A 57,671-nucleotide genomic window follows, 5' to 3' on the forward strand; every position below is an offset into this window, starting at 1 on the left:
TCACGATCGTCGGCGACATCGCCCAGACGAGTTCCTCCGCCGGTGCGAATTCCTGGCAAAGTGCCCTCGCGCCGTCGTTCGGGGACCGCTGGCAGCTCGAAGAACTCACCGTCAACTACCGCACCCCCTCGCAGATCGCAGAAGCGGCAGTCCGCATGGCGAACCGAGCCGGGCTGGTGGTCTCGGCTCCCAAGGCCGTGCGTGAAGGTAAATGGTCGCCCATCGTGGACCGCGTGGAAGAAGCGGGGATGGTGGACTGTCTCGTTGAAATCCTTCCGGAAGAACTGGAAGCGATCGACGGCGGCCTCCTCGCGGTGATCGCCGACGGCGCCCTCCTGCCGCGCGCCGCGGCCGCACTCCGCGGGGTGTATGGCCACCGCGTCGGCACCGGAGCGGGCAGCTACTCCCAGGACATCGTGGTCATTAGCCCCAAGGAAGCCAAGGGCCTCGAGTTCGATGGCGTAGTGGTTCTTGAGCCTGCTGCCATGCTGAACCACGAACACGGGAAGGTGGGCGATCTCTACGTCGCCATGACCCGTCCGACGCAGCGGCTGCGCCTCATCACCGCCGCGCCGCTGCCCGCGGGTATCGAGCGCTGAGCCATGCAAGCAAGCCGAACGGCAATCCTGCTAACTTAGAACTCGTGTCACACGTAAACAACCTCGAGTCCCAACACAACGACCCGGGCTTTGCCAATATCTGGCAAGAGCTCAAATGGCGCGGCCTTATCCACGTTTCCACCGATGAAACGGAATTGGAAAAGCTCCTCGCCGGGGACCCGATCACGTATTACTGTGGCTTCGACCCCACGGCTCCGTCCCTGCACCTTGGCAACCTGGTCCAGCTCCTGCTCATGCGCCGCCTGCAGTTGGCCGGCCACAAGCCGCTCGGCTTGGTGGGCGGCTCTACCGGCCTCATCGGCGATCCGCGCCCGACGGCGGAACGCACCTTGAATACCAAGGACACCGTTTCCGAGTGGGTTGGCTACCTTCAGGCCCAGGTCCGGCGCTTCCTCAGCTTCGAGGGGGACAATGCTGCACGCATGGTGAACAACCTTGACTGGACCGCGCCGCTGAGTGCCATCGATTTCCTGCGCGAAATCGGCAAGCACTTCCGCGTGGGCACCATGCTGCGCAAGGATGCCGTTGCCTCCCGCCTCAGCTCGGACGAGGGCATCAGCTACACCGAGTTCAGCTACCAGATCCTGCAGGGCATGGATTACCTCCAGCTCAACCGCGACTACGGTTGCGTGCTGCAGACCGGCGGCTCGGACCAGTGGGGCAACCTCACGAGCGGGACGGAGCTGATCCGTAAGGTCGATGGGAAGGTTGTTCACGCCCTCGGCACGCCCCTCATCACCAACTCGGACGGCACCAAGTTCGGTAAGAGCGAAGGCAACGCCATTTGGCTCGATGCCCACATGTGCAGCCCCTACGCCTTCTACCAGTTCTGGCTCAACACCGCTGATGCCGACGTCGTTGACCGCCTCAAGGTCTTCACTTTCCTGAGCCGCGCCGAGATTGAGGAGCTTGGAGCCGCTGTCGCCGAGCGTCCGTTCGCACGCGAAGGCCAGCGCCGGCTTGCCTACGAAGCCACTTCGCTGGTTCACGGAGTCGACGCGACGGAGAAAGTGATCGCTGCTTCGGCTGCACTGTTCGGCAACGGCGATCTCTCGGTGCTGGACGAAGTGACCCTGGCGTCCGCAACGGCTGAGCTGCCGTCTGCCTCGATCGGCGCGGATGGCCTGGGCATCGTCGACCTCCTGGTTGCTTCCGGACTGTCCGAGAGCAAGTCCGCTGCCCGACGCACGGTGGGGGAGGGTGGCGCTTACGTTAATAACAGCAAGGTGACTGACCCCGACGCCGTGATCGACCAGGCGGAACTGCTTCACGGCCGATACCTTTTGTTACGCCGCGGGAAGAAGAACCTGGCCACTGTCGAAGTGACGGTCTGACGCCTTCTATTGCACGCTCCTCTGGGCCGACTTGCGCGGCTCCGGGGGAGCGTGTATCGTTTTCTGAGTCGCTGCCGCTGAAGCGGATAAATTGCGACAAAATCCCATGGAATGTGAATAATCCGATGTAGACCAAGAGTCTGGGAATCGGATGATTTATCGACTCTGTGGGGAAATTCGATCCATTTGGGTGAATTTCCGGAGAAATCCTGGATTTGCAAAGTGGAAATGAATGAAATAAAGTAGAAACATCGCAGCGAGGAAATGCGGAACATCGAATTCAATTGAATTTTGTTCCGGGAAGTAATCGAATTGCGTCTGTTGTTTGAGAACTCAATAGTGTGCCAAGTTTGTTGATACCGATTTTTTATTAAATTGGTTGTTTTGGCTGGTCCTGTGTCACCTCCGTGGTGCGGGGCTGGTTTTTTACAGCTGGTTTCAAATTTTGTGCAGCCGTTCTGCCGTTATTTCCGGTGGTTGTGGTTGTGTCTGTTTTTGTTTTACTTCAACGGAGAGTTTGATCCTGGCTCAGGATGAACGCTGGCGGCGTGCTTAACACATGCAAGTCGAACGATGATCTCCAGCTTGCTGGGGGGATTAGTGGCGAACGGGTGAGTAACACGTGAGTAACCTGCCCTTGACTCTGGGATAAGCCTGGGAAACTGGGTCTAATACCGGATACGACCGCTCACCGCATGGTGTGGTGGTGGAAAGCTTTTGCGGTTTTGGATGGACTCGCGGCCTATCAGCTTGTTGGTGGGGTAATGGCCTACCAAGGCGACGACGGGTAGCCGGCCTGAGAGGGTGACCGGCCACACTGGGACTGAGACACGGCCCAGACTCCTACGGGAGGCAGCAGTGGGGAATATTGCACAATGGGCGGAAGCCTGATGCAGCGACGCCGCGTGAGGGATGACGGCCTTCGGGTTGTAAACCTCTTTCAGTAGGGAAGAAGCGAAAGTGACGGTACCTGCAGAAGAAGCGCCGGCTAACTACGTGCCAGCAGCCGCGGTAATACGTAGGGCGCAAGCGTTATCCGGAATTATTGGGCGTAAAGAGCTCGTAGGCGGTTTGTCGCGTCTGCTGTGAAAGACCGGGGCTCAACTCCGGTTCTGCAGTGGGTACGGGCAGACTAGAGTGATGTAGGGGAGACTGGAATTCCTGGTGTAGCGGTGAAATGCGCAGATATCAGGAGGAACACCGATGGCGAAGGCAGGTCTCTGGGCATTAACTGACGCTGAGGAGCGAAAGCATGGGGAGCGAACAGGATTAGATACCCTGGTAGTCCATGCCGTAAACGTTGGGCACTAGGTGTGGGGGACATTCCACGTTTTCCGCGCCGTAGCTAACGCATTAAGTGCCCCGCCTGGGGAGTACGGCCGCAAGGCTAAAACTCAAAGGAATTGACGGGGGCCCGCACAAGCGGCGGAGCATGCGGATTAATTCGATGCAACGCGAAGAACCTTACCAAGGCTTGACATGAACCGGTAACGCCTGGAAACAGGTGCCCCGCTTGCGGTCGGTTTACAGGTGGTGCATGGTTGTCGTCAGCTCGTGTCGTGAGATGTTGGGTTAAGTCCCGCAACGAGCGCAACCCTCGTTCTATGTTGCCAGCGCGTGATGGCGGGGACTCATAGGAGACTGCCGGGGTCAACTCGGAGGAAGGTGGGGACGACGTCAAATCATCATGCCCCTTATGTCTTGGGCTTCACGCATGCTACAATGGCCGGTACAAAGGGTTGCGATACTGTGAGGTGGAGCTAATCCCAAAAAGCCGGTCTCAGTTCGGATTGGGGTCTGCAACTCGACCCCATGAAGTCGGAGTCGCTAGTAATCGCAGATCAGCAACGCTGCGGTGAATACGTTCCCGGGCCTTGTACACACCGCCCGTCAAGTCACGAAAGTTGGTAACACCCGAAGCCGGTGGCCTAACCCTTGTGGGGGGAGCCGTCGAAGGTGGGACCGGCGATTGGGACTAAGTCGTAACAAGGTAGCCGTACCGGAAGGTGCGGCTGGATCACCTCCTTTCTAAGGAGCACCATTATCGCTTCCTGTCCTGCCGCATGGCGGGGTGGGGGGTGTGTGGAAGCAAAGCCCATTGCGCAGGCGTCTGTTCTGCGGTGGGTGCTCATGGGTGGAATATCAGCAGATAGCGGCCGGTTGGTTCTTTCCTGCCCCTAGTACGGATGCTTTCGAGTGTTTTGGAACGGTGCGGGTGGGGGTTGTCCGGTTTTCGTGTTTGGCACACTGTTGGGTCCTGAGGCAACAGGGCCGTGGCGTGGGAGTGTGTGGCCTGTTTGGGTTGCGTGGTTCCGTGGTGCGGGTTTGTGTGTTTCTGGTTTCCTGGCTGCATTGTTTCCGTGCGTTTGGTGGTTGTCCCTTTTTGGGTGGCCGGTGCGGGGGGTGTGGTACGGGGTTGTTGTTTGAGAACTACATAGTGGACGCGAGCATCTAGGCACGCGCATGGTCATTGTCTCCTTTTTTGGGGGGTGGTGGGGTGTGTGTGTCTTACAGCAATTTCTTTTTATGAACCCGGCCCTTCCTTGTGGGGGGTCTGGTTCTCTCGAGAAGTTTTTTGATCTTGTGTGGTCAAGTTTTTAAGGGCACACGGTGGATGCCTTGGCATTAGGAGCCGAAGAAGGACGTAGGAATCTGCGATAAGCCTGGGGGAGTTGATAACCGAACGGTGATCCCAGGATGTCCGAATGGGGAAACCCCGCCAGACGCGTTTTGCGTGATCTGGTGACCCGCATCTGAACACATAGGGTGCGTGGGGGGAACGCGGGGAAGTGAAACATCTCAGTACCCGCAGGAAGAGAAAACAAGAGTGATTCCGTTAGTAGTGGCGAGCGAACGCGGATGAGGCTAAACCGTTCCATGTGTGATAGCCGGCGGGCGTTGCATGGGCGGGGTTGTGGGACTTTCCGTACTGGTTCTGCCGGACCGGTGGGGTGAGAGCATGGACATAGGTGAACGGTCTTGAAAGGCCGGCCGGAGAGGGTGTTAGCCCCGTAACCGTAATGTTGTGTGCCGCCTGGAGAGGATCCCAAGTAGCACGGGGCCCGAGAAATCCCGTGTGAATCTGTCAGGACCACCTGATAAGCCTAAATACTTCCTAATGACCGATAGCGGACCAGTACCGTGAGGGAAAGGTGAAAAGTACCCCGGGAGGGGAGTGAAACAGTACCTGAAACCGTGTGCTTACAATCCGTCGGAGCCAGTCTGATTCTGGTGACGGCGTGCCTTTTGAAGAATGAGCCTGCGAGTTAGTGTTACGTCGCGAGGTTAACCCGTGTGGGGTAGCCGTAGCGAAAGCGAGTCTGAACAGGGCGAGTGTAGTGGCGTGATCTAGACCCGAAGCGGAGTGATCTACCCATGGCCAGGTTGAAGCGACGGTAAGACGTCGTGGAGGACCGAACCCACTTCAGTTGAAAATGGAGGGGATGAGCTGTGGGTAGGGGTGAAAGGCCAATCAAACTCCGTGATAGCTGGTTCTCCCCGAAATGCATTTAGGTGCAGCGTTGCGTGTTTCTTGCCGGAGGTAGAGCTACTGGATGGCCGATGGGCCCTACAAGGTTACTGACGTCAGCCAAACTCCGAATGCCGGTAAGTGAGAGCGCAGCAGTGAGACTGTGGGGGATAAGCTTCATAGTCGAGAGGGAAACAGCCCAGACCACCAACTAAGGCCCCTAAGCGTGTGCTAAGTGGGAAAGGATGTGGAGTTGCGAAGACAACCAGGAGGTTGGCTTAGAAGCAGCCATCCTTGAAAGAGTGCGTAATAGCTCACTGGTCAAGTGATTCCGCGCCGACAATGTAGCGGGGCTCAAGTACACCGCCGAAGTTGTGGATTTCAGATAGTAGACAAGCCTTCGTGGTTCAGTCGTCTGGAGTGGTAGGGGAGCGTCGTGTGGGCGGTGAAGTCGCGGTGTAAACCAGCGGTGGAGCCTACACGAGTGAGAATGCAGGCATGAGTAGCGAAAGACGGGTGAGAAACCCGTCCGCCGAATGATCAAGGGTTCCAGGGTCAAGCTAATCTGCCCTGGGTAAGTCGGGACCTAAGGCGAGGCCGACAGGCGTAGTCGATGGACAACGGGTTGATATTCCCGTACCGGCGAAGGACCGCCCATGCCAAGCGGGGGATACTAACCGCCCGGAGCCTGCCCAATCACCCTTGTGGTGTGCGGGTTTTGGCCGAGCGCGGGACCTGATCCCGGGAGGTAAGCGTATTAACAGGTGTGACGCAGGAAGGTAGCCGGGCCGGGCGATGGTTGCCCCGGTCTAAGGATGTAGGGTCAGCGATAGGCAAATCCGTCGCTGTGTCTTTGATGACGTTCCTGAGATCTGATGGGACCCCCGTCATGGGGGGATCCGGTGATCCTATGCTGCCTAGAAAAGCATCGGCGCGAGGTTCCAGCCGCCCGTACCCCAAACCGACACAGGTGATCAGGTAGAGAATACCAAGGCGATCGAGAGAATTATGGTTAAGGAACTCGGCAAAATGCCCCCGTAACTTCGGGAGAAGGGGGGCCCCAACCTTGAACACCACTTGCTGGTGGGAGGGGATCGGGGCCGCAGAGACCAGGGGGAAGCGACTGTTTACTAAAAACACAGGTCCGTGCGAAGTCGCAAGACGATGTATACGGACTGACTCCTGCCCGGTGCTGGAAGGTTAAGAGGACCGGTTAGCCGCAAGGCGAAGCTGAGAATTTAAGCCCCAGTAAACGGCGGTGGTAACTATAACCATCCTAAGGTAGCGAAATTCCTTGTCGGGTAAGTTCCGACCTGCACGAATGGAGTAACGACTTCCCCGCTGTCTCAACCATAAACTCGGCGAAATTGCAGTACGAGTAAAGATGCTCGTTACGCGCAGCAGGACGGAAAGACCCCGAGACCTTTACTATAGTTTGGTATTGGTGTTCGGAGTGGCTTGTGTAGGATAGGTGGGAGACGTTGAAGCCCGGACGCCAGTTCGGGTGGAGTCATCGTTGAAATACCACTCTGGTCACTTTGGACATCTAACTTCGGCCCGTGATCCGGGTCAGGGACAGTGCCTGATGGGTAGTTTAACTGGGGCGGTTGCCTCCTAAAAAGTAACGGAGGCGCCCAAAGGTTCCCTCAGCCTGGTTGGCAATCAGGTGTCGAGTGTAAGTGCACAAGGGAGCTTGACTGTGAGAGAGACATCTCAAGCAGGGACGAAAGTCGGGACTAGTGATCCGGCGGTACATTGTGGAATGGCCGTCGCTCAACGGATAAAAGGTACCTCGGGGATAACAGGCTGATCTTGCCCAAGAGTCCATATCGACGGCATGGTTTGGCACCTCGATGTCGGCTCGTCGCATCCTGGGGCTGGAGTAGGTCCCAAGGGTTGGGCTGTTCGCCCATTAAAGCGGTACGCGAGCTGGGTTTAGAACGTCGTGAGACAGTTCGGTCCCTATCCGCTGCGCGCGCAGGAAATTTGAGAAGGGCTGTCCTTAGTACGAGAGGACCGGGACGGACGAACCTCTGGTGTGTCAGTTGTACTGCCAAGTGCACCGCTGATTAGCTACGTTCGGATGGGATAACCGCTGAAAGCATCTAAGCGGGAAGCTCGCTTCAAGATGAGATTTCCATACACCTCGTGTGTGAGAGGCCCCCAGCCAGACCACTGGGTTGATAGGCCGGATGTGGAAGACAGGACTAAAGACTGTTGAAGCTGACCGGTACTAATAGGCCGACAACTTACACCACACAAACACGATCACTGCTTGCGTCCACTATGTGGTTCCCGAACAACAACCCGTTCCGGAACAAACCACAACTGAATAACAACACCACAGTTGTAACCACCAGTCTTCCCACCCCGCACCCGTGCGGGGACGGGTAACAAGGTTACGGCGGTCATAGCGTGGGGGAAACGCCCGGTCCCATTCCGAACCCGGAAGCTAAGACCCACAGCGCCGATGGTACTGCACCCGGGAGGGTGTGGGAGAGTAGGACACCGCCGGACAACCATTAACGGCCGGGCCCCGACACACACGTGCCGGGGCCCGACCCATTTAAACACCCACAACACACCCCCACCCCTAAAACCCCCGCCCAGATATCCGGCCCCTTCGGCAGACCCCGGCTCACATATGGGCCGGAAAACCCGGACCCCCGCTCACATATGTGCCGGTTTCCACGGACGCCGGCTCACATATGTGCCGGAAATCCCACACCCCGGCTCAAGTATCAAGGGTTGCGGGCCGACCCCCGCTCACGTATGAGCGGTTGCGGGCGGACCCCGGCTCACGTATGAGCGGTTGCGGGCCGACGCCGGCTCACGTATGAGCGGTTGCGGGCCGACCCCCGCTCACCTATCAACGGTTGCGGGCCGACGCCGGCTCACGTATGTGCCGGTTTCCACGGATGCCGGCTCACGTATGAACGGTTGCGGGCCGACCCCCGCTCACCCACGAGCCGGACCGGACCCTAGGCCTCCCCCGCCCCGCCGTCAGCAGATGTGAGTGGCCCTCTCGCCGGAGCCGGTATATGTGAGCGGGCGTCCGGCGAAACCCCGGTATATGTGAGCGGGCGTCCGGCGAAACCCCGGTATAGGTGAGCCGGCGTCCGGCCAGGGCCCGGCATATGTGAGCGGGCGTTGTTGAGCCTTCAGACGATTTGGCAGCCCAAAGGGCCGACACTGCGCCCGAGGCCTTGGATCTGAAAGCCAGCCTAAGGGGGCTCAGTCATGCCTGGGGCTGTGATGATTCCCACGGGAAGCCTGAATAGGCGCCCCTCGAATGCGTTCGTGGATGGCTGTTCACCTAGAATTACATAAGAGATACGAGCCGGATCCCGGCGGCGTGAGAACAAAATACGGATAAGAGCGGCTGCGCATGCGCCAGTGGTCAGCTCACTACAGGAGGAATCCATCATGGCTGAGCACAACGGCGGCAACCGCGGCAACTTCGGCGGTGGCCGCGGCGATCGCGGCCCGTTCCGCGCGAACAACAATTCCGGGGGCGACCCGAGAGGATTCCGTTCCAGGGACAACCGTGACGGCGCTCCTGGCGGCGACCGAGCCGGTAAGCAGGCGGGCGATGGTGAGCGCCGCAGCTTTGGTGATCGTCCTCGTCGTGATGGGGATGCGCGCCCGAGCTTTGGTGATCGTGATCGTAAGCCGTTTGGTGATCGTCCTCGTCGTGATGGGGATGCGCGCCCGAGCTTTGGTGATCGTGATCGTAAGCCGTTTGGTGATCGTCCTCGTCGTGATGGGGATGCGCGCCCGAGCTTTGGCGATCGTGATCGTAAGCCGTTTGGTGATCGTCCTCGTCGTGATGGGGATGCGCGCCCGAGTTTTGGTGACCGCGACCGCAAGCCGTTTGGTGACCGTCCGAGCCGTGATGGGGATGCGCGCCCGAGTTTTGGTGACCGTCCGAGCCGTGATGGGGATGCGCGCCCGAGTTTTGGTGACCGGGACCGTAAGCCGTTTGGTGATCGTCCTCGTCGTGATGGGGATGCGCGCCCGAGTTTTGGTGACCGCGACCGTAAGCCGTTCGGTGACCGTCCGCGCCGCGAAGGCGACGGAGAGCGCCGTAGCTTCGGCGACCGCCCCGAGCGCGGACCCCGCAAGTTCGACGGCCCACGTAGCGAAGGACGCAGCTTCGGCGGCGGCTCCTGGGAAGAACGTCCCGCGCGGGTTCCGAACGCGGCGGATCTGCGCAGCGCCAACCGCCCGGACCGCGAGCGTTCCCCCGAGATCGACGACGACGTCACGGGTCAGGAACTCGACCGGGTCACGAAGCACCAGATCAAGACCCTTGAAGGCATGAACGCCGATTGGGTCGCCAAGCACCTGGTGATGGCCGGCCGCCTTATCGATATCGACCCTGAGCTGTCCTTCCAGCACGCCTTGGCCGCTAGCCGCCGTGGTGGCAGGTTGGCCGCCGTCCGTGAGGCCGTGGGCCTGACTGCCTACGCCGCAGGTCACTATGGCGAGGCGCTCCGCGAGTTCCGCACCTACCGCCGGATCAGCGGGTCCAATGTCCATTTGCCGCTCATGGCCGACTGCGAACGCGGTCTGGGTCGGCCGGACCGTGCGCTGGACGTGGTCCGTTCACCCGAAGCACAGGACCTCGACGCCCCCGGCAAGGTTGAGCTAGCCATTGTGGCTTCCGGTGCCCGGAGCGACCTTGGCCAGTTGGACGCCGCGGTGGCCGAGCTGGAGATCATCCAGCTCGACATCAACCGTGCCTTCTCCTACAGCCCGCGCCTTTTCCGTGCCTACGCAGACGCCCTGACGGCAGTGGGCCGCACGGAAGAAGCCGGCAAGTGGCAGCGCCAGGCAGTCGTGGCTGAAAATGCCCTCGGCGTTGGAGACTTCGAGGACCCGGACATCATCGACCTCGGCGAGGACGATGAAAATGAAGCTCGCAAGCCTCGTTTCCGGAACATCGAGGAGAACGCGGAGCGGACCGAAGCGGACAGGTCACAATCTGCGCCCGCACGCGCGGAGACGGGCATCGCCCCTGAATCCAGCGAACAGGACGAGGTGGAACTCGACGACGTCGAGTCTGACTACTTTGAGTCCGACGACGCCGAGTCGGATCGCGATTCCGTCGAGGACACCGAAGAAGACGAGGAAAACGGAGAAGAGGCTTCCGAGGGCGGCGAAGAGACCAAGAATGACTGAGGCCTCACTGGTTTCGCGTTTCGACGCTGTCCTGTCCGATCTGGACGGAGTCGTCTACGCGGGCCCGCACGCCATTCCCGGCGCTGTGGAGTCCTTGCAGCGGCTTGAATCAGTCGGGGTGCGCCTAGGCTATGTAACCAACAACGCTTCGCGTACCCCGGCACAGGTGGCCGCGCATCTTCGTGAGCTTGGCGCGCCCGCTGAGGATAACCAAGTGGTCAGTTCCTCGCAGGCCGCCGGGGATCTTTTGGCCGGACTCCTGGCCCCGGGTTCGCGGGTAATGATTACCGGCAGTCCGGCGCTGGCCCACGAAATCGAACTCGTGGGCCTCACGCCAGTCCACAGCGCCAAAGAGAACCCTGTGGCTGTGGTCCAGGGCTTCAACCCGGAAATCGCGTGGAAGGATCTTGCGGAGGCGTCTTATGTTGTCGCCGCAGGCGCCCTCTGGGTGGCTACCAATACGGACATGTCCATTCCCCAGGCCCGCGGGATTGCTCCCGGAAACGGCACCCTCGTGGCCGCCGTCGCGTCGGCCACCGGCAAACAACCGCGGGTAGCCGGCAAACCGGAGGCCCCGCTCTTCCACTCGGCGGCACGGAGGCTCAAGTCGGAGCGCCCGATCGTCGTCGGAGACCGGCTGGACACCGACATCCTTGGCGGCAACCGTGCGGGCTTCGCGACGGCGGCAGTCCTCACCGGCGTCGATACGCCCGAGTCCATCCTGGCTGCACGCAGCTCGGAACGCCCCGGCTACTTGCTTGCTGATCTCACGGAACTGTACGAGCCGTACCCCGAGATCGTCGAGGAGGACAGCACGTTCCGCTGCGGAAAGGCAACTGCCGAAGTCCAGGATGGCCTGATCAAGGTCTCCGGGTCCGAGAAGGATCTGGACGCGTGGCGCGCTGCATGCGCAGCCTGGTGGGCGGCCACCCCCGACGCTGCGGAGGCTACATCGCCGCGCCTCGAATGGCTGGAAAACTAGACTGGTCCAATGAGCGAGTTGAACGATCACCCGGAGAGCGCCGCGGAAATGAGTGCCAGCGATCTGGACGGCCTCGAACCGCGCGATGCCCCATGGCCGGACGACACGGCCGCGACAGGTGACGACGCCGTCGATGCTGCCTTGGGGCGGCTGGCAGGCATCTCCGTTGTGCCGGTGGCCGAGCACAGCAGGGTCTACGACGAGATCCACGACGCTCTGCTGGCGGCCCTCGACGACGAAGAACGCTGAGCATGGCCAGACTCGACCAGGAACTCGTCAGCCGTGGATTGGCGAGATCGCGGACCCATGCCGCGAAACTCATTGCGGACGGAAAAGTCAGTTCCGAAGGCAGCGTCCTCGCCAAGGCGGCGCAACAGGTCTCCGAAGAGACGGAAATCGATGTTCAAGCCCACGCCGAGGACGTCTACGTCAGCCGCGCGGGACACAAACTCGCCGGGGCGCTGGCGGCCTTCCCTTCCGTTCTTGTGGAAGGCAGGCGGTGCCTCGATGCCGGAGCCTCCACCGGTGGCTTCACTGACGTTCTGCTCCGGCAAGGTGCCGCGCACGTGGTGGCGGTCGACGTCGGGCATGACCAGTTGGTGCCGTCCCTGCGGAACGATCCCCGCGTCGCAGTCCATGAGGGCGTCAACGTCCGCTACATGACGCCCGGGCAGATCGGCGGCCCGGCCGCGCTCACCGTGGCGGACCTGTCCTTCATTTCCCTCACCCTGGTTCTACATCCGCTCGCGGCATGCACCGAACCCGGGGGAGACCTCGTGCTCATGGTGAAACCGCAATTCGAGGTCGGCAAGGAACGGCTGAGCCGGACCGGCGTGGTCACCTCCGATCATGAACGGCGTCGCGCGGTGGCCCAAGTCGCCAAAGCGGCCCTGGATGCAGGGCTTGAACTTTGCGGCCTGGCACCGAGTCCCTTGCCGGGCCAGGACGGAAATGTGGAGTACTTCCTGTGGATAAAACGCAGGATTCAACCGGACTTGCCTAAGATCGAAGAGCGGGACGAGGAAGTTGCTGCACTGATGGAACGACTCTGGACCACCCACTAGAAAGCAGAACACCATGAGCAGGCGCGTTTTGGTCCTTGCCCACACCGGGCGTGAGGACTCCCTTCGCGCGGCCTGGGATGCCTGCGGGCAACTCCACTACTCCGGCCTGATCCCGGTGATGCAGAAGTCTGAATTAGACGACATCGAACGGTTCTACGGCGTGGTGGATAAGCCGATCGAGATACTCCACGAGGATGTCCGGTTGGAGGACGTCGAACTCGTCATGGTTCTTGGCGGTGACGGCACCATCCTGCGCGCTGCCGAGCTGGTCCGCAACGTCGATGTTCCCCTGTTGGGCGTCAACCTCGGGCATGTCGGGTTCCTCGCCGAAAGCGAGCGGGCCGATCTTGCCCAGACCGTAGAGTGGATCGCGAGCCGCGAATACACCGTGGAAGAGCGCATGACCATCGATGTCCAGGTGTGGGTCCGGGGCCAGAAGATCTGGCATACCTGGGCCCTCAACGAGGCCGCCATTGAAAAGGCCGACCGGGAGCGCATGATCGAAGTGGTGACCGAAGTGGATGAACGTCCGCTGACGTCGTTCGGCTGCGACGGCGTGGTCCTCGCGACCCCTACGGGTTCCACGGCTTACGCCTTCTCATCCGGCGGGCCTGTGGTGTGGCCCGAGGTTGAAGCCCTGGTGATTGTCCCCATCAGCGCCCATGCCCTCTTCGCCAAACCCCTCGTGGTTTCGCCGCGGTCCAGGCTGGCCGTGGAGATCCTCACCCGGACTGACGCCCAAGGCGTGCTGTGGTGCGATGGCCGCCGTTCCGTGGATCTCCCGCCCGGCGCGCGGATCGAAGTAACAAGGTCAACCCGGCCCGTGCGGCTTGCCCGCACCCACCAGACCCCGTTTTCAGCGCGGCTCGTGCGGAAGTTTGAGCTCCCCATCCACGGCTGGCGGGGTCCGGCACCCCGTTCGGCAGACATCCACACCGGTCCCACCCCCGTGATCAGGACCTTCAAGCCCAGCCCTTTGCCGGCGCCCCAGGACGTGCGGACAGGCAGAACGGCCGACCCCACAAAGGAGATGTAAACCATGATCGAGGAACTCCGGATCCGTGATCTCGGCGTCATCACCGACGCCACGTTGCCGTTGGGGCGCGGCCTGAGCGTCGTTACGGGCGAAACCGGTGCCGGCAAGACCATGGTGGTCACCGCCGTGGGCCTCCTCCTGGGAGCCCGGTCGGACGCCGGCGCGGTACGTTCCGGTGCCAAGTCGGCCTCTGCAGAGGCCCGGCTCTTGCTTGATCCGGCGCACGCCGCCGTGGAACGGGCCGTGGAGGCCGGCGGCGACGCGGAAGAGTACGACGGCGGCACCCAGCTCTTGCTGGCCCGCACCGTGGGCGCAGACGGCCGCAGCCGTGCTTTCGTGGGTGGGCGGTCCGCGCCTGTGGGCGTGCTGGCGGAACTTGGCGAGAGCCTGGTGGTGGTGCACGGCCAGTCGGACCAGATACGTCTCAAGGGTGCCGTGGCGCAGCGGCACGCACTGGACCGCTTCGCCGGGGCCGAGCTCGCCGCGATGCTCACGGAATACCAGGAGCTTTACGGGCATTGGAAGTCCAGCCAGGCGGAGCTCGATACCCTCCGCGGCGAGGCCCGGGAAAGGCTACGCGAGGCGGAATCGCTCGCGGTCGCGCTCCAGGAAATCGACGACGTCGATCCCCAGCCCGGCGAGGACGAATCCCTCAAGGCCGAGGCAGTGAAGCTGGCGAACGTGGAAGAGCTCCGCATCGCCGCCGCGGCAGCGCATGAAGCCCTGATCTCGGAGGAATTCGGCGAAACAGCTGATGCCACGACGCTGATTGACTCGGCCAAACGGGCGTTGGACCAGGTTTCCGAACATGACGAAGCGTTGGCGGGAGCCGCCGCACGCCTCGCCGAGATCGGCTTCCTCATCAATGACATAGCGGGGGAGCTGTCCAGCTACCAAGCGTCCCTGGACTCCGAGGGGCCCGAACGGCTTTCGGAGATCGAGGAGCGGCGCGCTGCCCTGGCCAAACTCATCCGGAAGTACGCTCCGAGCATCGACGAGGTCTTGGAATGGGCGGCAGCGTCGAGGACCCGGCTTGACGAACTGCAGGATGACTCGAGCCGGATCGAAGCCCTTGACGCCGAGGTAACCGCCGCGGAGTCGACGCTGCGAAAGCAAGCCGCACGCATCTCGAAGTCGCGATCGAAGGCGGCCAAGGAGCTCTCCGCGCGTGTGAGTGCGGAGCTCACAGCGCTTGCGATGGCCGATGCGACCCTGGTGATCGAGCTGGACAGCCAAGGACAGTTGGGGCCGCACGGCGTCGACGACATCTCCTTCCTCCTGCAACCGCACGCAGGTGCCCCTGCCCGTCCTCTCGGAAAGGGCGCGTCCGGTGGTGAGTTGTCCCGCGTCATGCTTGCCATCGAAGTGGTCCTCGCCGCTGTGGACCCTGTGCCCACCTTTGTCTTTGACGAGGTAGATGCCGGAGTGGGCGGGCGTGCCGCCGTCGAGATCGGACGCCGGCTCGCCATGCTGGCCCGCCACGTCCAGGTGCTCGTGGTGACCCACCTGCCGCAGGTGGCTGCCTTCGCCGACCAACATATCCGCGTTACCAAGACCTCCGTCAGGGGAAGCGATGGCAAGACGGCCACGGGCTTCACGTCCAGCGACGTCCAGGTCCTCGATGACGAGGAACGCGTGAAGGAGCTTGCCAGGATGCTTGCAGGCCAGGAAGACTCGGAGTCTGCGCGTGCGCATGCCCAGGAATTGCTGGACGACGCGAAGCTTCTGCCCCAGCAGGCATAGCCGCCCGGCAGCCGTCTGGGACATCGGTCACATGAGCGCCTTCGCCGGTCCCTGAGGCTCCTTCGTCGGTACCTGAGGCCAAGTAGCGGATTTCCGGGCGGCTGAGCTGTTTTGCCGGTCCGGGTGGACTTTACTCTTGATCCTTGCCCCACGGCAGGGGACTATTGAGCATTTGGGAAAACGGCTAGCGGATCCTTTGGAGGCGCAATTGATGATAGGCTCGAATTCCGTGGTGCAGCGATCAAATTCCCGTGTAAATTCCCGGTTCCCGGGCTCGTCCAAGACGACCAAACACATCTTTGTCACTGGCGGTGTGGCGTCCTCGCTCGGTAAGGGACTGACGGCTTCGAGCCTCGGCCACTTGCTGCGGGCACGCGGTTTGTCTGTAACTATGCAGAAGCTCGATCCCTATCTCAACGTGGATCCGGGCACGATGAACCCCTTCCAGCATGGCGAAGTCTTCGTCACTGACGACGGCGCCGAAACCGACCTCGACATCGGACACTACGAGCGGTTCCTCGATGAGAACCTTGAGGGTTCGGCCAACGTCACAACCGGCCAGATCTACTCGACAGTCATCGCCAAGGAACGGCGTGGTGAGTACCTCGGCGACACCGTCCAGGTCATCCCGCACATCACGGATGAGATCAAGCGCCGCATGCGCCTCCCTGCTGAGGGCAAGAACGCTCCTGATGTCATCATCACCGAAATCGGCGGCACCGTTGGCGACATCGAGTCGCAGCCTTTCCTCGAGTCCGCACGCCAGGTCCGACAGGACATCGGCCGGAACAACGTCTTTTTCCTGCACGTCTCGTTGGTGCCGTACATCGGCCCCTCGCAGGAACTGAAGACCAAACCAACACAGCACTCTGTTGCCGCTCTGCGCTCCCTCGGCATCCAGCCGGAAGCGATTGTGATCCGCTCGGACCGCGAAGTGCCTGACGCTATGCGCGAAAAGATCGGCCGCATGTGCGACGTCGATATTGACGCAGTGATCAACGCCGCCGATGCTCCCAGCATCTACGACATCCCCAAGACGCTGCACTCCCAGGGCCTTGACTCCTACGTCGTCCGAGCCTTGGATCTCCCGTTCAAGGACGTCGACTGGACCAGCTGGGACAAGCTCCTCGAAGCTGTCCACAACCCCAAGCACCACGTGGAAGTTGCCTTGGTGGGCAAGTACATCGACCTCCCGGACGCTTACTTGTCCGTGACCGAGGCCTTGCGTGCCGGTGGTTTTGCGAACGAAACCAAGGTCAAGATCCGCTGGGTCCCGTCCGACGAGTGTGAAACCCTCGAAGGCGCCACCAAGTCCTTGGCCGGCGTCGACGCCATTTGTGTTCCCGGTGGCTTCGGTATCCGTGGCCTGGAGGGCAAGCTCGGCGCACTCAAGTTCGCCCGCGAGACGAAGCTTCCGGTGCTGGGCCTCTGCCTCGGTCTTCAGTGCATGGTCATCGAGTACGCCCGCAATGTGGTCGGCCTCGAGGGCGCGTCCTCCAGCGAGTTCGAGCCTGACTCCAAGTACCCTGTCATCGCCACCATGGAAGAACAGCTCGACATCGTGGACGGCAAGGGCGACCTTGGCGGCACGATGCGCCTGGGCCTTTACGAAGCCAAGTTGGATGAAGGCTCCGTGGTCGCAGAGACTTATGGCGCAACGACTGTTAGCGAGCGTCACCGGCACCGCTACGAGGTCAACAACAAGTACCGCGAGCAGATCGCAGCCGATGGACTCGTGTTCTCCGGAACGTCTCCCGATGGCAAGCTGGTTGAGTTCGTGGAACTGCCCCGCGAAGTACACCCGTACTACGTTGCGACTCAGGCCCACCCCGAGCTCAGCTCCCGCCCCACGCGCCCCCACCCGCTGTTTGCAGGCCTCGTGAAGGCTGCGCTGGAGCGTCAGTCAGGCGTGGATTCGCTAGCAAAGTCAGCCCGCAAGGTCGCTGCGAAGTAATCGCTCAAACGAATGAAGGACGGCGCGATGCCCGGTATTTCTGAAACCCCCAGCACTTTTCGGAGGGTTTCGGACATGCCGAGCCCGCGCCGTCTTTTGTCATCCAACAAGGTCTATGAAGGCCGTATTTGGGACGTCGTCAGTGACGCCTTCGAGCTGGGCGAAGACACCGGCACTTTGGTCCGCGACTACATCGACCATCCTGGCGCTGTGGCGGTACTGCCGATGAATGTCGACGGCGAAATCCTGTTGCTCAAGCAATATCGCCACCCCGTGGGCATGGATCTGTGGGAGATTCCTGCCGGGCTCCTTGATGTGGCCGGCGAAGACTTCGTCGCCGGCGCAGCCCGGGAGCTCGCAGAGGAGGCAGATCTGACCGCAGCCACGTGGAATGTGCTCGCCGACTTCTTCAATTCACCGGGATCCTCGAGCGAGGCGATCCGAATCTATCTGGCGCGGGGACTGGGAGACGTGCCCGAGGCCGAACGCCACGTCCGCACCGAGGAGGAATCCGAAATCGAGCTGGCGTGGGTGCCTCTCGATGAAGCTGTTTTGGCAGTCCTGGAAGGCCGGCTGCACAACCCGTCCGCCGTCGTCGGGATCCTCGCCGTCGCAGCTGCCCGCGCCGACGGCTTCAGGAACCTGCGACCGGCCAATGCCCCTTGGCCTGCCCACCCGAGCCAGCGCTGACCGTGCCCCAGCTCGCGGAGACCAGGGTCCAGACCGCCATTGACCGGGCCGTCACGGACTACCTGCAGCACCTTGGCGTGGAACGCGGCCTCGCAAGCAACACCTTGTCCGCCTACCGCAGGGATCTGTCCCGCTATTCGAACTTCCTGGCTGGGTCCGGTGTCGACAAGCCGGGAAATATCTCCCGCCGCGATGTCACTGCCTTTGTCCAGGCCCTGGCCGACGGCTCAGACGGCGGCGCGGCACTCGGCGTCCGTTCGGCGGCGCGGACCGTGGTTGCCGTCCGGGGACTCCACAAGTTCTGGGCCCTGGAAGGGACGACGACGGCGGACCCCGCGAGCGATGTCCACCCGCCAATGCCCGGCAAGCGTCTGCCGAAGGCCATTAGCGTCGGCGAAGTGACCCGGATCCTTGAAGCCGCCGGTGCCGATACCGCCACCGGGTTGAGGGACCGGGCACTTTTGGAGTTCCTCTACTCCACGGGTGCCCGCATCAGCGAAGCGGTGGGGCTTGACGTCGACGATGTCTCCCTCGAGGCGGAGGCCGATGGGCCCGCGATCGTGCGGTTGTTCGGAAAGGGCTCCAAGGAGCGCTTGGTGCCGCTGGGGTCCTACGGTGCCCGCGCCGTCGGATCCTATGTGGTCCGTGGAAGGCCTGCGTTGGCCGCCAAAGGAAAAGGCACCCCGGCGCTGTTCCTGAATGCCCGCGGAGGCCGGATCAGCCGGCAAAGCGCCTGGACCATTCTCAAGACTGCGGCCGAAAAGGCCAACATCACCAAGGATGTCTCCCCGCACACCCTGAGGCATTCTTTCGCCACTCATCTGCTTGAGGGCGGCGCCGATGTCAGGGTGGTGCAGGAACTCCTGGGCCATGCCTCGGTGACCACCACACAGGTGTACACCTTGGTCACGGCCGACACCTTGCGCGAGGTGTATGCGGCTGCACATCCACGGGCGCTCGGCTGACCCCTCGCGCTGCACGCTGGAGACTTATCGCGGTCCGGTTACGCCAAGACCTTGAAGGTCAGCTCCACCGCGTTCAAGAACAGCGCCAGGATGGACATCCCGAGGCCGGCCACGAGCAGAAGGCCCGGGTGCGCCAAGCCGACAACCACCCGCCTGAGATCAGGCCGGGAGCGCAGGAATTTCCTTGGCACCCGTGAGCTGGCGGGACTTTGGCTCCAGCCACGCAAACGTCGCGGGAACCAGGCGCAGCGGACAATGAAAGCCATCCACAGGACCGAAATGACAAGCGGGACTGCTGCCACGAGCAGGTTGAAGCCGAGGGCTGTCACTTCGCGCTCGGAATTTCCCACTGCGGCCTGGACGGTCGTGGAGATCGAGGCGCTCATGACCACTGAGACGCCCCAAACGAGGAATGCCGTCACCAAGGCAAGGAATCTCACGAAAAAGTGGCCAAGGACTGATTCGTTTTGTGGTTTCAAATGCTTGCGGGGAGTAGCGTTCAGCACTGCGAGTGTAGACAGTAGGGTCGGCAGCGCGGCCATGCCGACCAGCAGGTACCAGCTCCAGCCGGCCAGGTCCAGGAATTCATCGAGGAGGATCAACGCTGCCCAGAAACCGGTCCATGCCCACCCGGCGTAGAGCGGATGCCGGACCAGCCAGCCAGGGAGCCAGGCCTCGGAAGTGTCCGCTGCCTGGGCACTCGCCTCGTTCCCCGGGGCATCTGAAGGGGTTGCCGTCGTGGGACCTTCACCCCCATCCACGCTCATGGGCCAACTGTAGCAAGGACACACTTGTGAAGCCCCGCAGAGTTAGGCTTGGTCAATGACTGCAGCCCACGTCACCCTGTGCTTCCTGCTCCGCGACGGCGACTCCGGACAAGAGGTGCTCCTGGGCCGGAAGAAGACCGGCTTCGGCACGGGGAAGATCGTGGGCGTCGGCGGACATGTGGAGTCCGGAGAGACAGCGGCCGAAGCCGTATGCCGGGAAGTTCAGGAGGAAATCTTCGTCCACGTGGAAGAAGGGGACCTCGTCCCCGCGGGCACAGTGGATTTCGTCTTCCCCGCCAAGGCCGAGTGGAACATGTTCACCACGGTGTATCTGACCGGGCGATGGACAGGCGAGCCAGCGGAGAGCGATGAAATAGCGCCGCAGTGGTACCGCGTGGAAGGACTCCCTGTCGAACAGATGTGGGCCGACGCCGAACACTGGCTGCCCGCCATGATTTCCGGCCAACGCATCGCGGTTGAAGTTGTGCTCGCTGATGACAATGAAAGTGTCGCCGAAGTCCACACGGCCGAATGGCTGGATTCGGGAGCGGCGCGTTAGCCTTCAGATCAATACAACAAACGACGACGGGCCGGCACCCCACAGAGGCAACCGGCCCGACGTCGAACGTTCCGAAAAATTACGGCAGGTGCCGTTCGTCCACGCCGTTGTATTCGCTGAGCGGACGGATCAGGGAGTTTGATCCGAGCTGCTCCATGATGTGCGCGGTCCAGCCGGTGATGCGGCTCGCGACGAACAGCGGGGTGAAGGTCGGGGTGTCGAAGCCCATGAGGTGGTACGTGGGCCCGGCGGGGTAGTCCAGGTTGGGTTTGATCGCCTTGGCCTCGTCCATGGCCTGTTCCAGCCCGTTGTACAGGCCCAGGATCTCCGGGCGGCCGTAGTGGGCGATCATCTTGTCCAGCGCTGCCTTCATGGTGGGCACCCTGGAGTCCCCGTGCTTGTACACGCGGTGCCCGAATCCCATGACCTTCTTCTTCTGCGCCAGGGCGTGTTCCATCCAGGTCTTCGCGCGGCCAGCGGCCTCATCCAGCGATTCCTCGGTGCGGATGCCGATTTCCTCGAAGGTGTGCATGACGGCCTCGTTGGCGCCACCGTGCAGCGGACCCTTGAGGGCGCCGATCGCCGCGGTGACAGCGGAGTGCAGGTCCGAGAGCGTGGACGTGACAACGCGGGCCGTGAAGGTGGACGCGTTGAAGGAGTGCTCGGCGTAAAGGATCATCGAGACGTTGAAGGCCTTCACGACCTCTTCCACCGGGTCCTCGCCGAAGGTCATCCACAGGAAATTCGCGGAATATCCGAGGTCGTCCCGCGGTGCCACGGGTTCGATGGCCTGGCCCTCCGCGCGCCGGCGGCGCTGGTCGTAGGCGACCACTGCCGGCATGGCGGCGAAAAGGTCAATTGCCTTGGTCATGTTGGCTTCGGGCGTGGATACCTCGGCCAGCGGGTGCCGTGCTCCCAGCACCGAAGCGGCCGTTCGGCAGACATCCATGGGGTGGGCCGTCGTCGGCAGAGCATCGATGACCTGCTTCACTACAGGGTCAAGGGCGCGGCCCGCGCGCTCGCGGGCTGTGAACTCTGCAAGTTCCTCCGGCGTCGGCAGTTCACCGTTCCACAGCAGGAAGGCGACTTCTTCGAAGCTGCACTTGGCGGCGAGTTCCTGCACGGGGTAGCCGCGGTACAGCAACGAGTTGGTGTCCGGGTTGACCTTGGAGATCGCGGTATAGTCAACCACGACGCCGGCCAGGCCTTTCTTGATCTCGACAGCTACCATGCTGTTCTCCTTCGTTCATCGGCAAGCACTCCGGAATAGCCGGAACGCCTGCATCCCTTGGTTGATCCAGTTACCGGCTGAGCCCAGGAACCTGGAAGTTGAAAACGCTCGTGTCGAAGTGGTTGTAAGCCTCGTAGTCCACGAGGTCATAGAGCCGCGCACGGGTGAGCATGTTCTCCACCTGCGCCTCCTGCGTTCCTGTGGCCTTGATCGTTTCCAGCGTACGCTCTGCAGCCCCCATGGCAATGCGGAGCAAGGTGACCGGGTAGATCACCATGTTCACGCCGACGCCCTGAAGCTGTTCCACGGTGAATAGCCCGCTCTTGCCGAACTCGGTCATGTTGGCCAGGATCGGCACTTCCACTGCATCACGGATGGCTTGGAACTCGCTGAGATCCTTCATGGCTTCCGGGAAGATCGCGTCGGCGCCGGCGTCGACGAGTGCCCGGGCACGTTCCTGCGCGGCCTCGATGCCCTCGACGGCGCGGATGTCGGTCCGGGCCATGATGAGGAAGTTCGGGTCGCGCCGGGCGTCGGCTGCCGCGCGGATGCGCTTGGCGGCGGTGTCGACGTCGACAACGTTCTTGCCGTCCAGGTGCCCGCAGCGCTTCGGGTTGAACTGGTCCTCGATGTGGCAACCGGCCAGTCCGGCGTTTTCGAGTTCCTGGATGGTGCGGGCGACGTTCATCGGCTCACCGAATCCGGTGTCCGCGTCCACGAGGCACGGGAGTTCGGTCATGCGGGCGATCTGGCCTGCCCGGGTGGCCACTTCGGTGAGGGTGGTGAGCCCGATGTCCGGCAGGCCGAGGTCGTTGGCGAGGACGGCACCGGAGATGTAGACGCCGGGGAAGCCCTTCTCCTCGATCAGTCGTGCCGAGAGCGGGTTGAACGCTCCGGGGAACTGGACGATGGTCCCGGAAGCAAGCATCTCGCGGAGCTTCAGGCGCTTCTGTTCAGGCGTGGTCTTGGAGTAGAGCATCTAGAAGAGTCCCTTCGGTGCGGCGGCGAGGTCGATGACGCCGGGGGCGGCTTGGATGTTCAGCTGGTCCAGCTCGCCCGGGCCCAGTTCCGGGAGGCGCTCGACGGCGGCAAGGAACCTTTCGATCTCGGCCTCTTCAACCAGCCCGGCCGCGAGGGTGCGGAACTTGTTCACGTACTGTTCGCGGGCAAACGGCCGGGCGCCGAGCGGGTGGGCGTCCGCGACGGCAATCGATTCGGTGATGACCGTTCCATCCGTGAGCGTGATGACAACGGTGCCGCCGAAGGCCTTCTCCGCGATGTCCAGGGAGTGGTAGCGGCGGGTCCATTCGGGGTCTTCCACGGTGGTGACCTTGTGCCAGAGTTCCACGGTGTCGGGGCGTCCGGCCCGTTCGGGGCTGTACGAGTCCACGTGGTGCCAGGAGCCGTCCTGCAGCGCGACGGTGAAGATGTACGGGATGGAGTGGTCCAGGGTTTCCCGGGACGCGGTGGGGGAGTATTTCTGGGGGTCGTTGGCGCCGGAACCGATCACGTAGTGCGTGTGGTGGCTCGTTTTGATCAGGACGGATTCCACGTTGGCCGGGTCCGTGGCCTCGGGGTGCTCTTTGTGGAGTTTGCGCGCGAGGTCGATCCAGGCCTGGGCCTGGTATTCGGCGGAGTGTTCCTTGGTGTAGGTGTCCAGGATGGCGCGCTTGGGCTCTCCGGCTTCGGGCAGCGGGACTTCGTAGGAGGCGTCCGGGCCGTCGAGCATCCAGGCGATGACGCCGTCTTCGCCTTCGTAGATGGGCACGGGGGAGGTCTGGCCGCGCATGGCCCGGTCCGCGGCTTCCACGGCCATCTTGCCGGCGAACGCGGGGGCGTGGGCCTTCCAGGTGGAGATTTCGCCCTTGCGGGACTGCCGTGTGGCCGTGGTGGTGTGGAGGGCCTGGCCGACGGACTGGAAGATCGTCTCGACGTCCAATCCCAGGAGGGTGCCGATGCCGGCGGCGGCGGAGGGTCCGAGGTGGGCCACGTGGTCGATCTTGTGCTTGTGCAAGCAGATGGCCTTGACCAGGTTCACCTGGATCTCGTAGCCGGTGGCGATGCCGCGGATCAGGTCCTTGCCGCCGGAGCCGACGTGCTGGGCCACCGCCAGGATCGGCGGGATGTTGTCGCCCGGGTGGGAGTAGTCCGCGGCCAGGAACGTGTCGTGGTAGTCGAGTTCACGCACGGCGACGCCGTTGGCCCAGGCGGCCCACTCGGGGGAGACCTTGTCGCTGATCCCGAAAACGGAGGAGCCCTTTCCGTTGGTGGTCGGCGCGTGCGTCAGGGCCTGCGCCCGGGCAGCGATGATCGGGGCACGGTTCAGGGAGGCAATGGCAACGGAGGCATTGTCGATGATCCGGTTGATGATCATGTCGGTGACCTCGGGAGTCACCTCGACCGGGTCGGCGGCGACCGTGGCGATCTTGTGCGCCAGCTGATCCTCACGGGCAAGGTTTTCTTCGCTCTTGTAGACGCGGACGTGGTTGTTCTTCACCATGGTGCTCCTTTAGTGAGGTGTGTGGGTGGCTTTGACGTGGGAAAGACTGCGGTGCAGATGAAGGGTGGTGGCGGCTTCGGCGAGCCGGGGGTTGCCTGCCGCGATGGCTTCAGCGATCGCGGCGTGCTCGGCGGCGGCGGCATGGAGTCGATCGGCGTCGTCGGCCGCGAGGCGCCGGACCCGCACGAGGTGGACGCGCAGGCTGCGCATGGCCTGGACAAGGTAGGAATTGGAGATGGCTTCGTCGATCGCTTCGTCGAGCCTTCCCACCAAGGCGTAGTAATCGTGCCGTGCGGGATCGGAATCGTTGAGCATCTCCGGAGCCCGGAGGAGCTCTGCGTGGAGTCGGGCGAACACCGGGCGTTCACCCCGCAGTGCGGCGAGGGCGGCGGCTTTGCCTTCCAAGGTTTCGCGCAGCTCGAACAGTTCGTCGATGTCGTCCAGCGAGATATCGGTGACGACGACGCCGCGGCCGCCTGCCGCCGTCGTCAGTCCCTCCGCGGTGAGCCGGCTCAGCGCCTCCCGGACGGGCGTGCGGGACACACCCAGGCGTTCGGATTGTTCCACTTCCGCGAGGACCGTTCCGGGTGCCAGGCGCCACTCAATGATGTCTTCGCGCAGGGCCGCGTAGGCTTTGTCACTGGCACGCATGGACCCTCCTTCACTGGGCGGATGTCCTCAGTGTATACATAAACCGCGACCAGGCCTAGCTTTTGTCGATAAAATCAGGCCACTGATCGAACTGTGTATACATTCGGGGTGAATCGTGGGCTAACTCCGATTCCATCGGTATTCGTTCTCCGGCCGTCCCGGGGTACCGTATCGCGCATTCCGCGTGACCATTCCGGTGTCGGCCAGGTACTCGAGATAGCGGCGTACTGTGACGCGGGACATCCCCAGGGCGACAGTTGCCTCGCTTGCGGACACGGCGCGGCCAAGGCTGGCCAGGAGGTCTTTGACGGACTCCAGGCTATGGGCCGAAAGGCCCTTGGGCAGTGGGACTTCGGTGGGCGCGCGGAGACTGGCAAACGCCTGGTCCACGTCGCTTTGCGAGGCTCCACTCGCCCGAGCGCCCGACGCCGGTGCTGCGAGTTGCTCGCGGAAGGTGCGGTAGCTGGCGAGTTTGTCTGCGAACGTTGCGAACGTGAAGGGCTTGATGAGGTACTGCACCACTCCGATCGACACTGCGCTGCGGACAATGTTCACCTCCCTGACGGCAGTGATGGCGATGATGTCCGCAAGGAGTCCCGAAGCGCGCATTCGGCGGGCAACATCCAGCCCGTGAAGATCCGGCAGGTTCATGTCCAGCAGGACGAGGTCCACCGGCTGTCCCGCAACGGCGAATTCGTTGAGTAGCCGCAGGGCCGACTGTCCGTCCGGGGCCGTTCCCGCAACAGTGAAGCCGTCGATTCGGCCGACGTAGACGCCATGGGCATCGGCGGCGATGGGTTCGTCCTCGACAACGAGGACGCGGATTTCGGTCATTCGGCTTCTTTCCTGGAGTCCGGCGCGGGGAGCGCCACGCGGAAGAACGCACCGCCCAAGGCGCTCGTGGATTCGCTGATGGACAGCGTACCGCCAAGCCGCTGCACTGCTTGCCGGACCAAGGCCAAACCTACGCCGCGGGAAGGAGCTCCTGGTTGACCCGCCTGGCCGATGCCGGCGGCCTTGGTGCTGAATCCGTATTGCCAGACGTCGTCCACGATGCCGGGATCGATGCCGCGGCCGGAATCGGCCACCGTGAATGTGGTTCCTTCAGGTCCGGATTCGATGTCCAGTTCAACTTTGCGCGGCGGGGGAGCGGCAGTGGCGGCGTCGAGCGCGTTGTCCAGCAGGTTCCCCAAAATGGTCACGAGGTCCTGGACGGCGAGGCCCCGGAGGCCGTCCCCGCCGGTCACCGTGACAGTCAGCTCCGCTCCGCGTTCGTGCGCCTCGGCGGACTTCCCCATGATCAGTGCACTCAGGACGGGCTCGTCCACCGATGCCACGAGGTGGTCGGTCAGCTGCTGGCTCAGTTCAAGGTCCTTGGTGGCAAAGTCCAAGGCGTCGGTGGTCCGCCCGAGCTCCATGAGGGACACGATGGTGTGCAGCCGGTTGGCGTGTTCGTGGGTCTGGGCCCGCAAGGCGTCGGACAGGGTCTTCATTGTTTCGAGTTCACTGCCGAGGGACTCGATTTCCGTCCTGTCCCGGAGCGTGGCAACGGTCCCGAACACGGGAGGTCTCTGCCGGCCCCTCATTCCGGGCGGTCCCACGGCGGGCGCCTGGTTCACCACCAGGATCCGGGACCCCGTGAGGTGGATTTCGTCGTGTGCCGTCCGGCCGGACGCGAAGAGCCCGTGGAGGCTGGGGTCCAGGGGCAGATCCGCAAGGCGAGGTGCGCCTCCCGCGGCGGGATCGACGTCGGACCTTTCCAGTCCCAGCAACTCCGCGGCCTGGTCGTTGTACATGACCACTCGGCCGCCCGTGTCGATCAGGACCACGCCTTCGCGGACCGAATGCAGGACCGACTCGTAGTAGGCGAACAATTGCGCCAATTGCTCCGGTCCCCAGCCCCGGGTGACCGAACGCAGGTATCGGCCCAGCAGCCCGGAGGCCAGGGAGCCTCCAGCGAGCATGGCCAGGGAAAAGGCGATGATCGTGGTGAGCCGGGCTGACACGGCGACGTCCACAGTCCGTACTGTGACACCGGCTGCCACGAGTGCCCGGACTTTTCCGGATGGATCCTCCACGGGGACGATCGTGCGGACGGACGGGCCGAGCGTACCGGCAGTAACCTCTGTGAACGTCTGCCCGTGCAGGGCGGGATCGATGGTGCCGATATAGGGTTTGCCGATTTCGTCGGGGTTCGCATGGGTCCAGCGCGTCCGGTCCGGCGCCATGATGGTGATGAAGTCGGTGTGGGCGTTAGCCATGACCACCTGGGCGTAAGGCTGCAGGGCGGCGGACGGATTCGGCGTGCCGGCTGCCTGAAGGACGAGGGGATTGGCCGCGATCGCCGCGGCCACCGCCTGCATGCGCTGGCCGGCGTCGTTGTAGGCCCGGTCCCTGGCATCCACGAAGGCCACCGTTCCGACGATCGCCGTGAGCGCCAGGATGAACAGCAGATTTGCCACAAAGAGTCTCCGGGCAATGCTCCAGCGTCGGATCACGTGCTCCTTTCTGCGGGCCGTCCTGTGACCAATATGAACGCAACAGTGATACATGTCACGCCGCGCCTAATGATGGGTATCACAGCAGAGCGACGCAGGGACATTTTGCAGGGACCACGGCGCTTTCCAGAGTATCTATAAGGAGCAAAGCCATGACCTCTCAAAGAGGAGAGATTGCACCCGCCAAGACCGGGCGCAAGGGGCTGGACAAGTCGCATTACCTCTACATCGCCGTGATCGCCGCAGTAGTACTGGGCGCCGTCGTCGGCTTGCTGTTCCCCGAAGTGGGTAAATCCCTCAAGCCTTTGGGCGACGGCTTCATCAAGCTCATCAAGATGATGATCGCCCCCGTCATTTTCTGCACCATCGTCCTGGGCATCGGATCGATCGCCAAGGCAGCCACTGTTGGCAAGGTCGGTGGCCTCGCACTCATCTACTTCCTGGTGATGTCCACGTTCGCGCTCGCCATCGGTTTGGTTGTTGGCAACATCATCCACCCGGGTGAAGGCCTGAAGCTGATCCCGTACGACCCCAATGCGAAGGCCGCCACGAACAGCACCGCCGACTTCCTGCTGGGCATCATCCCTGGAGACATTCCCGTCCTGCCGACGCTCCTGGCCGCCATCTTGGTGGGCTTTGCGCTGCAGCGCATGGGCTCCCAGGGCCAGCCGGTGCTCAAGGCCATCCAGCACGGGCAGGCACTCGTCTTCCGCATCCTCATCATGATCATGTGGCTGGCTCCCGTCGGTGCCTTCGGTGCGATCGCGGCAGTGGTCGGTGCCACCGGAGTAAAGGCAATCTTCGGAATGCTCACCCTGATGGTTGCGTTCTACATCACCTGCGCATTGTTCATCGTCGTGGTGCTCGGAACCTTGCTGCGGGTGGTTGCCGGCGTCAGCATCTTCCAGCTGATGAAGTACCTGGCCCGCGAGTACCTGCTCATCTTCTCCACCTCATCCTCCGAAGCGGCGCTGCCGAGGCTCATCGCCAAGATGGAGCACCTCGGTGTTTCCAAGCCCGTTGTCGGTGTCACGGTGCCTACTGGCTACTCCTTCAACCTGGATGGAACCGCCATCTACCTGACTATGGCCTCGCTGTTCGTCGCCAACGCCATGGGTATCCCGCTGGACCTGGGGGCGCAGGTATCGCTGCTGGTGTTTATGATCATTGCGTCCAAGGGAGCGGCCGGCGTTTCCGGTGCAGGCCTTGCTACCCTGGCCGCAGGCCTGCAGGCACACCGGCCCGAATTGCTGGGCGGCGTCGGCATGATCGTCGGCATCGACCGTTTCATGTCGGAAGCCCGCGCCCTGACCAACTTCACGGGCAATGCTGTCGCCACGGTGTTGATCGGTACCTGGGTCAAGGAAATCGACCGCAACCAGGTCACCAACGTCCTGTCCGGCGCGACGCCGTTCGACGAGCTGACCATGATCAGCCACCACGCTGAACCCGAAGTGAAAGAGGCCGTGGCCGCATAGTCCGGCACACTGTTTCGAAGTATCCACGCAGGCAAGGCAGGAACCCGTCAGGGGACCTGCCTTGCCTGCTTTTTATTGGCACGGTACCCAACCTTCTACCTCAGCTAGAAGGTAAAGGCTCAAACTGCGGGCAATGTCAAGTTCCGCAGAATGCCGTGTCGGGCGCTGTAGCCTAGGTGGGGAGCAGTGTTGGTGCTGGAGACAGCCGCAGGAAATGACCGTCGTGGAGAGAGTGGATAGATACGTGAGCAGCGAACGGGGAACGACTACGCTGGAGGGCACGGATTTCGATCTGGAAGACGCCGTCATGGGGCCCACGGGCCGCCCGCACCGCGACTTCCCCGAGCCCACGCCACTGGCCTCCCATGGGCCGGCCCGGGTCATCGCCATGGTCAACCAGAAGGGCGGCGTGGGAAAGACCACGTCGACCATCAACCTCGCCGCTGCGCTCGCAGAATACGGCCGTCGCGTCCTGCTCGTCGACTTCGATCCCCAAGGAGCCCTTTCCGCGGGCCTGGGAACGAACCCGCACGAGCTTGACCTCACGGTCTACAACGTCCTGATGGACCGCAAAGTGGACATCCGCGACGCCATCCAGAAGACCGGCGTCGAAGGCATCGACCTCCTGCCGGCGAACATCGACCTCTCCGCCGCCGAGGTCCAGCTGGTCAACGAGGTAGCCCGCGAGCAAGTGCTCGACCGCGCGCTCAAGAGCGTCGAGGACGACTACGACGTCGTGCTCATCGACTGCCAGCCGTCCCTGGGCCTCCTCACGGTCAATGCCTTGACGGCCGCGCACGGCGTCATCATCCCGCTGATCTGCGAATTCTTCGCCCTCCGCGCGGTGGCACTGCTCGTCGAAACGATCGAAAAGGTCCAGGACCGGTTGAACCCGCGCCTGCAGGTGGACGGGGTGCTCGCCACGATGTACGACGCCCGCACCCTGCACAGCCGCGAAGTCATTTCCAGGCTCGTAGAGGCGTTCGGGGACAAGGTCTTCGAGACCGTCATCAAGCGTTCCATCAAGTTCGCCGACGCCACGGTTGCCGCGGAGCCCATCACCAGCTACGCCGGAAACCACATCGGTGCCGACGCCTACCGCCGCCTGGCCAAGGAACTGATTTCGCGCGGCGGCGCACCCTAGCCCGCGTGGCAGAACCGCTCACCCCGGGAGCCCCGCCCTCGGGACGGAAGGCCGGCTTTGAGGTCCGGCTGGCGAACTTTACCGGCCCGTTCGATCTCCTGCTCGGCCTGATTTCCAAGCACAAGCTGGACATCACGGAAGTCGCGCTGGCCACTGTGACGGATGAGTTCATCAAGTACATCCGGCGCCTGCAGGAACTGGGCGAGGACTGGGCCCTGGACGAAGCCAGCGAATTCCTGGTCATCGCCGCGACGCTCCTGGACCTGAAAGCCGCAAGGCTCCTGCCGGCAGGCGAAGTCGAAGATGCCGAGGACATTGCGTTGCTGGAAGCCCGGGATCTTCTCTTCGCCCGGCTCCTGCAGTACAAGGCTTTTAAGCAGGTGGCCGCGATCATGTCCGGCACTTTGGAGTCGGAAGCCCGGCGCTTCCCGCGGCAAGTCGCGTTGGAAGGGCATTTCGCGGCAATGCTGCCCGAACTTATCTGGCGCCATACGCCCGAACAGTTCGCCGCGCTGGCGGCCAAGACCCTGGCTCCGAAGGACAAGACGCCCGAGGAAGTCGGGCTCGACCACCTTCACGGATCACCCGTCAGCGTCAAGGAACAAGCCGAGATCATCGGGTACCGCCTGCAGCGCGGCCAGCCGCAATCCTTCAGGGCCCTTATTGCCGACGCCGAGTCGACGCTTGTTGTCGTAGCCCGGTTCCTGGCACTACTCGAGTTGTTCCGCGACCGGGTGGTGGCGTTTGAGCAGCCGGGTCCGCTCGCTGAACTGACCGTCCGCTGGACAGGGCGCCCCGAAGGCTGGAGCAGCGACAGCTTGAGCGATGAGTATGACCAGATCGACAAGGGAGAGGAACCGCTGTGAGCGAGCAGGAAACGGGCGGGGACGGCCTCGCCGAGCTTGAAGCCCTACCCGGCGGCGCCCGCGCGGCCCTCGAAGCCGTGCTGATGGTGATCGACCAACCGGCCACCGCGGAAGAGCTCGCTGCCGGGCTCAACGTGACGGTCGCCGTCGTCGAGGATTTGCTGGAGGGACTGCGGCAGGAGTATGGCGGCTATACTGTTAAAGCCCCGGGCAGGAACGCTGATGACTTGCACACTGATGCAAGTGCCAGCGCTGCACCCCGGGGTTTTGAGTTGCGGAACGTTGCCGGAGGGTGGCGGATCTATTCACGCGCGGATTTTGCCGACGTCGTGGGCAGGTTCGTTCTCGAGGGCCAGACCGCGCGGCTGACGCAGGCAGCCCTCGAAACCATGGCGGTCATCGCGTACCGGCAGCCGGTTTCCAGGGCGACGGTGTCGGCCATCCGCGGCGTCAATGTCGATTCAGTCGTTCGGACCCTTGTTCAACGCGGGCTGATCGAGGACTCGGGTACCGATCCTGAATCGGGGGCGATCCTTTACCGGACCACCTCGTACTTCCTCGAGCGCATGGGCATTGGCTCGGTGGCGGAACTGCCTCAATTGTCCCCCCACCTTCCGGGGCTGGAGGGGATCGAGGAGTTCTTCGACGCCGAACGCATGTAGTCGCGGGAAACACCGCGGCCGCAGGCAAGGCAAAAAACTCAATATTGCAAGGATCTACAAACGCCCGGCTAGTAGCGGGCAGACGCACAGGACAGATATTCTCTGTCCGGCTGGCTTACGTTGAGAAAGAACAAGCCGGCCACCATAACAAAAGGACGGGTCATGACACAGGCGGGACGCCAGGGTTCACCACGTAATAGTTCGGGACGAAACAATTCCGGACGCAACGAGTCGCAAGACTCAGGCCGCAACAACGCCGGCCGCAGCAGTGCCGGCCGCGCAGGCGGCAGCAGTTTCGGTGCCGGCCGGGGTGGCGCAAGCCGTGCCGGTGGCGCTAGCCGTGCTGCCGGCGCCTCCGGAGGCAGCAAGCGCAGCTTCTCCCCGGGCGGGGAACGCCCCTACAAGCCCACGCGTCCGCGTGAAGAACGCCCCTTTGATCCGGACAACCCCACCTCGGCCGGGGGCTACGAGCGCCGTGAAGAGGCCGGCCGCCAAGATTCGAGGCCGGCGAAGGCACCCCGCAAGCCAGGCTCCAACAAGCCCGGCTTCGGCAAGGCTCCGGGCACGCCAGGCGCGTTGAAGCCCAAAGCCAGCAACAAGAAACAATACGCTTCCCGCGCCTTCGGCAGTGAGCGCTTCGGCCAGAACCTCGGTCCGATCCGCAAGCCCCGCGGCCGCCGCGGCGAGGTGGCCCAGTCCGAGCAGCACGACGCCGATGGCGTGCGCCTGCAGAAGGTCATGGCCCAGGCCGGCGTGGCTTCCCGCCGCGTGTGCGAGGAAATGATCGAGGAAGGCCGCGTCGAGGTCAACGGCCAGCTCACCACCGAGCTTGGCATGCGCGTCGACCCCGCGACCGCCGTGATCCACGTCGACGGCATTCGCATCCAGCTCGATGACACCATGCTCTACATGGTGTTCAACAAGCCCAAGGGTGTCGTTTCCACGATGGAAGACCCCGAGGGCCGTCCCTGCATCACCGACTTCCTCAAGTCCGCCAAGAACAAGGGCGAGCGTCTCTTCCACGTCGGCCGCCTTGACGTCGCCACCGAGGGCCTGCTGCTGTTGACCAACGACGGCGAACTCGCCAACCGCTTGACGCACCCTTCCTATGAGGTGCCCAAGACGTACCTGGTGCAGGTCCGTGGTCCGTTCCCGCAGGGCGTCGGTGCGCAGCTGAAGGCCGGCATCGAGCTCGAAGACGGCATCGCTTCCGTCGACTCCTTCAAGCTCGTGGATTCCACTCCGGGCCACGTGCTGATCGAGGTTGTGCTGCACTCCGGCAAGAACCGTATTGTCCGCCGCTTGTTCGAAGCCGTGGGTTTCCCCGTGCTTCGCCTCGTGCGCGTCAAGATCGGTCCCATCGGCCTGGGCGACCAGCGCCAGGGCAGCATCCGCAACCTCGGCAAGCAGGAAGTCGGACACCTCCTGGCCTCCGTAGGACTGTAAGGCATGTCGGCATTCCACTCGCACGGCCGGGGCCATCTTGACGGCCCGGTGGTCGTTTTCGGCACCGGCCTGCTTGGAGCCAGCATCGGTCTCGGCCTGCGCGGCCGGGGTGTCTCCGTGTTCCTCTCGGACCCGTCGCCAACCAACCAGGCCGTGGCCGTGGATATCGGTGCGGGCAGGCCTCTGTCCGAGCTCGAGAACCCACCCCAGCTGGTTGTTGTCGCGGCGCCACCGGACGTGACGGCCGACGTCGTCGAGCGTGCCCTGGGTGAATACCCGGAGGCCGTTGTGGTGGACATAGCCAGCGTCAAGCTGGCAATCCAGGCCGAGCTCCGGGGCCGTGGAGTGGACATGTCCCGCTACGTCGGGACGCACCCGATGGCGGGACGCGAGAAATCCGGGCCCGTCGCGGCCCGCGGCGAGCTCTTCACGTCCATGCCTTGGGTCCTTTGTCCGTCCGACGAGACCACCGCCGACGCGCTTCAGACCGCGCGTTCCCTTGCCGGGGACCTGGGGGCAATGGTTTCCCAGTTCACCGCGGAGGAACACGATGAAGCCGTTGCTTTGGTATCGCATTTGCCCCAGGTGATGTCTTCGCTTCTCGCCAGCCGCTTGCAGGGGACACCGCTTCACGCGCTGTCCCTGGCCGGCAACGGGCTGCGTGACACCACGAGGATTGCTGCCAGCGATCCCACTCTTTGGGTGCAGATCCTTGGCAACAACGCGGCCAAGATGGTGGATATCCTCCACGGTGTCCGTGAAGACCTCAACCGTTTGATCGGTACCCTGGAGGATCCCACGGCTCCCGGCGCCCGGCTGGACCTTGCCCAGCTCATCAGCGAGGGCAACGCCGGGCAGGCCAGGATCCCGGGAAAGCATGGCGGACCTCCGCAGGCATATTCATGGCTTACAGTTCTGGTAGACGACCGGCCCGGGCAGATCGCCAGGCTGTTGACGGAGATCGGTGAGATCGGCGTCAACGTTGAAGACCTCCGCTTGGATCACTCGTCCGGGCAGAACGTTGGAATGGTGGAACTTTCCGTTATGCCCAACAAGCACGACCTCCTTGTTGAAGCCTTGACCGACCGTGGATGGCGGGTACTCCAGTAATGAAACGTGAACTTTTCGGCCCGGAGACCGTTGTACGTCCGGGAAAGCCGCTCGTTGTCGCCATTGACGGCCCGTCCGGCTCCGGCAAGTCGAGCGTCAGCAAGGAAGTTGCCCGGCGCTTGAAGCTCGCCTATCTGGACACGGGTGCGATGTACCGTGCGTTGACCTGGTACTGCCTCAAGACCGGCATCGACCTCGCCGACGGTGCCGCCGTCGAGCAGGCCTCAAAGGATCTGCCGCTGGAACTCAGCACGAGCGCCAACGCCGAATACGTCAGCGTTGCCGGAGTGGACATCACGGAGGAAATCCGTGAGCCGAGGATCTCCTCGTCGGTCAGCGCGGTGGCAACCACGCTGGGTGCCCGCAACGAATTGATTCGTCGCCAGCGCAGGCTGATCGAACAGCACCACCGCCGCATGGTGGTGGAAGGACGGGATATCACTACCGTCGTCGCGCCCAATGCGGAGGTCCGCATGTTGCTGACCGCCAGCGAGGAAGCCCGGCTGCGGCGCCGCGGCCTCCAGTTGGGCGGAACGCAGAGCCAAGAGCAGCTCGCTGCCCAAGTGATCCACCGTGACGCCAAGGACTCCACTGTGGTGAACTTTACCCAGGCGGCCGACGGCGTCGTGACCTTGGATTCCTCGGACCTGGACTTCGAAGAAACGGTCGGAACGGCACTGAGCATTGTGGGCAAGGTCATCTACGGTGACTGAAGCCCGGCTCCCGGCACGCTGGACCATGATGTGGAGCCGGCCAGTTGGCTGGCTGCTGGACCATGTCCTGTACCGGACCGCGATCACGGGACGCTCCAACGTTCCCAAGTCCGGCCCGGTCATTTTCGCGGGCAACCACATCAGCTTCCTCGACGGTCCGGTGATGTTCGGCGCGGCTCCACGGCCCATGCACATCCTGGTCAAGAAGGAGATGTTCAAGGGTTTCCTGGGAAAGGTTCTTCGTGCTTCGGGGCAGATTTCCATCAACCGCGCCGGCGATCGCGCAGCGCTCCAGCTCGGAAAGCAAGTGCTCGACGCCGGCCGTTGCGTAGGGATTCTCCCTGAAGGAACGCGGGGGAGCGGCACCGCCGGCAGCATCAGCAACGGCGTCGCATGGCTCGCGTTGATGTCCGGCGCCACAGTGATTCCCGTGGCCATCCTCGGAACGCGGATCGGTAACGAACATCGCGATTCCATTCCGAGGCTGCGGCGCCGCCTGCACGTCAGTTTCGGAGCCCCCTTGAATGTGACCAGCAGAAATGGCGAGTCGGGGCGTGTTTCAATGGACAGGGCGGCTGCGGAGATCCGCGCTGCGCTGGCTGGACACATCCAGGATGCCGTCAAGACCACCGGTCAGTCCCTTCCGGGGGACTAAATGAACCGGCCCACAGCCAATGCAGCACCGCCAAGAAGAAGTAGCCGGGACGCCGGCAGATCACCACTAAGGAAAGTGCAATGAGCGATACGACTCACAAATCCGGCAACATCGGAGCCGGCGACGACGAATACACGCCCACCGGCACCGACCAGGTGGCTGAAAACCTCGCCGCCCTGGACGACGACGAAGCCGAACTCCGTGCAGCCTCCCTCCGGGCAGGTCTGGAAGACTATGACCTCGACGAGGACGACGCCGCCCTGCTGAGCGGGCTCTACGACGATGAAGGCGAAGACGGCCCCCTCAAGCTGGACCCGGTCCTGGCCATCATTGGCCGCCCCAACGTCGGCAAGTCCACGCTGGTGAACCGCATCCTCGGCCGCCGCGAGGCCGTCGTGGAGGACACCCCTGGCGTTACCCGTGACCGTGTCATGTACTCGGCACACTGGAACGGCCGAAACTTCACGCTCGTGGACACCGGCGGCTGGGAGCACGACGCGAGGGGCATCCACGCCCGGGTCGCCGAGCAGGCCGAAATGGCCGTGGAACTGGCTGACGCCGTGCTCTTCGTGGTGGACTCAGCCGTTGGCGCCACTGCCACGGACGAAGGTGTCATGAAGATGCTGCGCAAGTCCAAGAAGCCGGTCATCATGGTGGCCAACAAGGTTGACGACTTTGCGCAGGAAGCCGACTCGGCAACGCTTTGGGGCCTTGGCTTCGGCGAGCCGTACCCGGTGTCCGCCCTCCATGGCCGCGGCGTTGCCGACCTCCTGGACCACGTCATGGACACCCTGCCCGAGTTCTCCACCGTGGAAGGAGTCGAACGCTCAGGCGGTCCCCGCCGCATTGCCCTCATCGGCCGCCCGAACGTCGGCAAGTCCTCCTTGCTGAACAAGCTTGCCGGCTCCGAGCGCGTCGTCGTTGATCCCCTCGCCGGGACCACCCGCGACCCCGTGGACGAATTCATCGAACTCGGCGGCCGCACCTGGCGTTTCGTTGACACGGCAGGTATCCGCCGCCGCCAGCACATGGCCCAGGGCGCGGACTTCTACGCGTCCCTGCGTACGCAGGCCGCGCTCGAAAAGGCGGAGGTCGCCGTCGTGCTCCTGGCCGTTGACGAGGTGCTCAGCGAGCAGGACGTCCGCATCCTGCAGCTCGCCATCGAGTCGGGCCGCGCGCTGGTCCTCGCCTTCAACAAGTGGGACCTGCTCGACGACGAACGTCGCCGCTACCTTGAGCGTGAAATCGAGCAGGACCTCGCACACGTTGAATGGGCTCCGCGCGTCAACATCTCCGCCAAGACCGGCTGGCACAAGGACCGCCTGGTGCCCGCGCTGGACCTCGCTTTGGAAAGCTGGGACAAGCGTATCCCCACGGGACGCCTCAACGCGTTCCTGGGCGAGCTCGTGGCTGCCCACCCGCACCCGGTCCGCGGCGGCAAGCAGCCCCGCATCCTGTTCGGCACCCAGGCATCCAGCCGTCCGCCGAAGTTCGTGCTCTTCACCACGGGCTTCCTGGACCCCGGATACCGCCGGTTCATCACTCGCCGGCTGCGCGAGACCTTCGGCTTCGACGGCACGCCGATCGAGGTCAACATGCGCGTCCGTGAAAAGCGCGGCAAGAAGCGCTAATTGAGACGCGCATCACAGGTGACACCCGCCAAGGTGTCATTGGGAACCTCGAACATCGTGTAAGCTTTTTGAGGTGGTTCGGCCGGACTGCTTAGGTGAAAACCTAGGCGGAGAACGGCAGGACTGACGGGCTGTAGCGCAGCTTGGTAGCGCACTTGACTGGGGGTCAAGGGGTCGCAGGTTCAAATCCTGTCAGCCCGACCGCAAAGTATGGATAGCAAAGTCCCGGGAACGTAAACGTTCCCGGGACTTTGCGTTTAAGTGTTGGTGTGACCTCGAGTGAGCGTTCGATTCTGCTCAATCATTCGAATGGACAAATTCCGGTTCAGTGGAATCTCGGGGCTCGCAACTTCGGCGAACAGGATGATCCAGCAAAATCCGACGTCGTCTCCGCGACTCTCTCTCTTGAGTCTTGCAACCTTGGAGTGGGACCGGAAGCCTCATCTTAGCCGCGCCCTGTCATGCGCCGGATACCTACGAAAAGGATCAGCGTCAGGTAGATCCAGATAGAAGAGAAGACGCTCAGCCCGGTCTGTTGGCTTGCCGTCAAATGCAAGGGTTCGGCGAGAATTGTCGACATTGCACGCGCCGCCAGCCCAGGTATGGCGCAGACTGTCATCAGGGCGAAGAGCCTGGGCGAGCGAAGATAGATGCCGACGACCAGCCATCCCAGGGCGAGGCCCCCTATAGGCAACTGCACGGTTCATGCACCAACTTTCGATTTCTTGGGCATGGGCAATCTATGGCCGACATGTGCCGTCTCAGTGGTCAAATCCAAGAATTAAGTGGTCGACAGTACCGATCTACGTGTTCAATTCCGCGAGATCTCGGGGTTCCTGCCGGGCGTCTCCGTGTGCCCGGGCCCCCGTCTCCGTGTTGGACCGCCCCCAACTATCATTGGACGGTGAGCGAAACACTTCCCCCTTGCCCCGAATGCGCCAGCGAATACACCTACGAAATGGGTGCCTTGCTGGTCTGCCCCGAGTGCGCCCACGAATGGTCGCCGGCCATGTCTGATGAGGCAGAAGACGAGTCGACGGACATCAAGGACGCTGTGGGCAATGTGCTCGCAGACGGGGACACGGTCACCGTGATCAAGGACCTCAAGGTCAAGGGAAGCGCCACGGCCATCAAGGTCGGAACCAAGGTCCGCAACATCCGCCTCGTGAATGGCGTGGGGGATCACGATATAGACTGCAAGGTGGACGGCTTCGGACCCATGCAGCTCAAGTCAAGCGTGGTCAAGAAGGTCTAAAGCCTTCAAGCCCCCTGCAACGCCCCCAACGCCTTGACTAGCGGTTCAAGCTCCGGCACCGATTCTGCGGCCGTCAGGGACTCCGCGAGGGTTTCGTCGTGCACCGGCCGGGCCGCCAGCAACAGCTTCTGGCCCGCTTCCGTGAGCTCCGTATAAATCCCGCGCCGATCGTCCGCACACAGGATCCTGGTCAGCAGCCCCCGGTCTTCGAGCCGGTTCACCAAGCGCGTCGTGGCGCTGCTGGACAGTGCCGTGGCCCTCGCGAGCTGCTGCATCCGCATGTGCCAGCCGTCCTGGCGGCTCAATGCGTCAAGCACCGTGTACTCGACCACCGAAAGATCCGCAGCGGACTGCAAGGCCTTCTCCAGTGCTGCCTCGATGTTGCCGTGCAGCGCGGCGAGAGTCCGCCACCCCTGCGCGCGCACCTCAACGGCGTCGTCCTTGATGCCCATGTGTCCTGTAACTCCTGCCGATTGATGAAGAAATCAGATGCCCGCAAAGTAGTTGCTTGCGCAATTACATGGCGCGTGCAACTATATATGGAGCGTCTGCAACTAATTCTACGGTTCTCGGCGACGCACTTCCAGTCTCACGGGAATCCATCCCTACAAAGGAGCAACATCATGCCCGCAGGGTTGATCGCCCTTGCCCTCGGCGGATTCGGCATTGGCTTGACCGAGTTCGTCATCATGGGCCTCTTGCCAGAAATTGCCACCGACTTCGGAGTCAGCGAAGCGGCCGCCGGCTGGTTCATCACCGGCTATGCGCTGAGCGTCGTGGTCGGCGCCCTCCTGGTTACAGCGGCCGTCACCCGCTTGCCCCGCAAGCCCGTCCTGATCGGGCTCCTCGTCCTGTTCATCGCGGGCAACTTCCTCTCCGCGATCGCGGATAGCTACCAGGCAATGCTGATCGGGCGCATTGTGGCCGCACTCTGCCACGGGGCCTTCTTCGGTATCGGCTCAGTGGTCGCAGCCGGCCTTGTCCCGGCCCACAAAAAGGCCGGAGCCATTGCCATCATGTTCACGGGCCTCACCGCCGCCAACGTGCTGGGCGTTCCCTTCGGAACTTTCCTCGGCCAGAACCTCGGCTGGCGCTCCACCTTCTGGGCCATCACCATCATCGGTGTTGCCGCCCTCATCGGCATTGCCCTCATGGTCCCGAGGACCAAGGAAGGCGCCGCCGCCAGCAGCCTCCGCGGCGAGCTTGGGGCTTTCAAGTCCGGGCAGGTGTGGCTATCGATCATCGTCACAATTCTCGGCTTCGGCGGTATGTTCGGCGCCTTCACCTACATCGCCTTCACGCTGACCCAGGTCTCCGGATTCGATCCCCACGCCGTCCCTTGGCTCCTCGTCCTGTTTGGCGCCGGACTGTTCGTTGGCAATATCGCCGGCGGCAAAGCGGCCGACAAATCCATCGACAAAACCCTTGTCGTCATCCTTGCGGGCCTGGTGCTTGTACTCGTGTTCTTTGCGCTCACCGCAGCGAGCCCGGTGGCCACCCTGTTCTCATTGGCACTCATGGGCGGCTTCGGCTTCGCTACTGTCCCGGGCCTGCAGATGCGCGTCATGCATTTTGCCGCCACCGCGCCCACCCTGGCTTCCGGCGCTAATATCGGCGCCTTTAACTTGGGCAACGCCCTCGGCGCCTGGTTGGGCGGCATTACCATCACCATGGGCTTGGGGTACACCTCGCCGATCTGGGCTGGCGCCGCCATCACTGTGGCGGCCCTGGTCGTCATGATCGCTGCCGCGGCAGCCGCCCGGCGCGGGGGAGCGGCACAGTCAGCTTCCGCGCAGCAAGCAGCGCCCGACGTCGTACGCGAACCTGCGGAGGCGCCGGTCGCCTAGGCGACGCGCGGCTTCTTCGCATCAGGCGTCGTCGCTCGAGCCGCGTTTGGCCAGGATTTCGCCGTTGGTCTGGCACGTGGGGCAGTACTGCAGCGACGTCCCCACGAAGGCAACCTCCCGCACGGTGTCTCCGCAGACCGGGCACGGCTCGCCGGTCCTGCCGTGCACGCGCATCGAGGCTTTCTTGGCCGGCTTCAGCTCGTCCGGTTTCTTGCCGGAGAACTCCTTGATGGCACCATTGAGAATGTCCTGCATCGTGGTGAAGAGACGCTCCACCGCGTCCGGGCCCAACGAAGAAGCGGCGGCGACGGGAGACAGTTTGGCTGCGTGGAGGATTTCGTCGCTGTAGGCGTTCCCGATACCGGCCATGAGCTTCTGGTTCCTCAGGATTCCCTTGATCTGCTGCCTGTGCGTGAAAAGCCGGCTGAACTCGTCCAGGCCGAAGGCGGGGTCAAGGGGATCCGGCCCAAGCTCGGCAAGGCCATGGATTTCCTCCAGCTGGCGAACGATGAAGATGGCCAATCCCTTCCAGGTTCCGGTGTCGGTCAGGGTGATGCCGAAATCGCTGCCATGGTTCGAAAAGCCCAGTTGCGCGGCGAAATATTCGCCCGCCGCAGTTGCTTCGTTGCCGGACTGTTTATCCGAGATCGTGAGCCAGCCGGCCTTGGCGAAACTGACGATCAAGTACAGAGGCTCCGCCAAGTCGCCGCCCTCCGGTGCGGCGGGAGCGATCTCGAAAACCAGGAATTTCCCCCGCCGACCGACGGATTCAACGGTCCGCCCGATCAGCGATTCATGGGGAACATCCGCAACTTTCAGGGCGAACGCCGAAGGCAGCAATAACTGGGTGAGCCGCGCCCCGGACAGCTGCCCGTCCAGAAAGTCGCTCAAGGCAGTGATTTCGGGCAGCTCCGGCATGATCATGCTCCTTCGGCGGCGTTGCAGGACTATGCGGCTCGAGTCTGCTTCCAATCATTCCAGACACCTGTGGGGAGGAGACAGTGATGTGCTTATACTTTCAGCGGTGGCCGGATGACCGGGCCGCCGTCGTGGTCCGAAATGTCCCGATGAAAGGCGACTCATGAGCAACATTCCTGCCGATCTTTCCTACACCGCCGAACATGAATGGGTCAGCGCCCCGAATGCAGACGGCGTCGTGCGCGTCGGCATCACGGACTTCGCCCAGGATGCACTCGGCGATGTCGTCTACGCCCAGCTGCCCGAGCCTGGCACCACGGTGAAGGGCAACGACGTCGTGGGTGAAGTCGAGTCGACGAAGAGCGTAAGCGACATTTACGCCCCGGTGAGCGGCGAAATTGTTTCCCGCAACGAGGCTCTCGACACCGACTCTGCCCTGATCAACTCGGATCCCTACGGTGACGGCTGGCTGTTCGAGGTAAAGCTTTCGGAAGCTGACGCCATCGAGACCCTTCTCAGTGCATCAGAGTACGAACAACAGGTAGGCTAAATGGTATCTGGCCCGCCAAGTCGGTTCTCCCCGCAACACGGGAGCGACGGCGGCGGGCCAGCGACCTGTTTGGCCCGGGGAACCGGGCAGTTGCGTAACCGGCAGTTTTGTCAACTGCCGGCGGATGAGGAGGATTTCCATGGTTGGCGGCAAGCGGAACCACGCCCGGGACGAGCACGGTGCTGTAGAACAGCCAACCTCGGAGACGACCTCAATCCAGCTCACGCCCGTGCGCCACCACGAGCCGGATGCCCGGCCGCCGCTGGCCGCCGAGGAGCGCGCAGCGGTCCAGGCATTGCCTCCTGGATCGGCCTTGCTGATTGCGCACACCGGACCGAATGCGGGTGCACGGTTCCTTCTGGACTCCGACACCACCACCGCCGGCCGCCACCCGGATGCGGACATCTTCCTGGATGACGTGACGGTTTCGCGCAAGCACGTGGAATTCGTACGCACCCCCGAAGGCTTCGAAGTAGTGGACACTGGAAGCCTCAACGGCACCTACGTCAACCAGGACCGAGTGGACAACGTCCTGCTCAAGAACGGCAGCGAGGTCCAGATCGGGAAGTTCCGCCTCACCTACTACCTGAGCCCTGCCCGCGCAGCAGGCCAAGACTGATTCCGGGTACGCCTGTGGCACTGCCCCAGCCGGAACGGCGAGGACCGCAGGTCCTCAACATCGGGGAGGTCCTCGCCCAGCTCAGCGACGACTTTCCCACCATGACGGCGTCCAAGATCCGTTTTCTTGAGGAAAAGGGACTAATCAATCCGAAGCGCACGCCCGCCGGGTACCGGCAGTACGCCGAAAGCGACGTCGAGCGGCTGCGTTTCGTGCTGGCCCTCCAGCGTGACCAGTACCTGCCGCTGAAGGTCATCAAGGATTACCTGGACGCGATCGACCGTGGCGAGCGTCCCGAAAACCTCCCGCCGGGGGTCTCGGTTTCTCCCCGGATTGTCTCGGACGAACTTGCGGCTGAGCTGCAAGGCCATGCACGCGCCTTGAGCGAGGAGCAGCTGCGGACGGAATCCGGGGCCAGCGTCCCGCTATTGCACTCCCTCCTCAGTTACGGGCTCATCAGCCACGTCAACGGCAAATTCGACGAACACGCCCTTCAAGTGGCGCGTGCGTGTGTCCAGCTTGAAAGCCATGGACTTGAGCCGCGGCACCTCCGTCCCTTCCAAGCCGCGGCTGAGCGTGAATTCGGCTTGGTAGAGCGCGTCGTCGCCCCCCTGACGTCCCGCAAGGATGCGGCATCGCAATCCCGGGCAGCGGAAGCCGCCCGGGAAATCAGCGAACTCTGCCTCAGCCTGCATCGCGCCTTGGTGCAGGACCGTATCTCCCGTATGGACTCATGATGATTGAGGTCGAGATCGTTGGAGTGCGGATTGAACTGCCTTCAAACCAGCCTTTGGTCCTCCTGCGCGAGATGCACGGGGAACGCCATGTCCCCATCTGGATCGGCACGCCCGAAGCCAGTGCCATCGCCTTGGCCCAGCAAGGCGTCGTGCCGCCCCGGCCCATGACCCACGATCTGATGATCGACGTCGTTGAAGCACTCGGCCACACCATCATCAGCGTGAACATCGTGGCGGTCGAAGACAACATCTTCTATGGCCAGCTCCAGTTCGACGACGGCACTGTGGTGAGTTCCCGCGCTTCCGACGCGCTGGCGCTTGCGTTGCGGGCGAAATGCCGCATCTGGTGTGCCGATGCCGTGATGGATGAAGCCGGCGTTCGGATCACCGAACACGACGAGGGCGAAGACACCGAACCGGGTCCCGAAGTTGACGAAGAACGGGAACTGCGCCGCTTCCGGGAGTTCCTGGACGACGTTGAGCCAGAGGATTTCGAAGGCTGAAGGTAGCCTAAGGTTAAAGTCGAGGGTGAAAGTTTCGACACGATCTGAAAATGCCCCGGACGTCTTTGACCTGAGGCTCCCGCACGCCTAACGTCGAAGATATCAAGTTCCCGTTGCGTACAGGACCCGCGCAAGTCACACTGAAAGGTGCGGCCGCGTTGAAATTACACGAGTGCATTTTCCCGTTTCGTGTTAGCCGCCGTATGCACCATCCCCAAGGGAACTTCTGACAAGGAGGGTCACGTGAGTCCCAAAGGCGAAGCAGGCGAGCTAAAGCAGGCGTCGACAGGCGTTGCTGTACCCGCAAGCGGTGCCCAGGGTCTGCTCTTCACAGAGGACCTTCCGGTCCTGGATGAAGATGCCGGCTACCGTGGTCCCACCGCGTGCAAGGCGGCGGGGATCACCTACCGCCAGCTGGACTACTGGGCACGCACAGGACTCGTTGAACCCGCTGTGCGTGGAGCCGCCGGTTCCGGATCGCAGCGGCTCTATGGCTTCCGGGACATCCTGGTTCTCAAAGTCGTCAAGCGCCTCCTGGACACGGGCGTATCCCTCCAGCAGATCCGCACGGCCGTTGAACATTTGCGTGAACGCGGAGTGGAAGACCTGGCGCAAATCACGCTCATGAGCGACGGCGCGAGTGTCTATGAATGTACTTCCGCGGACGAAGTCATTGACCTGGTGCAGGGTGGCCAGGGCGTATTCGGCATCGCGGTAGGCCGCGTGTGGCGCGAAGTCGAGGGGAGCCTTGCTGCGCTGCCGAGCGAGCACGTCGTGGAGCAGTCCTTTCCGGACGACGAACTCAGCAAGCGCCGTTCCGCGCGCCGCACGGGCTGAACCGCCGTCGGGATCGCCACGAGCGGCCACTGAAGACCAATGAAGCCGCCTTCCAACAGGAAGGCGGCTTCGTCGCTTCTCTCGAAGAACGCATTTCTCGAAAGGCAGCTTCTGCCTCGCAGGTTCCATCAGCGCTTGCGGCGTTCCCGCGTGCCGTTGTTTGAGGACAGCATGTTTTCCAGAAGCGAGTCAAAAAGCTTGGCGGTGTTTTTGGCGGAGTCGCCAGGCCAGTGGTGGACGGCGTGGGCGGCCCCCTGGATTTGCTGCCAGTTCGCCTGTTCCGGAATATGCGGAGCCAGCAAAAGCTCGCCGAACATCGATTCCATCTCTGCGAGTCGGAACGTGTGCTCGGATGAGGCAGGCCGGACCCGGTTCGCAACGATCCCTGCAGGAGCCAGCTGCGGAGCGAACTCCTGGCGGAACAGCTGGATGGCGCGCATGGTGCGTTCCGTGCCGGCTACCGAAAAGAGCCCTGGTTCGGCAACGAGGACCACTCGGTCACTCGCGCTCCAGGCCATGCGGGTGAGGCCGTTGAGGGACGGCGGACAGTCAACGAGTACCAGCTCGTACTTTTCGGCCGCAGCAAGGACCGCGGTCAGGCGGCGGAGATCGCGGCGCCCAAGATCCGGCCGGTCGTAGATTCCGGTGTAGGCGGATCCGACGGCGACATCAAGGGCCGTCCCTCCACCGTTGCCGCGGGGGTGGTCAACCCAGCCGCTGCTGACCACGTTGTCCAAGAGCCTCGCCTTGCGGGGGTTCTTCAGCATGCGGCCAATGTCGAGCTGGTCGCCGGCCTGGACACCGAGGGCCGTGGTTGCGTCGGCGTGGGGATCCAGGTCCACAACAAGGGTGGGGATCCCTGCGGCCAGTGCGGCCGAGGCCAGACCGGTGGTTACGGATGTCTTGCCCACGCCGCCTTTGAGGCTGCTGATGCTGACTACTTGCACTTGAAAACCCAAAACCTAACGCCGGTTGCCGTGTCGCGGTGCTTGTGTTCCGGCGTTGCCGGAACCGGGGCTCTGCCGCTGCCCTTCAACATCATATGTTGAGTGGCCACCGATTCCTGCCTTATCGGCCCGGAAGGGCTCGGGCCGCCTGTTAGTCGATCGCCTTTTAGCACGTGAAACTGCACCGTGCGCGAAGGTACACTGCTCGTGACGAATCACCGTGTGACTGTCACCACAAAGATTTGTGTTTGGGTATGGAGGTCTTACACACTGTGACCACCGACCGTTACACCCGCAATGATGCAGGAGAAGCATGTTTTCCAAGATTCTGGTGGCTAATCGCGGCGAAATCGCGATCAGGGCCTTCCGCGCTAGCTATGAACTGGGCGCCAAGACCGTAGCGGTCTTCCCGTATGAGGATCGCAACTCGATCCACCGGCAGAAGGCTGATGAGGCCTACCTGATCGGCCAGGAAGGCCATCCGGTCCGTGCTTACCTGGACGTGGACGAAATCGTCCGTGTCGCCAAAGAAGCGGGTGCTGACGCAATCTACCCGGGCTACGGATTCCTGTCCGAGAACCCGGACCTCGCCCGGGCGGCCCAAGAGGCAGGCATCACGTTCATCGGCCCGCCGGCGGAGGTGCTGGAGCTCGCCGGGAACAAGGTCGCCGCACTCGAAGCCGCCCGCAAGGCAGGTGTACCGGTCCTGAAGTCGAGCGCGCCGTCCCGCGACATCGACGAACTCATCGCGGCAGCGGACGAGGTCGGATTCCCGATCTTCGCCAAGGCCGTCGCTGGCGGCGGTGGCCGCGGCATGCGCCGGGTGGAGACCCGCGAGGACCTTCCGGAAGCGCTCCAGGCGGCTATGCGCGAGGCGGACGCCGCGTTCGGCGATCCCACCATGTTCCTGGAGCAGGCAGTGCTGCGTCCTCGTCACATCGAGGTCCAGATCCTGGCCGATGGCGAGGGCAATGTCATGCACCTCTTCGAGCGCGACTGCTCCCTGCAGCGCCGCCACCAGAAAGTCGTGGAAATCGCCCCGGCCCCCAACCTGGACGAGTCCATCCGCCAGGCCCTTTACCGGGATGCCGTCGCTTTCGCGAAGGCCCTGAACTACGTCAACGCCGGAACGGTCGAGTTCCTGGTGGACACCGAGGGCGAACGGGCCGGCCAGCACGTCTTCATCGAGATGAATCCGCGCATCCAGGTCGAGCACACGGTCACCGAGGAAATCACTGATGTGGACCTCGTCCAGGCGCAGATGCGCATCGCATCGGGCGAGACCCTCGCAGACCTCGGCTTGAGCCAGGAGACGGTATCCATCAAGGGCGCCGCCCTGCAGTGCCGCATCACCACGGAAGATCCCGCCAACGGCTTCCGGCCCGACGTCGGAAAGATCACCGGCTACCGTTCCGCGGGTGGCGCGGGCGTCCGTCTCGACGGCGGCACGGTCTACTCGGGTGCCGAGATCAGCCCCCACTTCGACTCCATGCTGGTCAAACTGACCTGCCGCGGACGCGACTACCCTGCCGCGGTGGCCCGTGCCCGGCGCGGCCTGGCCGAGTTCCGGATCCGTGGCGTGTCCACCAATATCCCCTTCCTCCAGGCCGTCCTCGCCGACCCGGACTTCATTGCGGGCAACGTGGCAACCGACTTCATCGACAAGCGCCCCGAACTGCTGAAGTCCCACGTCTCCGCGGACCGCGGGACCAAACTGCTGACCTGGCTGGCCGATGTGACGGTCAACAAGCCCAACGGCGAACTCAAAGTCCACACGGACCCCGCGGCCAAGCTCCCGTCGATTGCGGGGATTGTGGCACCGGCCGGCTCGCGCCAGAAGCTGCAGGAGCTGGGTCCCGTTGGCTTTGCGAAGGCGCTGCGCGGGCAGCAGGCCGTGGCCGTCACGGACACCACCTTCCGCGACGCCCACCAGTCGCTCCTCGCAACCCGTGTCCGTACCCGGGACCTCGTCGCGGCCGGCCCCGCGGTCTCCGCGCTGCTGCCCGAACTGCTGTCGGTCGAAGCCTGGGGCGGTGCCACCTACGACGTCGCCCTGCGCTTCCTCGGCGAGGATCCTTGGGACCGGCTGGCCGCCCTGCGCAAGGCCCTGCCGAATGTCTGCCTGCAGATGCTGCTCCGTGGCCGCAACACTGTCGGGTACACGCCCTATCCCGAGGAAGTCACCGAAGCATTCGTCAACGAGGCGGCGGCAACGGGCATCGACATCTTCCGCATCTTCGACGCCCTCAACGACGTCAACCAGATGGCTCCTGCCATCCGCGCAGTGCGGGCCACCGGCACCGCGGTAGCGGAGGTGGCACTGTGCTACACCGGCGATCTCCTCGATCCGAACGAGAACCTGTACACCCTTGACTACTACCTGGACCTCGCCCAGAAGATCGTCGACGCCGGTGCGCACATCCTCGCCATCAAGGACATGGCTGGCCTGCTCCGCCCCGCGGCTGCAGCCAAGCTTGTCAGCGCCTTGCGTGAACGCTTCGACCTTCCGGTCCACCTGCACACGCACGACACCGCAGGCGGCCAGCTAGCCACCCTGCTGGCAGCCGTGGACGCCGGCGTGGACGCCGTCGACGTCGCATCAGCGTCCCTGGCCGGTACGACAAGCCAGCCGTCGGCGTCGGCCCTTGTGGCCGCCTTGGCACATACCCCGCGCGACACCGGGCTCAGCCTGGCCAGCGTCAGCTCCCTGGAGCCCTACTGGGAAGCGGTCCGCCGGGTCTACGCGCCGTTCGAGTCCGGGCTTCCCGGTCCGACAGGCCGGGTCTACCAGCACGAAATCCCGGGCGGCCAGCTGTCCAACCTGCGCCAGCAGGCCATCGCGCTGGGCCTTGGCGAGCGCTTCGAGGCCATTGAGGACATGTACACCGCAGCGGACCGTATTCTGGGCCGCTTGGTCAAGGTAACGCCGTCGTCCAAGGTGGTGGGCGATCTCGCGCTGCACCTCGTGGGAATCCACGCAGATCCCGCGGACTTCAACGAGAATCCGCAGAACTACGACATCCCGGACTCCGTGATCGGCTTCCTGTCGGGGGAATTGGGAGATCCTCCCGGAGGATGGCCGGAGCCGTTCCGCACCAAGGCGCTCCAGGGCCGCAGCATCAAGGTCCGCGACGTCGACCTGAGCGCCGAAGACAGCGCAGCGCTCAAGGGCGATTCCAAGTCCCGCCAGAGGACCCTGAACCGGCTCCTGTTCGAGGGCCCCACCAAGGACTACCTCAAGAGCGTGGACACTTACGGCAACCTGTCGGTGCTTGATACCCGTGACTACCTGTACGGTCTCCAGCTTGGTGCCGAACACGTCATCGAGCTTGAGAAGGGCGTGCGCCTGATCGCTTCCCTGGAAGCAGTTTCGGAGCCCGACGAAAAGGGCATGCGCACGGTCATGTGCAAGCTCAATGGCCAGTCCCGCCCTGTGGTGGTTCGCGACAAGTCGGTTGTCAGCAACGTGAAGGCCGCGGAGAAGGCGGATGCGTCCCAGCCCGGCCAGGTGGCAGCGCCGTTCGCCGGCGCCGTGACCCTGACTGTCAAAGCAGGCGACGCCGTCAAGGCCGGCGACACCGTCGCCACCATCGAGGCGATGAAGATGGAAGCATCCATCACGACGCCGGTAGCCGGCACGGTCTCGCGCCTCGCCATCAACAACGTGGAGCAGGTCCAGGGCGGCGATCTGTTGATCGTGGTCGAATAGCGGCCCGCTCCTCCGCGGAGCACGCAAGAAGGAAGGTCCCGGGCTGTTAGCCCGGGACCTTCCTTTAATGCTTTGACTGATGCGTCGGGGTGCGGCGCGTCAGGAAGCCTTGGGCGCCGAGTACATTTCCTCGATCACGGCGTCGAAGTCCTTCATGACCTGGGCGCGCTTGACCTTCAACGACGGCGTGAGATGGCCGGAAGCCTCGGTGAAGTCGGACGGCACAATCCGGAACGACTTGATCGCCTCCGCATGGGAGACGGACTGGTTGGCGTGGCTGATCAGTTCCTGGACGGCAGCCCGGACGAGGGCGTTGTCCGCGGCAGCCGCCGTCGTCGTGGACGCGGGAAGGCCGTGGCGCTCGAGCCAGCCGGGCAGGGCTTCCTCGTCGAGGGTCACCAGCGCGCCGATGAAGGGCCGGTTGTCGCCGATCACCAGGACCTGGGACACCAGGGCGTCCGCACGGATCTGGTCCTCCAGCAGGGCAGGCACGACGTTCTTGCCGCTCGCCGTGACGATGATTTCCTTCTTGCGTCCGGTGATCTTGAGGAAACCCTGTTCGTCGAGTTCGCCGATGTCACCCGTGCGGAACCACCCGTCCACGAACGTTTCCGCGGCGAGGTCATCCCGCTTGAAGTAGCCCCTCATGACGCAGACGCCCTTGGCGAGGATTTCGCCGTCGTCGGCGATCTTGACCGCATTTCCGGGAAGCGGGGCCCCCACCGTGCCGATCTTGATCAGGGACGGGGTATTGACTGAAATGGGTGCCGTCGTCTCTGTCAGGCCGTAACCCTCGAGGATCTGCAAGCCGATACCGTGGAAGAAATGGCCCAGCCGTTCGCCGAGGGGACCGCCACCGGAGACGGCGTGGCTGACGTGGCCGCCCATGGCAGCGCGAAGCTTCCCGTACACCAAACGGTCGAAGACGGCGTGCTTGAGCCTCAGCACCAAGCCAAGGGATCCGGCCTGCTGCGCCTTGGAGTAGGCGATCGCCGTGTCGACGGCCTTGTGGAAGATGGCACCCTTGCCACCGTCCTCCGCCTTGGTGAGCGCCGAGTTGAAGACCTTCTCGAAGACACGCGGAACAGCCAGGATGAAGGACGGCTGGAAGCTTTGCAGGTCTGCAAGCAGGTTCTTGATATCCGGCGTGTGCGCCACTTGGGCGCCGGCGGCGACGGCCAGGACCGAGATGAAACGGGCGAAGACGTGGGCGAGAGGGAGGAACATGATGGTCTTGGCGTTCTCGTTGACGACGTCGCCAAGGGACGCCAAAGCGTTCTCCGAGAGCTCCACGAAGTTTCCGTGCGTGAGTTCGCAACCCTTGGGACGTCCCGTGGTGCCGGAGGTGTAGATGATCGTGGCGACGTCGGCCAGTTCCGCGCTGCTGCGGCGCGCCTCGAGTTCCTCGTCGCTGACACCGCTGCCGGCACTGCGAAGCGCGTCAAGGCCGCCGCCTTCAAGCTGCCAGACATGGGCCACTGAGCCGAGGCCTTCGGCGGTGACGGCCTGACGGATGACGTCTTCGTGGTGTGCCGACTCGGCGAATGCCGCGACTGCGCCGGAGTCGCCGAGGTTCCAGGCCACTTGTGACGGCGATGACGTTTCATAGATCGGCACGGAAATGCCGCCTGCAAACCAGACGGCGAAGTCCACGAGGGACCATTCGTAGCGGGTCCTGGACATGATGCCCACGCGGTCGCCCACACCGACGCCATTGGCGATCAGGCCTTTGGCCAGGGCCGACACGTCCTGGAGGAAGTCCTTTGCCCGGATGTCCTGCCATTGGCCGGCGCTGTCGAGCTTGGCAAACAGTGCCGGGTTGGATGGCTTGGCGGCCTGGCGAACCACAAGGTCCGTGATGTTGGTTTCGGGGGCAACATTCACCAGGGGCGGAACACTGAATTCACGCACGATAGCTCCTTCGATATCAACAGACCATTGCGGGGCTGCTCTAACTCTATACGGCCAAGTAATGGGTGTGTCGCAATTCACCTACTCAAGTTACTGATGAGTAACTTTACGTGAAGCCTGGGATTCCGCCAACGCAAGTGCGGCTCTCCGTCCGAAGGTGCTTCATGTCAGTACATATGCGGCGCTCGGAATAGGATGGCGACATGCCTCTGAATTCATCCAACGACCAGAACCCGGCAAGCGTTCGGAAGATTTCCTGGTCCGGTTCGGCTTCAACCGGCCGGCGCCCCGGCTCAACGCAGGGAGGCCTGCGCTGGGAGTCCGCGCCGTGGGCCGCGCGCCGTTCCCATCTCGGCCGCAGGGGGCTCGCGATCGGGATAGACATCGGCGGCACGAAGGTGGCAGCGGGAGTCGTGGATCCTTCGGGCCGCGTGGTCGAGGAAGCGCGGCGCTCCACGCCGGGCAATGACGCCCGGGCAGTCGAGCGGGTGATCGTCGAGCTTGTCCAGGAATTGGGCAGAAGTCATCGGATCGCCTCTGTGGGGATCGGCGCCGCCGGTTGGATGGATCTCGACGGCGGCACGGTGCTTTTCAGCCCGCATCTCGCTTGGCGTAATGAGCCGCTGCGCGAAAACCTGCAGAGCCTGCTGAGGCGCCCGGTACTCGTCACCAACGACGCCGATGCTGCTGCCTGGGCTGAATGGCGCTTCGGCGCCGGGCAAGGTGAGAGCCGCCTCGTCTGCATTACGCTCGGCACCGGCATCGGTGGTGCCATGGTCATGGACGGACGAGTGGAGCGTGGGCGATTCGGCGTGGCGGGGGAGTTCGGCCACCAGATCGTGGTGCCCGGCGGGCATCGTTGCGAATGCGGCAACCGCGGCTGCTGGGAGCAATATGCCTCCGGCAACGCGCTCGGCAGGGAGGCCCGGGAGCTGGCCCTCCGGAATTCACCTGTTGCCTACGAGTTGCTCAAGGCTGCCGGAGGCTCGGCTGAGAACATCACCGGCGTTACCGTGACGGAGCGGGCAAAAGCCGGAGATTCCGCTTCGAGGGAGCTCTTGGAAGAAGTGGGGCACTGGCTCGGGCTTGGTCTGGCGAACCTGGCTGCTGCGCTCGACCCAGGGACATTCGTCATCGGCGGTGGGCTATGCGACGCCGGTGAGCTTCTCGTGGGCCCTGCGCGGACAGCATTCACCCGGAACCTCACCGGCCGTGGCTTCCGTCCCGCGGCCGCCATCAAGCTCGCCGCGCTGGGACCGCGGGCGGGGATGATCGGCGCTGCCGACCTGTCCCGGGTCAGCGGCAGGGCGCGCGGGTAGTACAGGCTCAGCTGCGAGGGGATGAGCCGTGCGGCAGTCCGCCTAGACGCGGGCGCCGTCGTCGTTCTCGTCTTTTTCCTGGGGCAGCTTCATGATGAGGTACACCACTGAGGCCAGAAAAGTCGCCAGGATGCCCATCACTGCCAGGAGCGGCGCCGAGCGCCAGAACATGGCGGTGAACAGCAGGGCGAGCGGGCCGCCCACGGCTCCGATCCAGGCGAGCATGGTCAGGGGTTCGGTGCCGGCCAGGCTCGGCGGGTCCTCCGGGACGAAGCCGTTCCCATCCTCGACGTCGTAGTCGCGCGGACCGGGTTCCCCGCCGCCCGCCGGTTCTTCCGCGGCGCCCCGTTTAGACAATCCAAGAGGGTCGAAGTCTTGGAAGGAACGTGACGATGAGCGCCCCGGAACGTCGTCCGGACCTGGCCCCGGCTCTGTTCCGGAATCGTTGCCTGCCTCCGCCGACGTCGGCGCCTCGTCGAGGGCCGATGAAGGCATCGACTCAAGCCGTGCCACTAAATCGAGCCAGACGGCGTCGTCGTCTTTGTTGGCGCTCTGGTCGGGGGAGTCGGGCCCTGGCCTATTCATGGGGTGAATCCCGAAGCTCGGCGGCGGACTGGCCGGCAGGGGCGGAACTGCTTGTCAGTCCTGCCATCGTTTTCCTGATGAACTCGGCCGAGCCCCGGAAAATCTCCAACGCATCGTTGTCCAGGGTGGCCACGTGGTAGCTGTTCTCCAAGGTGCTGAACTCCATCGAAGCCGTGACCCGTTCCTTCAGCTGCCTGATGCTTCGATCCGAAACCACGTGGTCAACGGAGGAACGGAAGACGCGCACCGGTGCGGAAATCCGGGGGAGCAGGGTGACGGTGTCCCGGTACATCTTTTTCAACTCATGGGCGGCCGCGACCGGTGTCCTGGGGTACGCGCCCTCGTCCATGCCGGGTTTGAGAATGTCGTTGGCAATCGCCGGGGTGGATTTCATGACGTGCTTGAGGATGCCGACCACGGCGGCGCGGGGATCATCGATTACCAGTCCCGGATTGACCACGACGGTACCGGCAACGGGCCGGGTAGCCGCGATCCGCAGAGCCAGCGTCCCTCCCATCGACAAGCCGGCGGCGAAGACGAAGTCGCACTCGGCCTGGAGCTCCAGATACGCCGCATCCAGTGCATGATGCCACTCCTGCCAGCGCCGCGTGGCCATGTCCTGCCACGTGGTCCCATGGCCTGGAAGCAGAGGGAGGCGGACAGCGTAGCCTTCGGCCGCCAAATACTCGGCCCAGGGGCGCATGCTGTGCGGACTGCCCGTGAAGCCGTGGCTCATCACGACGCCGATGCTGGGTCCACTACCAGTGAAGTCGCTGGCGTAAGGCGAGGGATCGGGGAGAGTGTTCATGATGACTCCGAGGCTACTGAAGTTGGCGGCATGCTTTCCGTGATGAGTCCATCGTGTCACTGTTCGGGACATTTCTCACTGGAGTAGGGTGGCTTCTGAATGCGGGCCGGGACCGTCCGGACGCCTTGCAGACGCCGCCCCGGAGAGGAACCAACGTGTTCTATTGGGTCATGAAGCGGATCTTTTTGGGTCCGCTTCTCAAATTGCTGTTCCGCCCCTGGGTCAAGGGCCTCGACAATGTTCCGCAGGATGGCGCCGCGATTCTCGCTTCCAACCACTTATCCTTTTCGGACTCAATCTTCATGCCGGTGATGGTGCCCCGTCGCGTCAGTTTCCTGGCCAAGTCCGAGTACTTCACAGGTACCGGGCTCAAAGGCAGGCTTACGGCCATGTTCTTCCGGCTCACCAACCAGTTGCCGATGGACCGTTCGGGCGGGGCCGCGTCCGAGTTGTCCCTGCAGGCCGGCAGGGACGTGCTGGCCGACGGCGGCCTGCTGGGCATCTACCCGGAAGGCACCCGCAGCCCGGATGCCAGGCTCTACCGGGGCAAAGTGGGGGTCGCCAAACTTGCGCTCCAAACCCGGGTCCCCGTTGTTCCTGTCGCGATGATCGGTACCGAGAAAGTCCAGCCCATCGGGAAGCGTTTGCCGAACATCCGTAGGATCGGGATCATTTTCGGGCAACCTTTGGACTTCAGCCGGTACTACGGCCAAGAAGAAGACCACGCCGTTCAACGCGCCGTGACGGACGAAATCATGTACGAACTCATGCGGCTCTCGGGGCAGGAATACGTGGACGAATACGCCGCCGTCGTCAAGCAGCGGCTGGCCGGGCAGCCTCCGGAGCCGGCGAGCGGAAGCGCAGCGAATCCAGCCGGCGACGGCGACGAGGGCGGGCTGCCGCCCGGCAACAGTTCAGGCCCGGACGGCGACGGCGCAGTGGCCGGGAAAGTGTGACGGCTTGTCAATAAGGGTTACGGAAGCCATGCCCCGAACAGCGGGCAAGGCAACTAGTCTTGGAGAGTGACTGAGCTATCCGCGAACCCCGCACCGTCCATGACCGGCCCCGTGACCAGTTCCCTGGGCAGCCCCCTGACCAGCACTGCGCAAAGCGGAGCGGCAAACTATCCCGGCTTGGACGATTGGCGCCAGCTGCCCATCTCGCAGCAACCCACCTGGACCGATAGGGGCGTCTTCGATGCCTCCGTCAAAGAACTGTCCGTGCTTCCGCCGCTGGTCTTCGCGGGCGAAGTTGACATATTGCGCGAGCGTCTGGCCGCTGCAGCCCAGGGCAAAGCATTCCTGCTTCAGGGCGGCGACTGCGCCGAGACCTTCGAGGACGCGACAGCTGACAAGATCAGCGCCCGGGTCCGCACCATCCTGCAGATGGCCGTTGTCCTCACCTATGGTGCGGCCATGCCCGTCATCAAGATGGGCCGCATGGCCGGCCAGTTCGCCAAGCCCCGGTCGTCGAACGAGGAAACCCGAGACGGCGTGACCTTGCCCGCGTACCGCGGCGACATTGTCAACGGCTATGATTTCACCCCGGAGTCCCGGGCCCACGACGCCAGCCGCATGCTGAAGGCATACCACACCTCGGCTTCCACGCTGAACCTTATCCGCGCCTTCACGCAGGGCGGCTTCGCCGATCTCCGCCTGGTGCACCTCTGGAACAAGGGCTTCACCGAAAACCCCGCCCATGCCCGCTACGAGTCCTTGGCGAGGGACATCGACCGTGCCATCAAGTTCATGGCATCCTGCGGTGCCGATTTCGAAGCCCTCAAGCGCGTGGAGTTCTTCGCGAGCCACGAGGCACTCCTGCTCGACTACGAGCGGGCCCTGACGCGCATCGACTCCCGCACGGGTCTTCCTTACGACACTTCCGGGCACTTCCTCTGGATCGGTGAGCGCACCCGTGAGCTCGACCATGCGCATGTGGACTTCCTGTCCCGGGTGCGCAATCCGATCGGCGTCAAGCTCGGTCCCGGGACTTCCGGAGACGATGCATTGCGGCTCATTGACAAGCTCGACCCGAACCGCGAGCCCGGCCGCCTTACCTTCATCACCCGTATGGGTTCCAAGAACATCCGCGAGAAGCTGCCCGCCGTCGTCGAGAAGGTCACTGCGTCCGGCGCCCAGGTCCTCTGGGTCACGGACCCCATGCATGGGAACACGGTCACCTCGCCAAACGGGTACAAGACCCGCAACTTCGACGACGTCGTGGACGAAGTCCGCGGGTTCTTCGAAGTCCACCACGCCCTCGGGACGGTACCCGGTGGCCTGCACATGGAAATGACCGGCGACGACGTCGCGGAATGCCTTGGCGGCGCCGATCCCATTGACCAGGACGCCTTCCTGGACCGCTACGAGTCAGTGTGCGATCCCCGCCTGAACCACATGCAGTCCCTCGAGATGGCGTTCCTCGTGGCTGGGGCCCTCACCAAGCGGTAGTCCCCACGAAGCGGACGTCCAGTCGCAGGCCCGAATACAGGAAAGGCGATCCGGAACATTCCGGATCTCCTTTCCTGTATTGGCGCGTCCTACACAACGGTCAGGGTGACGACGGAGCCCTCCGGAGCATCGCTGTCCACGGGGTTCTGGTCGCGGACGGTGCCGAAGAAGCCACCCAGGATGTTGTTGATCTTGACCTCGAATCCGAGCGACTCCAGGGCCTTGCGGGCGGCGTCCGCCTGCTTCCCGATGAAGTTGGGGACGTGCACCATCTTCGGCCCCTTGGACAGGGTCAACGTGACGGAGTCGCCGCGGATCAAGGTGCCGTTGGCAGGGGTCTGGCTGACCACGGCTCCCGCGGGGACCTTTTTGTCGTTGACGGGTTCCGGCGATATTTTTGCGGTCAATCCGGCGTCGCTGATCGCTTTGACGGCGGCTTGCTGGCTCATGCCGCGGACATCCGGTACGGGGAGGGGCTGTGGTCCCTTGGAAACCACCAGTGCCACCGGGGTGCCGTGGCGGACCGCGGTGTCCTGGGCCGGAGACTGGGAGATGACCGTGCCTGAAGGCACTTTGTCGTCATATTGCTCTGTGACTTTGCCGAGCGCCATCCCCGCCACACCAAGGGCATTCTTTGCCTGGTCAAGTGTCAGGCCGGTCATCGCGGCAAGTGGAAACAACTGCGGACCCTTCGAGACGAAGAGCGACACCCCTTGGAACTTCCGGACTACTTGGCCGGAAGCGGGTTCCGTTCCAACAGCCAACCCGTCGTGACGTCGTCGTCGAACACGTCTTTCGGCTCGGATTGGAAGCCGGCGGTGCGCAGCAGCTGCTGTGCCTCCGCGACGGTCTTGTTCTTGGTGTCCGGTATGGTTCCGGGCGAACCGGGCCCCATGCCGAAGAACCAGCCCGCCGCAGTGGCAAGGATCGCCAGGACAATCACGACAATCGTCCAGATCACCGCCCGGCGGCGCGGGTTGCCTTCCCGCAAAGAGCGCGACGGCGTGGCCGCGGCCCTGGCGCGGTCCTTTTCTTCCTGGCGCTCCATCCGCTTGATGTCGCGTTTGCTGGGCGGGGCATCGGCCGGATCCAGCGGCTCGCGGTCCTGTGGCACCTGGACGTCGAAAGCTGCGGCCCCGGAGGAGAATCCCGACGGCGGAAGCACCGTGGTTGGATTGCGCTGACTTGAGATGATCTCCGTGCGGCCTATCCGTTCCAGGGGCTCCGTGCGTTCGGCGTGGAAAGGGGCGACTACCGCGGTTGCCGCGGCCGCTCCTTGTTGCCCTTCGGGCGTCGCCGCCTTGGCGGCCGGCGGGTTGATGTCCAGTTGCGCGTCGCTCAAGGTGGTGCGGATGTGCCGCAGTTCCGACAAGAGCGCGGAGCCGTCCACAGGACGCTCTTCGGGTTCCTTTGCGGTGCACCACTGGACCAGTTCGTCCACATCGGCGGCAAGGCCGGGCACCGCGAGCGACGGCGGTGCGACGGCCGCGTTGACGTGCTGGTAGGCAACCTGGATGGGAACGTCGCCCGCATACGGTTGCTCGCCGGTAAGCATTTCGTAGAGCATGATGCCGGTGGAGTAGATGTCGCTCCGGGCGTCCGCGGCTTTGCCGAGGACCAGTTCGGGAGCCAGGTATGCGACTGTGCCGATGAGGGCGCCGGTGCTGGTTGTCGCTGTGACCGCCCGGGCCAGGCCGAAGTCGCCCACCTTGATGCGGCCGTCG

45 protein-coding genes, 1 tRNA gene, 3 rRNA genes and 3 pseudogenes (2 of these 52 cut by a window edge) are annotated in these 57,671 nt (G+C 63.4%); 36 read left to right on the forward strand and 16 right to left on the reverse strand.

Translation table 11 applies throughout. The features are described from left to right. From LFT47_RS07790 to rrf, 5 genes are all read left to right on the forward strand, one after another. Nucleotides 1-599: the 3' end of an AAA family ATPase gene (locus LFT47_RS07790; RefSeq protein ID WP_236816795.1), read on the forward strand. The gene continues 1,630 nt to the left of window position 1, outside the view; 599 of the gene's 2,229 nt are visible here — the last part of the coding sequence; its start codon lies beyond the left edge, outside the window; the stop codon is at nt 597-599. Between the two features lie 44 nt (nt 600-643). Next, nucleotides 644-1,954 carry a tyrosine--tRNA ligase gene (gene tyrS, locus LFT47_RS07795; RefSeq protein ID WP_236816796.1) on the forward strand — a complete coding sequence of 437 codons (1,311 nt, stop codon included), beginning with the start codon at nt 644-646 and terminating at the stop codon, nt 1,952-1,954. 505 nt (nt 1,955-2,459) lie between these two features. Further along, nucleotides 2,460-3,982: ribosomal RNA gene (locus LFT47_RS07800) — 16S ribosomal RNA — on the forward strand. A 559-nt stretch (nt 3,983-4,541) separates the two neighbouring features. Further along, a 23S ribosomal RNA gene (locus LFT47_RS07805) occupies nt 4,542-7,681 on the forward strand. Nucleotides 7,682-7,823: 142 nt separating this feature from the next. Then, nucleotides 7,824-7,940: ribosomal RNA gene (rrf, locus tag LFT47_RS07810) — 5S ribosomal RNA — on the forward strand. Together the 16S, 23S and 5S rRNA genes form the textbook arrangement of a ribosomal RNA operon. A gap of 891 nt (nt 7,941-8,831) precedes the next feature. On the opposite strand, the gene LFT47_RS07815 is transcribed toward rrf, so the two are convergent. Beyond that, nucleotides 8,832-9,722 (reverse strand): hypothetical protein, encoded by an 891-nt coding sequence (locus LFT47_RS07815; protein WP_236816797.1) that lies wholly within the window; start codon nt 9,720-9,722, stop codon nt 8,832-8,834. Nucleotides 9,723-9,743: 21 nt separating this feature from the next. Between LFT47_RS07815 and LFT47_RS07820 the strand changes: the two genes are divergently transcribed. The 9 genes from LFT47_RS07820 (at nt 9,744) to xerD (ending at nt 19,041) form a co-directional block, all read left to right on the forward strand. Further along, complete coding sequence (locus LFT47_RS07820; RefSeq protein ID WP_236816798.1) at nt 9,744-10,607, forward strand: hypothetical protein; 864 nt, start codon at nt 9,744-9,746, stop codon at nt 10,605-10,607. Continuing rightward, nucleotides 10,600-11,589 carry an HAD-IIA family hydrolase gene (locus tag LFT47_RS07825; protein ID WP_236816799.1) on the forward strand — a complete coding sequence of 330 codons (990 nt, stop codon included), beginning with the start codon at nt 10,600-10,602 and terminating at the stop codon, nt 11,587-11,589. The genes LFT47_RS07820 and LFT47_RS07825 overlap by 8 nt, the downstream gene beginning before the upstream one ends. 9 nt (nt 11,590-11,598) lie before the next feature. Beyond that, on the forward strand, nt 11,599-11,838 hold the full coding sequence (locus LFT47_RS07830; protein WP_236816801.1) for a hypothetical protein: 240 nt from the start codon (nt 11,599-11,601) through the stop codon (nt 11,836-11,838). Between the two features lie 2 nt (nt 11,839-11,840). Further along, nucleotides 11,841-12,653, forward strand: coding sequence for a TlyA family RNA methyltransferase (locus LFT47_RS07835; protein WP_236816803.1), 813 nt, complete (start codon nt 11,841-11,843; stop codon nt 12,651-12,653). 13 nt (nt 12,654-12,666) lie between these two features. Further along, nucleotides 12,667-13,689, forward strand: coding sequence for an NAD kinase (locus LFT47_RS07840; protein WP_236816805.1), 1,023 nt, complete (start codon nt 12,667-12,669; stop codon nt 13,687-13,689). Between the two features lie 3 nt (nt 13,690-13,692). Continuing rightward, the gene (recN, locus tag LFT47_RS07845; protein WP_236816807.1) at nt 13,693-15,432 is read left to right on the forward strand and encodes a DNA repair protein RecN; all 1,740 of its coding nucleotides are present in this window, start codon (nt 13,693-13,695) and stop codon (nt 15,430-15,432) included. A 211-nt stretch (nt 15,433-15,643) separates the two neighbouring features. Next, complete coding sequence (locus tag LFT47_RS07850; protein WP_236816814.1) at nt 15,644-17,386, forward strand: CTP synthase; 1,743 nt, start codon at nt 15,644-15,646, stop codon at nt 17,384-17,386. Between the two features lie 27 nt (nt 17,387-17,413). Continuing rightward, entirely contained in the window at nt 17,414-18,076 is a 663-nt protein-coding gene (locus LFT47_RS07855; RefSeq protein ID WP_236816815.1) for an NUDIX domain-containing protein, read from the forward strand. A gap of 2 nt (nt 18,077-18,078) precedes the next feature. Next, a complete protein-coding gene (xerD, locus tag LFT47_RS07860) occupies nt 18,079-19,041 on the forward strand; it encodes a site-specific tyrosine recombinase XerD (RefSeq protein ID WP_236816818.1) in 963 nt (320 codons plus the stop codon). A gap of 38 nt (nt 19,042-19,079) precedes the next feature. Here xerD and LFT47_RS07865 read toward each other — a convergent pair whose 3' ends face one another. Next, a complete protein-coding gene (locus LFT47_RS07865) occupies nt 19,080-19,808 on the reverse strand; it encodes a hypothetical protein (protein WP_236816820.1) in 729 nt (242 codons plus the stop codon). Between the two features lie 55 nt (nt 19,809-19,863). Here LFT47_RS07865 and LFT47_RS07870 point away from each other — a divergent pair, with 55 nt between their 5' ends. Then, on the forward strand, nt 19,864-20,367 hold the full coding sequence (locus LFT47_RS07870) for an 8-oxo-dGTP diphosphatase (protein ID WP_236816822.1): 504 nt from the start codon (nt 19,864-19,866) through the stop codon (nt 20,365-20,367). Between the two features lie 79 nt (nt 20,368-20,446). Here LFT47_RS07870 and LFT47_RS07875 read toward each other — a convergent pair whose 3' ends face one another. The 6 genes and pseudogenes from LFT47_RS07875 to LFT47_RS07900 form a co-directional block, all read right to left on the reverse strand. Next, entirely contained in the window at nt 20,447-21,598 is a 1,152-nt protein-coding gene (locus LFT47_RS07875; RefSeq protein WP_236816824.1) for a bifunctional 2-methylcitrate synthase/citrate synthase, read from the reverse strand. Nucleotides 21,599-21,668: 70 nt separating this feature from the next. Further along, nucleotides 21,669-22,577, reverse strand: coding sequence for a methylisocitrate lyase (prpB, locus tag LFT47_RS07880; protein WP_236816826.1), 909 nt, complete (start codon nt 22,575-22,577; stop codon nt 21,669-21,671). Further along, a complete protein-coding gene (locus LFT47_RS07885) occupies nt 22,578-24,098 on the reverse strand; it encodes an MmgE/PrpD family protein (RefSeq protein ID WP_236816827.1) in 1,521 nt (506 codons plus the stop codon). After that, nucleotides 24,043-24,749 (reverse strand): annotated as a pseudogene (locus LFT47_RS07890) (GntR family transcriptional regulator). The gene LFT47_RS07885 and the pseudogene LFT47_RS07890 overlap by 56 nt, the downstream one beginning before the upstream one ends. Nucleotides 24,750-24,869: 120 nt before the next feature. Beyond that, nucleotides 24,870-25,583 carry a response regulator gene (locus LFT47_RS07895; protein WP_236816829.1) on the reverse strand — a complete coding sequence of 238 codons (714 nt, stop codon included), beginning with the start codon at nt 25,581-25,583 and terminating at the stop codon, nt 24,870-24,872. Further along, nucleotides 25,580-27,247 (reverse strand): sensor histidine kinase, encoded by a 1,668-nt coding sequence (locus tag LFT47_RS07900; protein ID WP_236816830.1) that lies wholly within the window; start codon nt 27,245-27,247, stop codon nt 25,580-25,582. Before LFT47_RS07900 ends, LFT47_RS07895 begins: the two co-directional genes overlap by 4 nt. A 152-nt stretch (nt 27,248-27,399) precedes the next feature. Between LFT47_RS07900 and LFT47_RS07905 the strand changes: the two genes are divergently transcribed. From LFT47_RS07905 to LFT47_RS07950, 10 genes and pseudogenes are all read left to right on the forward strand, one after another. Further along, a complete protein-coding gene (locus tag LFT47_RS07905; protein ID WP_236816831.1) occupies nt 27,400-28,725 on the forward strand; it encodes a cation:dicarboxylate symporter family transporter in 1,326 nt (441 codons plus the stop codon). A gap of 244 nt (nt 28,726-28,969) precedes the next feature. Continuing rightward, nucleotides 28,970-29,869, forward strand: coding sequence for a ParA family protein (locus tag LFT47_RS07910; protein WP_236816832.1), 900 nt, complete (start codon nt 28,970-28,972; stop codon nt 29,867-29,869). Between the two features lie 5 nt (nt 29,870-29,874). Further along, nucleotides 29,875-30,735 carry a segregation and condensation protein A gene (locus tag LFT47_RS07915; protein ID WP_236816833.1) on the forward strand — a complete coding sequence of 287 codons (861 nt, stop codon included), beginning with the start codon at nt 29,875-29,877 and terminating at the stop codon, nt 30,733-30,735. Then, nucleotides 30,732-31,397 carry an SMC-Scp complex subunit ScpB gene (gene scpB / locus LFT47_RS07920; protein WP_236816835.1) on the forward strand — a complete coding sequence of 222 codons (666 nt, stop codon included), beginning with the start codon at nt 30,732-30,734 and terminating at the stop codon, nt 31,395-31,397. The genes LFT47_RS07915 and scpB overlap by 4 nt, the downstream gene beginning before the upstream one ends. A gap of 162 nt (nt 31,398-31,559) precedes the next feature. Then, entirely contained in the window at nt 31,560-32,843 is a 1,284-nt protein-coding gene (locus LFT47_RS07925) for a pseudouridine synthase (protein WP_236816836.1), read from the forward strand. Nucleotides 32,844-32,846: 3 nt separating this feature from the next. Beyond that, the gene (locus LFT47_RS07930; RefSeq protein ID WP_236816837.1) at nt 32,847-33,953 is read left to right on the forward strand and encodes a prephenate dehydrogenase; all 1,107 of its coding nucleotides are present in this window, start codon (nt 32,847-32,849) and stop codon (nt 33,951-33,953) included. Further along, nucleotides 33,953-34,666 carry a (d)CMP kinase gene (cmk, locus tag LFT47_RS07935; protein ID WP_236816838.1) on the forward strand — a complete coding sequence of 238 codons (714 nt, stop codon included), beginning with the start codon at nt 33,953-33,955 and terminating at the stop codon, nt 34,664-34,666. The genes LFT47_RS07930 and cmk overlap by 1 nt, the downstream gene beginning before the upstream one ends. A 28-nt stretch (nt 34,667-34,694) precedes the next feature. Then, nucleotides 34,695-35,391: pseudogene (locus LFT47_RS07940) on the forward strand (lysophospholipid acyltransferase family protein). 10 nt (nt 35,392-35,401) lie between these two features. After that, the gene (gene der, locus LFT47_RS07945; RefSeq protein ID WP_078105603.1) at nt 35,402-36,952 is read left to right on the forward strand and encodes a ribosome biogenesis GTPase Der; all 1,551 of its coding nucleotides are present in this window, start codon (nt 35,402-35,404) and stop codon (nt 36,950-36,952) included. Nucleotides 36,953-37,079: 127 nt separating this feature from the next. Next, nucleotides 37,080-37,153, forward strand: a tRNA-Pro gene (locus tag LFT47_RS07950). A 244-nt stretch (nt 37,154-37,397) separates the two neighbouring features. On the opposite strand, the gene LFT47_RS07955 is transcribed toward LFT47_RS07950, so the two are convergent. After that, the gene (locus tag LFT47_RS07955) at nt 37,398-37,652 is read right to left on the reverse strand and encodes a hypothetical protein (RefSeq protein WP_236816839.1); all 255 of its coding nucleotides are present in this window, start codon (nt 37,650-37,652) and stop codon (nt 37,398-37,400) included. 204 nt (nt 37,653-37,856) lie between these two features. Here LFT47_RS07955 and LFT47_RS07960 point away from each other — a divergent pair, with 204 nt between their 5' ends. Next, nucleotides 37,857-38,207, forward strand: a complete 351-nt coding sequence (locus tag LFT47_RS07960) for a zinc ribbon domain-containing protein YjdM (protein WP_236816840.1) — start codon at nt 37,857-37,859, stop codon at nt 38,205-38,207. Nucleotides 38,208-38,212: 5 nt separating this feature from the next. On the opposite strand, the gene LFT47_RS07965 is transcribed toward LFT47_RS07960, so the two are convergent. After that, nucleotides 38,213-38,659: a MarR family winged helix-turn-helix transcriptional regulator gene (locus tag LFT47_RS07965; RefSeq protein ID WP_078105600.1), complete on the reverse strand. Its 447-nt coding sequence runs from the start codon at nt 38,657-38,659 to the stop codon at nt 38,213-38,215. A 171-nt stretch (nt 38,660-38,830) separates the two neighbouring features. Between LFT47_RS07965 and LFT47_RS07970 the strand changes: the two genes are divergently transcribed. Then, nucleotides 38,831-40,054 carry an MFS transporter gene (locus LFT47_RS07970; protein WP_236816841.1) on the forward strand — a complete coding sequence of 408 codons (1,224 nt, stop codon included), beginning with the start codon at nt 38,831-38,833 and terminating at the stop codon, nt 40,052-40,054. Nucleotides 40,055-40,075: 21 nt separating this feature from the next. Here LFT47_RS07970 and LFT47_RS07975 read toward each other — a convergent pair whose 3' ends face one another. Further along, nucleotides 40,076-40,972, reverse strand: a complete 897-nt coding sequence (locus tag LFT47_RS07975) for a DNA-formamidopyrimidine glycosylase family protein (RefSeq protein ID WP_236816843.1) — start codon at nt 40,970-40,972, stop codon at nt 40,076-40,078. A gap of 163 nt (nt 40,973-41,135) precedes the next feature. Between LFT47_RS07975 and gcvH the strand changes: the two genes are divergently transcribed. From gcvH to LFT47_RS08000, 5 genes are all read left to right on the forward strand, one after another. Next, a complete protein-coding gene (gene gcvH / locus LFT47_RS07980; protein ID WP_078105597.1) occupies nt 41,136-41,522 on the forward strand; it encodes a glycine cleavage system protein GcvH in 387 nt (128 codons plus the stop codon). Between the two features lie 139 nt (nt 41,523-41,661). Continuing rightward, entirely contained in the window at nt 41,662-42,141 is a 480-nt protein-coding gene (locus LFT47_RS07985; protein ID WP_234753790.1) for an FHA domain-containing protein, read from the forward strand. A 20-nt stretch (nt 42,142-42,161) separates the two neighbouring features. Further along, nucleotides 42,162-42,878: a transcriptional regulator FtsR gene (ftsR, locus tag LFT47_RS07990; RefSeq protein ID WP_236818454.1), complete on the forward strand. Its 717-nt coding sequence runs from the start codon at nt 42,162-42,164 to the stop codon at nt 42,876-42,878. After that, nucleotides 42,878-43,381, forward strand: a complete 504-nt coding sequence (locus LFT47_RS07995) for a bifunctional nuclease family protein (protein WP_234753890.1) — start codon at nt 42,878-42,880, stop codon at nt 43,379-43,381. Before ftsR ends, LFT47_RS07995 begins: the two co-directional genes overlap by 1 nt. 243 nt (nt 43,382-43,624) lie before the next feature. Then, the gene (locus LFT47_RS08000) at nt 43,625-44,218 is read left to right on the forward strand and encodes a MerR family transcriptional regulator (protein ID WP_236816845.1); all 594 of its coding nucleotides are present in this window, start codon (nt 43,625-43,627) and stop codon (nt 44,216-44,218) included. Between the two features lie 128 nt (nt 44,219-44,346). Here the strand turns inward: LFT47_RS08000 and LFT47_RS08005 are convergent, their stop codons facing one another. Next, nucleotides 44,347-45,165: a ParA family protein gene (locus LFT47_RS08005; RefSeq protein WP_236816854.1), complete on the reverse strand. Its 819-nt coding sequence runs from the start codon at nt 45,163-45,165 to the stop codon at nt 44,347-44,349. A 313-nt stretch (nt 45,166-45,478) separates the two neighbouring features. On the opposite strand from LFT47_RS08005, the gene LFT47_RS08010 reads away from it, so the two are divergent. Then, nucleotides 45,479-48,874 carry a pyruvate carboxylase gene (locus LFT47_RS08010; RefSeq protein WP_236816858.1) on the forward strand — a complete coding sequence of 1,132 codons (3,396 nt, stop codon included), beginning with the start codon at nt 45,479-45,481 and terminating at the stop codon, nt 48,872-48,874. A gap of 99 nt (nt 48,875-48,973) precedes the next feature. Here the strand turns inward: LFT47_RS08010 and LFT47_RS08015 are convergent, their stop codons facing one another. Next, nucleotides 48,974-50,785, reverse strand: a complete 1,812-nt coding sequence (locus tag LFT47_RS08015; RefSeq protein ID WP_236816860.1) for an AMP-dependent synthetase/ligase — start codon at nt 50,783-50,785, stop codon at nt 48,974-48,976. A 203-nt stretch (nt 50,786-50,988) separates the two neighbouring features. Between LFT47_RS08015 and LFT47_RS08020 the strand changes: the two genes are divergently transcribed. Further along, nucleotides 50,989-52,104, forward strand: coding sequence for an ROK family glucokinase (locus tag LFT47_RS08020; protein ID WP_236816862.1), 1,116 nt, complete (start codon nt 50,989-50,991; stop codon nt 52,102-52,104). Between the two features lie 42 nt (nt 52,105-52,146). On the opposite strand, the gene LFT47_RS08025 is transcribed toward LFT47_RS08020, so the two are convergent. Beyond that, on the reverse strand, nt 52,147-52,689 hold the full coding sequence (locus LFT47_RS08025; protein ID WP_236816863.1) for a DMT family transporter: 543 nt from the start codon (nt 52,687-52,689) through the stop codon (nt 52,147-52,149). After that, on the reverse strand, nt 52,682-53,497 hold the full coding sequence (locus tag LFT47_RS08030; RefSeq protein WP_236816865.1) for an alpha/beta hydrolase: 816 nt from the start codon (nt 53,495-53,497) through the stop codon (nt 52,682-52,684). Before LFT47_RS08030 ends, LFT47_RS08025 begins: the two co-directional genes overlap by 8 nt. A 155-nt stretch (nt 53,498-53,652) precedes the next feature. Here LFT47_RS08030 and LFT47_RS08035 point away from each other — a divergent pair, with 155 nt between their 5' ends. Next, nucleotides 53,653-54,453 carry a lysophospholipid acyltransferase family protein gene (locus LFT47_RS08035; protein WP_236816866.1) on the forward strand — a complete coding sequence of 267 codons (801 nt, stop codon included), beginning with the start codon at nt 53,653-53,655 and terminating at the stop codon, nt 54,451-54,453. A gap of 66 nt (nt 54,454-54,519) precedes the next feature. Next, nucleotides 54,520-55,947, forward strand: coding sequence for a class II 3-deoxy-7-phosphoheptulonate synthase (locus tag LFT47_RS08040; protein ID WP_425550454.1), 1,428 nt, complete (start codon nt 54,520-54,522; stop codon nt 55,945-55,947). Nucleotides 55,948-56,036: 89 nt separating this feature from the next. Here the strand turns inward: LFT47_RS08040 and pknB are convergent. Continuing rightward, a pseudogene (pknB, locus tag LFT47_RS08045) lies at nt 56,037-57,671 on the reverse strand (Stk1 family PASTA domain-containing Ser/Thr kinase) (it continues 452 nt past the right edge of the window).

Source organism: Arthrobacter sp. FW306-2-2C-D06B, from assembly GCF_021789175.1.
Lineage (GTDB): Bacteria > Actinomycetota > Actinomycetes > Actinomycetales > Micrococcaceae > Arthrobacter.

Coding starts and splice junctions, on each gene's coding strand:
- cmk (WP_236816838.1), top strand. CDS start 33,953: ATGAAACGTGAACTTTTCGGCCCGGAGACCGTTGTACGTCCGGGAAAG.
- LFT47_RS07855 (WP_236816815.1), top strand. CDS start 17,414: ATGCCCGGTATTTCTGAAACCCCCAGCACTTTTCGGAGGGTTTCGGAC.
- LFT47_RS07870 (WP_236816822.1), top strand. CDS start 19,864: ATGACTGCAGCCCACGTCACCCTGTGCTTCCTGCTCCGCGACGGCGAC.
- LFT47_RS07850 (WP_236816814.1), top strand. CDS start 15,644: ATGATAGGCTCGAATTCCGTGGTGCAGCGATCAAATTCCCGTGTAAAT.
- gcvH (WP_078105597.1), top strand. CDS start 41,136: ATGAGCAACATTCCTGCCGATCTTTCCTACACCGCCGAACATGAATGG.
- LFT47_RS07995 (WP_234753890.1), top strand. CDS start 42,878: ATGATTGAGGTCGAGATCGTTGGAGTGCGGATTGAACTGCCTTCAAAC.
- LFT47_RS07930 (WP_236816837.1), top strand. CDS start 32,847: ATGTCGGCATTCCACTCGCACGGCCGGGGCCATCTTGACGGCCCGGTG.
- LFT47_RS07825 (WP_236816799.1), top strand. CDS start 10,600: ATGACTGAGGCCTCACTGGTTTCGCGTTTCGACGCTGTCCTGTCCGAT.
- prpB (WP_236816826.1), bottom strand. CDS start 22,577: ATGCTCTACTCCAAGACCACGCCTGAACAGAAGCGCCTGAAGCTCCGC.
- LFT47_RS07965 (WP_078105600.1), bottom strand. CDS start 38,659: ATGGGCATCAAGGACGACGCCGTTGAGGTGCGCGCGCAGGGGTGGCGG.
- LFT47_RS07885 (WP_236816827.1), bottom strand. CDS start 24,098: ATGGTGAAGAACAACCACGTCCGCGTCTACAAGAGCGAAGAAAACCTT.
- LFT47_RS08020 (WP_236816862.1), top strand. CDS start 50,989: ATGCCTCTGAATTCATCCAACGACCAGAACCCGGCAAGCGTTCGGAAG.
- LFT47_RS07820 (WP_236816798.1), top strand. CDS start 9,744: ATGAACGCCGATTGGGTCGCCAAGCACCTGGTGATGGCCGGCCGCCTT.
- LFT47_RS07840 (WP_236816805.1), top strand. CDS start 12,667: ATGAGCAGGCGCGTTTTGGTCCTTGCCCACACCGGGCGTGAGGACTCC.
- LFT47_RS07875 (WP_236816824.1), bottom strand. CDS start 21,598: ATGGTAGCTGTCGAGATCAAGAAAGGCCTGGCCGGCGTCGTGGTTGAC.
- der (WP_078105603.1), top strand. CDS start 35,402: ATGAGCGATACGACTCACAAATCCGGCAACATCGGAGCCGGCGACGAC.
- LFT47_RS07925 (WP_236816836.1), top strand. CDS start 31,560: ATGACACAGGCGGGACGCCAGGGTTCACCACGTAATAGTTCGGGACGA.
- LFT47_RS07970 (WP_236816841.1), top strand. CDS start 38,831: ATGCCCGCAGGGTTGATCGCCCTTGCCCTCGGCGGATTCGGCATTGGC.
- LFT47_RS07865 (WP_236816820.1), bottom strand. CDS start 19,808: ATGAGCGTGGATGGGGGTGAAGGTCCCACGACGGCAACCCCTTCAGAT.
- LFT47_RS07895 (WP_236816829.1), bottom strand. CDS start 25,583: ATGACCGAAATCCGCGTCCTCGTTGTCGAGGACGAACCCATCGCCGCC.
- recN (WP_236816807.1), top strand. CDS start 13,693: ATGATCGAGGAACTCCGGATCCGTGATCTCGGCGTCATCACCGACGCC.
- LFT47_RS07985 (WP_234753790.1), top strand. CDS start 41,662: ATGGTTGGCGGCAAGCGGAACCACGCCCGGGACGAGCACGGTGCTGTA.
- LFT47_RS07830 (WP_236816801.1), top strand. CDS start 11,599: ATGAGCGAGTTGAACGATCACCCGGAGAGCGCCGCGGAAATGAGTGCC.
- LFT47_RS08025 (WP_236816863.1), bottom strand. CDS start 52,689: ATGAATAGGCCAGGGCCCGACTCCCCCGACCAGAGCGCCAACAAAGAC.
- LFT47_RS07835 (WP_236816803.1), top strand. CDS start 11,841: ATGGCCAGACTCGACCAGGAACTCGTCAGCCGTGGATTGGCGAGATCG.
- LFT47_RS07905 (WP_236816831.1), top strand. CDS start 27,400: ATGACCTCTCAAAGAGGAGAGATTGCACCCGCCAAGACCGGGCGCAAG.
- LFT47_RS08010 (WP_236816858.1), top strand. CDS start 45,479: ATGTTTTCCAAGATTCTGGTGGCTAATCGCGGCGAAATCGCGATCAGG.
- LFT47_RS08030 (WP_236816865.1), bottom strand. CDS start 53,497: ATGAACACTCTCCCCGATCCCTCGCCTTACGCCAGCGACTTCACTGGT.
- LFT47_RS07975 (WP_236816843.1), bottom strand. CDS start 40,972: ATGCCGGAGCTGCCCGAAATCACTGCCTTGAGCGACTTTCTGGACGGG.